Raw genomic sequence first — 57,671 nt, forward strand, 5'->3', positions numbered from 1 at the left:
ACTTTCCGTGTGGGACTGTTGTGCAGCCAGCGGAGGCAAATCCATTTTAGCTGTGGATGCGCTGGGGGCAATTGACCTGACGGTTTCTGATATCCGCCCTTCTATCATTGCCAATTTAAAAGAACGTTTCCAGGAAGCCGGAATCAAAAATTATAAGGCATTTGTTGCCGACGCAACCAAAGGCAGTGAGCAACTGAAAAAGCGGTCGTTCGACCTGGTAATGGCTGATGTGCCCTGTAGCGGAAGCGGTACCTGGAGCCGTACCCCTGAACAACTGTTCTATTTTGACCCGGAACAGATTCATACATATACGGAGCTCCAGAAAAGTATTTTAAGAAATATTGTGCATGCTGTTCAACCCGGTGGTTACCTGCTTTACAGCACCTGCTCTGTTTTTAAAGCAGAAAACGAAGACCAGGTAAGGTTTCTGGAGGCGTCCGGATTTAAACTTATTCAACAGCAGTTAATTACCGGGTACGATAAAAAGGCAGATACCCTGTTTGGGGCGCTGTTGCAGAAGCCGCGGGGCATTAATGTATAGTTCATGGCCCATGGCTGATAGTCCGTAGGCTCACATATCAGGAAGTTAGCAAGCAGGCTGACAGCAAGTGGGATGACACTTAACTCTCAATTCCGGAGACTGACTACTGAAAAACTGATCACTCAATGTCTAATCATGCCTCCATATAAGCTTCCGTTGGCTCGCAGGTGCAAATGAGATTCCGGTCGCCTAATGTATTGTTAACGCGGGCAACAGAAGGCCAGAACTTATTCTGTGCTACATAGGGCAACGGAAAAGCAGCAGTTTCCCTGCTATAGCCGTGCTCCCAGTTGTCTGTAATGACTGCCTGCTGTGTGTGCGGTGCGTTTTTTAGCGGGTTATCCTTTACATCCCATTCAGCAGTTTCCACTTTCCGGATTTCTTTGCGGATGTTTTGCAGGGCATCGCAAAAACGGTCCAGTTCTGCTTTGTCTTCGCTTTCCGTGGGCTCAATCATAATAGTTCCCGGCACAGGAAAGCTCATGGTAGGGGCATGGAAGCCGTAGTCCATCAGCCTTTTGGCAATATCTTCCGCCTCTACCTGTGCTGATTTTTTGAACGGGCGCAGATCAACAATGAATTCATGAGCGCAAAGATGATTGCTATTGGTATAAAGAATGTCAAAATCTTCCGCCAGACGCGCACGCATGTAATTGGCATTTAAGATGGCATATTCCGTTGCCGTCTTTAAACCTGCTGCTCCCAGCATGCGGATGTATGCATAAGAGATCAGGAGGATGGAAGCAGAACCATAAGGGGCTGCAGACACTGCACCTTCATGCTTTTTTGCGTTTGGCTGATCCAGGCCGTTGCCGTTAATAGAAATGGTCTTTGCCCTGTGTAAGGTTACATGTCCGGGCAGATGCACGGCCAGGTGCTCTTTTACACAAATGGGCCCCATGCCGGGTCCGCCACCGCCGTGCGGAATGGCAAATGTTTTATGCAGGTTAAGGTGGCAGACATCTGCACCAATCAGTCCCGGGGCTGTTAAGCCTACCTGCGCATTCATATTGGCACCATCCATATACACCTGTCCGCCGTTATCATGTATGATCTGGTTGATCTCCCTTACCGTTTCTTCATAGATGCCATAAGTGCTGGGATAAGTGATCATGATCCCTGCCAGTGTATCCTTATATTGTGTGGCTTTTGCTTTCAGATCTTCTATATCAATATAACCATTTTCCAGGGCTTTAACCACAACCACCTTCATGCCCGCCATTACTGCAGAAGCAGGATTGGTGCCGTGCGCGGAAATCGGGATCAGCATTATATTACGGTGCGGATTGCCCTGCGCTTCATGATAGGCTTTAATGGTGAGCAGGCCGGCATATTCTCCCTGGGCCCCGCTATTAGGCTGCAGGCTGCAGGCGTCAAAAGCCGTGATCTCGCATAAGTAATGACTTAGCTCTTCTATGATCTGCTTATAGCCGCCTGCCTGGTTTAACGGGGCAAACGGATGAATGTTTGCCCAATGTGACCAGCTCAGCGGGATCATTTCGGTGGCTGCATTCAGCTTCATGGTACAGCTGCCCAAAGAGATCATGGAAGTGTTTAAAGAAAGATCTTTATTTTCCAGGTATTTAATATAACGCATCATTTTGCTTTCACTGTGATAGGTATTAAATACCGGGTGTGTTAAAAAAGCAGATCTTCTTGATAATGCCTCCGGGATATGGCGGAGCTCTTCTTCTGCGCTCAGCTCAAATGAAACAGGGCTGGAATCATTTTCAAAGCAGTTGATCAGATCATACAGGTCTTCAATGATCACCGTTTCATCCAGTGATATGCCAATGTGCTGGTGGTCGATCTGGCGCAGGTTTATTTTTTGCTGTTCTGCCTTTTCAATAATGGAAGAAGTATTATCTGTTTTAACAACAAGGGTGTCAAAATAATGATTGCTGACAAGCCGGAACCCGCGGGCTTCAATGGCTTCTCCGACAATCTGCGTAAAAATGGCTACACGTTCTGCAATCTGTTTCAACCCGCCGGGGCCATGATAAACGGCGTACATAGCCGCCATATTGGCCAGTAATGCCTGGGCCGTGCAAATATTGGAGGTGGCTTTTTCCCGTTTAATGTGCTGCTCTCTTGTTTGCAGGGCCATACGCAATGCCCGGTTGCCACTGGCATCTTCACTGATACCAATGATGCGCCCGGGGATGGTACGTTTAAACTCGTCAGTAGCCGTCATAAAAGCGGCATGCGGACCGCCATACCCCAGAGGCACGCCAAAACGTTGTGCAGATCCTACGGCAACGTCCGCGCCCAGTTCCCCCGGAGGGGTTAAAAGCGTTAATGCCAGCAGATCTGTTGCCATGGCCACATACCCGCCGGTGTTATGAACGGTTTCAATAAAAGAGCGGTAATCTTCAATGCTGCCTTTATTATTAGGATATTGCACCAGCGCACCAAAATAGTCTTCAGTAATAGCGGCATTCTTATAGTTGCCTTCTATGATCTCAATCCCAAAAGGTTGTGCCCGTGTATACAAAACATCCTTTGTTTGCGGGAAGATTTCTGTGTCGATAAAGAACCTGGGCTTTTGAACAGACTCCGACCTGTTCTTTGAATGGAAGAACATGATCATTGCTTCGGCAGCGGCCGTTGCTTCATCCAGTAGGGAAGCATTTGCCAATGGCAACCCTGTAAGATCGCTTACAACGGTCTGAAAATTTAAAAGGCTCTCCAGGCGCCCCTGGGAAATTTCTGCCTGGTAGGGGGTATATTGTGTATACCAACCGGGGTTTTCGAAAATATTGCGCAGGATTACGGAAGGAGTAATAGTGCCGTAATAGCCCTGGCCGATGTAATTGTGAAAGATCTTATTTTTTAGTGATATATTTTTAATATGCCGCAGGTACTCGTTTTCGCTCATCGGGTTAGGGATGCTCAACGGGTCTTTCATACGGATGCCGGAAGGAACAGTTTGTTCCATCAGCGCATCAAGACTGCTAAAGCCGACCTTCTCCAGCATTTTTTCGGTTTCGGCTTCGTCAGGTCCAATATGTCGTTTTAAAAATTCTTCTGATTGGGATTCTAAAATATTCATATTACTATCGGGGTATTAAGTATAAATGAAGTGTGCAAAGTTACGCCCAATTACTGAGAAAAAGTAAGGATCGGCCATATGGGGAAAACCGGTGAATATGAAGAAATTAAGTATTTTTTTTAAAATTTAATAAAGGCGTATTTGTTTATATGATATTTTAAGACAGCGAATAATTACTTTTGATTTCCGGATGTATTAAACGCATCTGTTAGAAAATGTCGAATACAATTTTGAGCAACTGGGAAAAGAAATCCAGGGAACATCGCAAAAACTATCAGCAGTTTTTAAAAAGGGCGGATAAGAATAAGGTATTGAAGCAACTTCCGGCTTTGCATGAAGAGGCTTTTAAAGCTGTGGATTGCCTGAACTGTGCCAACTGCTGCAAAAATTATTCCCCCCGGTTTAAAACACCAGATGTAAAACGGATAGCAAAAGGATTGGGGCTCAAGGAAAGCGTTTTTATTGATACCTATTTAAGAGTGGATGAGGAGGGCGATTTTGTGGTGAAACAGTCGCCCTGCCCCTTTTTAAATACAGACAATACCTGCAGCATTTATGAGATGCGGCCGTCAGACTGTGCCCGCTTTCCTTATACTGATGAGGATGTTTTGATAAAACGCCCGGCCCTTACTTTAAAAAACAGCGAATTTTGCCCGATCACTTATTTTGTTATGGAAAAGCTGATCCGGTCTTCATTGAAATAGGTTTTATTTTAAGCAATTGCAATGAACATAGCCGGCGGTACAAAAAACAATGCAGAAAATGATCAGCTGCTGCTGCGCGTAAGTAATAAAGTAACTATTGCTATGGTGCTGCCAATAATTGCTTTGATCGTCGAAATAGTGAGATGGTGATCGGGTAAACAGTATTGAAACAGATTATCTGCTTTAAAAAAGCTGAAAATATAAAGGTTTTACTGAAGAAAGGAAAGCAAACAGCTGCCTGTGTATTTAGCAATATAGTAAAAATTGCTGACTTCAAAAAGAAAATGCTGATAATATTAATAAGTGAATTATTTATTTTTTAATTCAAAAACTTACAATACTTTTGTTATAGTAAGTCTCTAAATTGAAAAACAATGCAATCATTAAATATACTGCAGCATGTGAATATTTCCTTTATTATAAAAAAATATATGTACTAAGAAAATATTAGCCAGGGTAGAAACCCCGGCTGTTTTTTCTCTAAATTAGCGTAATTAAAACGCTATTGTAAAAATGCGCTTTTATTTTGAAAGCGCATAATTTTTTTTAAACGGAAAGGCAGTCCCGGCCTGATAATAACCGGGTTCAGATGTTTGTTTGTGGGTGAATGTTTTAATAAACTTTTTAGTTTTGCCGCGAACTGCTATGTCTGGTAAATGGATAGTAATACTTGATAAACCTACATACGCCGGCGTTAAACCTTTGAGGTTGTTTCCTGCTGTATCTGATAAATCGCTCCGGCCCAAACAGAACCAGGGCTGCCTGCAAGAGTGCTTTCTCGTTTAGCGTGCAGTTTGTGATCATTCGTTCTGTAACCATACAGAAAGTGTTCTGTTATCGGACGTTTTTATTCCTTCTGACTCATAAAACTATGTTTATAAGCGGCTTACAAGCATGGCATATTGATGGTTCAAAAATGCCTGAAGATCAAATACGGCGTTATAAGGTGATATAGCACTGTGCAACCGGCGGAAGAAGCTGTAGGCGGAATGCAGGTATTGTGCTCCGGGCTAACCAAAACAAAGCATCAGAATATTGCCAAAGACCAGTAATGAACAGAATATGCACCGGCATTGCTGAATGATTTTAAGGAACAGATAGTAAGCGCAGGAAGAGTAAATCCTACGGACAATCTTGTTATCGTCGGTAATCAATCCTTTCATGAAAAAAAAGTGCTGGATGTGGACAGCGATTTTTTCAAGCTGTTTTCTTTTCCATTAATAAAGAGGGATGCTGCAACTGTTTTACAAAACCCGGGCAACATAGTGCTTACAGAAAGCCTGCAGTCCGGTATTGACCTGCTAAAAGCCGAATACAGAAAGGTAGTTCCGGAGTATCCTTTTGAGTACCGCTTTTTGGATGAACAATTTGGCGATTTGTATAAAAGAGACCTGCGCCAGCAAACTGTTCTTACAGTGTTTGCCTGTTTAGCCATATTTGTTGCCTGTTTGGGCTGGTATCGTATACTGCTGCAAAACGGTTTAAAGAAATCGGTGTACGAAAAAGTGCCGGGCTCATCGGTGCAGAATATTGTTATATTACTGTCAAAAGACTTGTTAAAGCCGGTGTTAATTGCCAGTTGTATTGCATTGCCTGCCGGCTATTGGGCGATGAATAAATGGCTGCAAAATTTTGCCTATAAAACAACGTTAAGCTGGTGGATATTTTTACTGGCTATATTAGTCACATTTGGTATTGCATTGTTGACCGTGGGTATAAAGTCAGTGAAAGCGGCAATGGCCAACCCGGTCAGGGCATTACGAACAGAGTGAGCAATGTGAAGGTCCTGTAAGGAGGATGAAGCATTTGAGAACAGCAGGAGATAATTTGCAAAGGAAACCGATAGCGCCATAAAACAATTATAAATACTCAGACAACATAAATATTGTCTGCAAACTTCTGGCTTACAACTGATTTTTTGCCGGTTACTTCAATTTCAATGCTGCCGTCAAAATCCTGGCGGCTGATCACTTTTATTTTACTGCTCAATCCCAGTCCCACCTGTACAACGTATTGAAGAAAAAGAGCGCTGTTGTCTTTTACGGCAACAAGCCTGCATGTTTTTCCAACCGGTATTTCCGATAGGGTTTTACGGGGTGGAGGTTTTAGTTCTCCTTTTGCATTGGGAATGGCATCTCCATGCGGGTCATATTCCGGGTAGTCTAAAAATTTTTCAAGTTGTGCGATCAGTTTCGGCGATTGTATATGCTCCAGCTGTTCCGCCACTTCATGAACCTCGTCCCAGCTGAACCCGAGCTTTTCATATAAAAAGGTTTCCCAAAGGCGGTGCTTGCGGACAATTTCTATAGCCTGCTTATTCCCGGCTGCGGTAAGGGAAATTTTTCCGTATTTTTCATAAAGAATCAGTTTTTTCTGCTTCAGCTTTTTAAGCATGTCGTTAACGGTAGCAGGTTTTACATTCAACGCAGTTGCCAGCTCATTGGTGCCTGCCTTCGATTTTTCCGAATGCTCCGATGTAAGGTGGAACAATGCCTTCAGGTAATTTTCTTCCGTTTGTGATAACATGACGCAAAAATAGGAAATAGCCTATCGAAATGATTTTGTTTAACCTGCCGGATGCTAAAAACTTTTGCCTGACAATTTTTTGACAGGAGAACCATTAACTCCGTTTCAGCAATCTTAGCCCGGTTACTTCCCCCGTCTGTATATTCCAGGTATATTCAAAGGCAACGGAATAGGAACGGGAGCATATTTTCCATAAAGCAGCTCCGTTATTGCTGATGACGCTATTCTGAAACCCGGTCATCGTATTTGCTCCTATTTCCTCTATATTTTTACTAAAGTGAGGTATTGTATGGGTAGCTGAGAACAGATAATCAGCAATTGCTCCCGGCTCAATAAAGTAAGGCACTAACACTTCTTTTAAGCTTTCTGTATCTTCGGGCAGCAGGTTGGTAAATTCTTTCCAGGATGTGTCCGGAAGGCCAGCCTTATCAAGACCGGCAAGTATTTTTTGCCGTACCATATGAAACTGCTCCTGGTTTTGAGCATAGTAGGCCAACAGGCGCCGGTTAACCGTATCCTGCCAGCTATGGGGTGGTACGTTCTTAATAAGATTTGTTGTGTAGGCATCCCAGCGGATCTTACTCATGGAAAGATAGAGCTGGTCGGTTGTAAAACGTGGCTTGTATGCAGAAAACGGCAATTGGATCTTAACGTACTCCGGATCGTTGAAGGCCGTAAATTCTAAATGCTGAATGGTTGAGTTGTTTAAATCAAAAATGAACCGCAGCACGTAGGCCCTGCTGGCAGACCAGATCTGCCATTGATCTCCTTTGAGTTTCTTTGTAAAAACCTGCTGGCCGAATGTATAGCCAATACTGGCCTCAGTGAAACTGATACCGGCTTTCTGGATGAGCAGGGGCTGTATAAAGCCATTAATAACAGCACTTATTTCTGCCGGCTTATAGCAATATAACAGGGTAGCAGCACTATACTTCGGGTCATATAAAATTTTGGCCAGCTGATCGCTATCCTGCAAACTATGGAAATGCAGATTGAAAAGCGTGGAAGGGGGCGCCGGCGATTCTTCTAAATATTTTTGGCGTATTTTCCGGTAGGCAGGCAGGCATTTTTGTATGTAAACCAGCATCGGATCAAATAGCGCAACCTGCTGCTCCGGGGTAAGCGTACTGTCCCATAATCTGTCAGATATCCGGGGCATGAGCTGCAGAAAGGCCGCCCTGGTATGGTTCCGTTCTTTTTCCAGTTCCTGGTCATAAACCTGCGCCCGGCCGGTGCAGGAAATCAATAAGAGGAAAGCGGCAATTGTGTTTTTCATAGTGTGTATAAATTTTTTCATTTTTTCAACTTACCTGTCTTTGCAAAGCTAAAAATAGTTATCGTATAAATTTAAAGCATACGTGCAATTCCCGTCCTGTGCCAATAGGAATCATTTATACAGGCAATAGCTTCATTTTGCTGATCTGCCTTACAAAACCGGAGCGCTTCAAAACAATCATTCGGATTGTGCGATCCAGTCAGCTGCAATATTCGCTGTTTGCCGGAGCAATAAATTTAACTGGCCAACATGATGTTGAATGTGCCTGAGGTTATAAAACAGGATCTCCAGTAAATTATAATCTGTTACAACAGCCGGGCACAAGCCATGCCTGTTTATTTCATTGCTGCGGATCCATCGCTCGCTGAATTTTTCTGCAGGTGTCTGCATGATCAGTTTTTCACACTTTTCCCGGGCAGCAGCAATATAAGTCTGCATTTCATTCCTTGGATAGAATTGGTCAGGAAATACATCATCAATTGCTTCCGGAGGCAGCTGATCCGGCTCAACGATTGTATAAGGAAGGAGGGGATGGAAACTGCTGACCGGAATTGTAAGGTAATAATCAAGGAACAGGAGGGTATGGTACGCCATGTAGAAGATCTTTTTCTCTTTTTGCCAGGTCGCGTCAGGGCAAATGCTGATAATGTTCTTAAACATATCAATGGCAGCTGCAAAGTTTTTCCAAAAGCTTTCCCGGAATAGTTGATCCATAGTAATGTGCTTATTAAAGGTAAGAAGTTCTTTAGCCGAATTTAGTGTAAAGTTTGTTAACAGCGGATATTCTTTCAGGTTCCCGTAGTTCGTTGTTTGCCCGTTTTTGAAACCGGTTTTATAATTGTTGTATGCTGTTATACTAACCAGCAAAATAAAAGCTATCTCAACCAGGGAGATAGCTTTTATTATCATAAAAAAAGTGACAATATGCTAATAGCCTTTGCTTGCCTGAGCATTTTTCAGGTTAGAGTTTCTGTCAACAGCCGTTTGCGGGTAAGGCATCAATGTATATTTGTTATCCCATATACGTTCCTGCACCAATGAATTATTAAGATCTTTTATTGAGGTCATTACCGAACCGGCAGTTCCCCAGCGCCTGATGTTGAAATACCATTGCCCTTCACCGGCGAGCTCAATCCTTCTTTCATTTCTGATCAGCTCCCGTAATTTGTCTTTTGAGTTATAAACCGATGGATCTATTGCCGGCATGCCTGCCCTGTCTCTTATATTATTTAAAGCAGTATAAATGGTAGCGTCCGGGCCGCTAACTTCATTTTTTGCTTCAGCATAGGATAATAATATTTCTGCATACCGGATAATGGGAAAATCCTGTGCACCGTCCCATTCTGTGCTTGAATAGGCCGGGTTACAGCAGTCTGCAACCGCTGCATTGTAATCACCAAACCGCTGGCAGGGTAATTAAAGGTCTTTGTCAGTGCTGTTTCTAGCTTTTTTTGCAGCTTGGAACTATGCTTTTCTGGTGCATCTGAAATTATATTTCCTGCTTGCAGTATGGTTTGTATTTTCTGATAACCGTTCTTTTCCAAACGGGATTTCAATGCTGCTATTTTAATGGTGCGGCCGCCCGTTTATACCACGGAGCAGAATAATGTACTGCATTACAGATTGATTTGATCCGCTCAACAATAAAGGGAAACTGTTGTGCTCCAAACAGAGAGCTGCTGGTTGTGCATGTATGCTTTTAGGTTCATCTGTATCGCTGAAATCAAAGCCGGAAGCGAGGCTGCCTTACAGCCCCGTTTTCCCTTCTGCCCAGTAAGGCTCGGTAAGAATGTTTTTCAGGGTAATGCCCTTTTGTACCAATACCCTGCGAACGGCCTGGATAGACTTTGCACGCCCTGTAATATAAAAGGCAGCGTCCTTCCATTGTTGCCAAAAGGCAGCATCCATTGCTGCTATGCTTTCGGCTGCGTACCTTGCAGCCGGCTCATAATCTTTTTCAACTGTAACCGCCTGAAAGCCCAGCCGGTGCGTCCAGCTATGATGCGGCGGGTCCAGTTCTGCCAGGCAGTAACAGGTATGACCGCGTTTCATTGCTTCCCTTGTTATGCATTCCATTAATCCTACGGAGGTTTCGTCTCCAAAAACAAAATGCCTGGTAGCGGCTTCTTTGTATTTTATTTTCCCCCCCGGCCCCATTAACCGAGCCCTGCTTCCGACTTTGAGGGTTGCAGCCCAATTGCTGCCAACACCCCGGCCATGCAGATAGACCAGCATTTCACAGATGCCTTTTTCCCTATCAAAGGCAGATAGGGTATAGTGCCTGAAATCAGTATCGGTTACACGGAATTCGATCACATTTCCGGGAGCATACCGGGCCTTTGTAAAGTCTCCTTCCATGATCACTCTTTTTAAATCGGGGAAAAGATATTCGGTTCCTGTAACTTCTACAGGAATGATCATCCGGCTGAATACCGTTTCCATTGTATCACCAAGCCATTTGGGTATGCGGGGCATAGATCTTGTTTTAACTGATTTTTTGCAAAATTCAAAGAAACGAGGTATAATTCTTTACAGCACAGGGAGCCGGTTTCATACCAGCGGGATTTTCTTTTTCATTTTACTGCTATTAGGATAATTTTGCAAAGAAAGAAAACGGTTTCTTCTATGGCAATGAGCATTAGCGGAAATGGCAGTCAGTGGGTGGATATAGGTCTTGAAATGGATCTGTTCATTCCTGCTGTACCGCTTGTTATAGAGCGTACGGAGAAATACAGTTTTCCCTTTGGTGATGCCGCCGTTACGCAGATAGGGCTGCCGGATATTTATATTGTTTATGGCGATATTATTTTTAAGCGTTCCAGATTGCATTTCAGGGCTTTTGATGTGCCTGAAATGGTAGAGCTGCATTTTGCCCTTTCCGGAGGCGGCACTCTGTACAATGCGATTAATAACAAAAAGTATTCTTTCGCCCCGCTCATGCAGAACATGATCTATATGCCTTATCTAGACGGAACAGGTGATTATCGTTCCCATGAGAACTACCGCTTTTTTGAAGTACATTTTACAAAGGAGCGTTTTCTTTCGCTGGCTAAGGATTGCGGGCCGGTCCTCCAATTGTTTGCTGATGATATTGCTGCCGGGCGTTATGCGCAGCTGGCAGAGGAAAACCTGCCCATGAGCTTTGCCATGCACCACTGCATTCAGAGCATGATCAATTGTACCTATACCGGCGGGTTAAAGCTGCTGTTCCTGCAATCAAAGTGTATAGAGCTGCTGGTATTGCAGGCAGAGGCATTTGAGCAATCTGTTCATAAAAGGCAGAGCTCGGTTTTAAAATCTGCGCACGATAAAGAATGCATCTATAACGCAAGAGCATATCTGCTCCGGCATGCGGATGCGCCACCCTCGCTGTCAGAGCTGGCAAAGCTGTCCGGCACCAATGAATTCAAGCTCAAAAAAGGATTCAGGGAACTGTTTCATAACAGTGTATTCGGCTATCTGAACGATTACCGGTTAAGCCGCGCCCGGGAACTGTTATCATCAGGAAGCACTATTAAACAGGTTGCCGGGGATCTGGGCTATTCTTCAGTGCAGCATTTCAGTACCGCGTTTAAAAAAAAGTATGGTGTAACACCCGGCAGGTTGCAGGAATAGGCGGCCGGAATGCCCAGACATACCTGCCGATCTGGTTTAACAAATCCACAAAAAATTTGCGCAAGTATTTACTTGCGGTTATATTTGCAAGTAAATACTTGCATAAATGGAAGCGCGGCGAGATGTATTTCAGGCTATAGCAGACCCAACAAGGCGGGCCATCATTGGTTTGGTAGCAGAGCAGCCATTGAATGTAAACACGATTGCCGGAAAATTCCGGGTCACCCGTCAGGCCGTTTCGCTGCACGTGAAAATATTAACGGAGTGTGGGCTGATCGTGGTCAAACAACAGGGAAGGGAACGGTATTGCGAAGCCAGGCTGGAAAGGCTGAATGAAATTTCAGAATGGGTAGAACAGTATAAACAATTCTGGGAAAGCAAGCTGGACGCTCTGGAACAGTATTTATCTGGCATTCAAAAAACAAAGAAATATGCAAAACGAAAAAAATGATACCGCAGGCAGGGAACTGCGCATTTCCCGGTTGCTGGATGCACCGGTAGAGCTGGTCTGGGAGGTTTGGACGGATCCCGGGCATATCAAAAACTGGTGGGGCCCCGATGGCTTTACCAATACCATTACCAAAATGGAGCTACAGCCGGAAGGAGAATGGGACCTGATTATGCACGGGCCCGATGGAACGGATTATAAAAACAAAAGCGTGTTCAAAGAAGTGGTTAAGCATAAAAAGCTGGTGTATGAGCATATTTCCGGCCCAAGGTTCCTGGCAACCATCACTTTTGAAAGCCGTGGTAATAAAACATTTATTGAATGGCACATGCTGTTTGAGACCAAAGAAGTATTCATTCAAACCGTGAAAACATTTAAGGCAGATGAGGGCCTGAAACAAAATGTGGAAAGGCTGAACAGGTACCTTCAGCAAAAAACAGATGATCCTATATCCATCACGCAGGAGTTGAATGCCCCGGTTAATAAAGTGTGGTCTGCTATTACCAGCAGGGCGGAGATGATACAATGGTATTTTGAGATGATACCGGCATTTGAGCCCATTGTTGGTTTTGAAACAAGTTTTAACGTGCATACGCCGGACAATAAGGATTATCTGCATTTATGGAAAGTAACAGAAGTAATTCCCCAGAGGAGAATCGTTTATAACTGGAAATATAAAGGCAGCCCGGGCAGCTCATTTGTTGTTTGGGAACTGACGGCAAGTGACAACAAAACCATTCTTGAATTTTCCCATCACGGACAAAGCAGCTTTCCAAAGGACAACCCGGACTTTGCAAGAGAAAGTTGCGTTAAAGGCTGGGAGTATTTTATTAGCCAAAGGCTTAAAAAGTTTTTAGAGAACTAACGCACGGAATTTTGTATTCACCAATAAATATAGAATGTATGACAACACAAAAGACACCGGCAGCAGCAGCTCAAATGCTGATAAGAAAACCGGCCCCTGAGGTTTTCAATGCATTTGTAGATCCGGAGATTACAAAAAATTTCTGGTTTACAAAAGGCAGTGATAAACTGGAAACAGGAAAAAAAGTAACCTGGGAATGGGAAATGTATAACGTTATATGGACGGTGACTGCCACAGAAATGATCAAAGACGAAAAGATTATTCTGGATGAGTCCCCGGCACCTACAATGATTGAATTTAATTTTAGAACGGTAGGCGATGGTGCTACTTATGTAACCGTAAAACAATATGGCTTTACCGAAACCGGGGATGCATTGGTAGAAAAAATAAAAGGAGCAACCGGTGGCTGGACAACAGTACTGGATGGAGCTAAAATATTTTTAGAGCATCAGATTCATCCCAATTTTGTAGCCGACAAATTTCCAAAAGAAGCAGGCATTAATATTAAGGATTGATCGCCTGATAGCCCCTGCAGGGAGGGCTGAACAATGGCCTTGGCAAAAAAATGTATTGAAATGAAACAAATGACGCTGTTTTCCGTTGTGCTTGCTTTGACTTTAGCAGCGTATCAACGGAAGCGGAAAACAAAAGCGGCCGGGAACACATCAACCCGCAGTTTGAATTTTAAAAGTGGCTATTCAGAGGTGAATGGGCTGAAAATGTACTACGAGATCTATGGCCAGGGAAAGCCGCTGGTGCTGATCCACGGCGGCGGCTCTACCATACAAACATCCTTTGGCCGGCTTATTCCTTTTCTGGCAGCGCACCGGCAGGTAATAGGCGTTGAATTGCAGGCGCACGGGCGCACAGGTGACCGCAATACAAATCTGAGCTTTGAACAGGACGCCGCGGATGTTATAAAGCTGTTGGAGCATCTTAAAATACCAGGGGCCGATTTTTTAGGATTCAGCAATGGAGGGCAAACAGCAATAGAAATAGCCATTCATTATCCGGAAAAGGTCGGCAAGCTGATCCTGGCTTCTGCATTTTATAAAAGAAGCGCAGCTGCCCCTCAATTCTGGGAGGGCTTTGATCATGCTACGCTGAGCAATATGCCACAGGCGTTACAGGATGGGCAGCTGAAAGCAAACGGGAACGATACCGGCGCATTGCAAAACAGCTTTAATAAAGATGTGCAGCGGATGAAAACCTTTAAAGGATGGACTGATGACCAGATGCGGTCTGTAAAAGCAGCAACACTGGTCATTAATAGCAGCGAAGATGTAGGTTCCCCTGAAAGCGCTGTTGAAATGTACCGCATTATACCACATTGCGAGCTGGCTGTTTTCCCGGGTGGTCATGGTGCTTATCTGGGAGAAGTGACGTTCCCGGATACGGACAAACGGGTGCAGCCCGCAGCAACCAGGGTCATTGAAGATTTCCTCAATAAAAATTAATAAATACCATGCAACACGAACCCATTATTATAGAAAGAACGTACAACGCCCCTGTACAGGAAGTATGGGAGGCGCTGACCAATGCAGCCGCTTTGCGCCGGTGGTTTTTTGATGTTCCTGCTTTTGAAGCAAGAACCGGTTTTGAATTTGAGTTTCTGGATAAGGGGAAAGAGGGGGAAAGTTATCTGCACAAATGTGTGGTCACAGAAGTGGAGCCTTTCAGGAAACTGGCGTACAGCTGGCGTTATGAAGGCTTTGAAGGGCTTTCTCTGGTTACTTATGAATTGCAGCCCGATGGTAACAAAACGCACATTAAACTAACCCATTTCGGTTTGGAAACATTCCCTGCTTTAAAAGCTTTTGCAAAAGAAAATTTTACAGAAGGCTGGACAGCGCTGATCGGTACCTTATTAAAAGCGTATGTTGAAAAAGCAAGAGGTAAAGAACAATAAACCGGTCTGTTCTCAAAATGCATTTTGAACAGGAAACGCGCGCCCGGGCAAACGGGGTAGCTGATCCGCAAGCTATGCGATCTGTTGCTCCCCATCGGCAGATTTGTTGTCGATGTGATAGCCGAACAGGAAGCGCTCTTTAATAATGGCCGCTACTTCCGGAGGCACAAGGTCTTCCCATGCCTTGTTGCCTTCTTTGATCATCATTAGAACATTGTCTGTTTGTATTTGCAGATGGCGCTCATTATAATGTGTGATGTCTTCAATTTTATCATTAGCAATAAGGTAACGGTACAGGTCTATAAGATGGGGTGGCGGGGAAAAACGCAGGCAATTTAAAATAACGCCGTTCCGCAGGGTCGGGTAAATAAAAAGTTTCACATTCCGGCTGAACAGTGTTGCAAAAGATTCAAGGATGCCCCCTGGCAGGTCTTTATAATGTTCCTCGCCAAAAATGTATTCCAGGTTAGGATAACCCAGCACCATGCCCATTTTTAATTTTGTGATCCTGGAAAGATAGGCTACCAGCTTATAATATTCGTGGAAATTGGATATCATTACCGTCTGCCCCAATGAGCACAGTATATCTACTCGGTCCAGGAAATCCTTTTCATCTATGTCTTCTTTTTCGGTAGCATTCCGCTCTTTTAATGCCTGTAAAGTAAGTTCAGCTATGACCAGCACATTTTCTTTATCCAGGCCGGGCTCTTCCATGAATTGTTTTACACCATTTTTAAGCATATCCATATGCACGTTTACCAAAGGACGGAAGCGGCCACGGATCACCACAATGTTTTTTTTGTACAGGGCATCCATGGGAGGCAGGTTCTTTCCTTCAGGGCCAAACACGGCCACATCCGAAAAACCGAATTTTACCAGGCGAAGGCTCATTAAACGGTTATCCACATGAACAAACCCGGGACCTTCAAAACGGATCATATCAATCTGTATTCTGTCTGTGGACAGATCATCCATTAATGAGCGGATAAAGATCGCGGGATCAGAATAATAATTAAAGCAGGCATACATCAGGTTTACGCCCAGCACGCCCACAGCCTGCTGCTGCAGCGTGTTTTCATTATCGAGTAACTTCACATGGAGGATCACATCATTGTAAAGCCCGTTGGGCTCTAACTGGAAACGAACGCCCATCCACCCGTGCGCATCATTGGATTTCTGGTAGTTTAATGCCGCAATGGTATCGGAGAAGGCAAAGAATTTGGTAGTGGCACCGCGTTTGTCTGCCAGCCGTTCAATCAGCAGCCCGTATTCATGCTCCAGCATAGAAAGCAGGCGCATTTCACTTACATATCTTTTATCGGAAGAGACACCATAGATTGCATCAGAGTAAAACATGTCATATGCCGACATTGTTTTTGCGATAGTGCCGGACGCGCCACCGGCTTTAAAAAAATTCCCGGCTACATCCTGCCCTGCGCCTATTTCGGCAAAGGAGCCGTAGATGTCTTTATCAAGATTGATAAAAAGCGCTTTTTGTTTCGTGGCTAAAGTTTTATCGTGCACAATATCCATAGCGTCAATTAAAAGGAGTGTAGTGATAGGCAAAAATACTGAGTTTTATCAACACCGGGGAAAAAGGATAAATGTATTGCAGGCGGATCCCGGCGCATCAGCGCCTGTCCTTAATGAAAGGAGCTGCTATTGTTTGCCGGAGAAAACACCGGAAGGGCTAACAGGCAATGATCTGGCATTGAACCGGTAGTTCTGGAATCCATTCCGGTTATAAGCTCATGGAGCTTTCGGGCCTTTGCTTACCTGCCTGCCTGCTTTGTAAACTGCTGCAATATTCCGGGTATTGCTGATAGCTGTTGCAGGGTTTCCGTTTATAATTAACAGATCGGCTTTTTTGCCCGGAGTGATGGTGCCAAACTGTGCATTGATCTTTAATGCGTGTGCCGCGTTCTTTGTGGCCGCGGTAATAGCCTGCAACGGTGTTAAGCCTGCCTGTACCATTAAGGCCAGCTCCATATGTTCTGAAAAGCCCTGCACGCGTATAGGTTGAGCGCCGCTGTCTGTGCCCATTGCAATAAGTACACCGGCATCCTGCAGCTTTTTTAAATTTTTAAGGGCTGTTTCAAAGCCGTGCCGGTTTCTTGCATACAATGGGCTATTTTTTGCAGCAGCGCTGTAGCCGGGGGCCGTGATCATTTCATAGACACCGGGCTCTAAAGCTGCTTTGAAAAAAGGATCATTGATCCACTCCGGCATACCGGCATAGGCAAAAGAGAAAAGGTCCAGGGCCAGGGTGGGGATATAGATTACCTTTTTTTCCTTCATTTGTTTTACCAGGTTGTCATCAATCACACTGTCGCGGATACTGTGCGCAAGCATATCCACCCCGTCTGCCACCAGCCTGCGCGCATCGGCAAGGTAATAGACGTGCGCAGCAACCCTTAGCCCGTGCTTATGGGCTTCCCGGATAACAGCCCGGTAAACGGCTGTATCCATTTTTCTGCTGTGCCCCGCAAAATCATCTACCCATATCTTTACAACTGCCGGCCGCAACTGCGCGAGGCTGTCCATCTGGGCGGGTACCTGGTCTGCACGCTGCGGCTGGTAAAGATGCCCTGTGTTAAAACCGGGAGGCCCAAAGCCATATCCTGCCGAGAAAAGCCGGGCGCCGGGCAGCAGGTTATTTACAGAAGAGTCCCGCAGGCCGCTTTGAAAAAGCATCGGCAGATCAGTGCCCATTACCAGGATATTGGTAATGCCATAGTCTGCATACTTTTTTAGCTGGGACAGGATATTGTTTCTGGTATAATTTTCCGGTTTATTGGCGGTGCCTTTTAATGAGCCCACATGCACATGAGCGCTGGTCAGTGCCGGCATAACGGTTTTGCCGCTCATCGGTATCACCAGGGTATGCTGTGTATCCAGTTTGCGGCCGATTTCAGCAATACTGTCTGCACGGATGCGCACATCCATATGCATTAGAGGCGCCCCGCCATTGCCGTCAATAAGTAATACATCCTGGAGCAGGATAGAAGATGTCTGTGTTTTTTCCTTCCGGAAATTACAGCTGGCCAGTAACAGCGCGCAACAGGCAAGGAACAGGAGTCGTTTTAAAAGCAACATTGTCCGGAGGGTTTTGTAACTGCTAAGATCAGCAAAAAAAGCGGAAAGAAAAATAATAAACGACAGCTCATCAGGAGGAACCGGATGAGCTGTCTGAAAGAGACCGCCTTATGGCGGTTGGAGGTTATGCTTCAATATCGGTTGCTCCCCTAAAAATGATAGCTAAAACTGATCCGTAAATTGCGGGGTGGCTCCGTTTGATAATAATAAGCCGGCGTCATAATTGAATTATCTGTTAATGAAGCGGGGAGCGGGTAATAGGAACCGCTGTACAAATACCTGTTCAGTATATTAAACACGTTCAGCGTGATCCTGTATCTGTTTTTTGCATAGAACAGACCTCCATCCAGCTTGAAATAATCCGGCAGCTTGCCATTGGCACCAAACCAGTCTGTATGACGTTCCTTCAGCCAGGTAAAGCCCCCCGATATTCCCAGCCCCTGTAAGGCGCCTTTCTGTAATTCGTAGGAGAGCCAGGCATTGGTCGTATGTTTTGCATAACCGGGAACAATTTCCCCTACGGTATAAATGTCTTCCGCTCCCGGAGCCACTTTGGTAACCCTGCCATCAGTAAGTGCATAGTTAGCCATAACCGTAAAGCCAGGCAGCACAGTTCCCCTTACATCAAACTCAATGCCTTTAGCCACTTTTTCACCCAATACAATGCTGGTAGCAGGGTTGGATTGTGAATGCGGATCGGTAGTCAGCTCGTTTTGTTTCAGGATGCGGTAAACTGACAGGGTCGTATACCATTTGTCGTGAAACCAGTTTTTCTTGATGCCCAGTTCCATATTGTTTCCTGTAATCGGTTTTATTGCACCTCCGTTAGTCAATACCCCTGTTTGCGGTATGAAAGCCTGGTCATAGAGCGCATAAACCGAAGCTGTTTTGCCGATAGAATAACTTAATCCCACCCGGGGGGTAAAATGTTTTGCAGTAGAGTAAGGTACATCTACCCCATAAACCTGGCTCACATCCGTGTAACGGCCGGCCAGCGTTAATCTTAGTTTTTCTTTAAAGAAGGCGATTTCATCCTGAACATATATGCTGGAATACCGCTGCTTTTGTATGCCCCAGGCTGCTATGGCCCTTTCTTCAATAGGCTTGCTGCGGTCAAATTCCGGATAACCGTTCACCGGTACTCCGTAAGTAGGGTGGGTGGGGTCAAAGAGCGCGCCCAGGGTGTCCAGGTTATGCGATTGCCCCCAATCCGCATAATAACTCTTACTGGCGGCATCAATCCCCGCCAGCAGCCGGTGCCTGGCGTTGCCGGTATAAAACTCTCCGTTCAAAAATACCTGCCCCAATGCCATCGTGCTCTTGGCGTCCCAGATGCCGATGTTCCGGATCACACTTCCTGTAACAGAGTCCATATAGGAAGGCCATGAGCTCATACCTGTCTGTTGATAGTTAAAATAAGCTCCCTGGGCCGTAATTTTCCAGTTACGATCGAACGAATGCTCTAATGTCACATACCCGCTATGGTCGTTGATTGTGGTAGGCGGTAACCCGGGATTGGTAAATGTGAGATTCCGGGGATATGTGCCATATCCGTATTTGGAAAAGATATAATAGGAGCCCAATTCCGTCATCCTGGCAAACTGACCGTTATATTCCAGGGTCAGTTTTGTATGGTCATCTACCTGGTAAGAGATCACCGGGGCGATCACATAGCGGTTATTGTACTCATAATCGCGGTGTGAACCCCTGTTTTGCGCGGCAATATTGAAGCGATATAATAATTTCCGGTTCTTACTGAGCGCACCGTCAAGATCCAGGCTTCCCCTGTACAGATCAAAGCTGCCGAGTGTCAGGTTCACTTCACCTTTGGTAATGCCTGTAGGCTTTTTGGTTACCACATTATACAAGCCGCTTGGGTCGCCATTGGCCAGCATAAAGCCGGCAGGCCCTTTTACAAATTCGATCCTGTCTACAAAGCTCATATCTTCCGTAAGCGGTCCCCAATAGGAAGCCACAACGTTGAACCCGTTGCGGAAGGCCTGAATCTGGGATCCTCTTGCTGTAATGTTCGTATAAAGGTCGCCCCAATGCTCCAGGCGGGTAGCGCCGCTTACATTGCGTATTACCCCATCGCTCATGCTGATGACCTGCTGTGCGGCGAGCGCGCTTTGATCCACTACCTGTATATTTTGGGGCGTTTCCAGCAATGGGGTTTTTAAACGAAGGCTAACAGAAGCATGCTCCGTATTTCTATGTGAGCTGACCAATACTTCATCCAGTTGCTGTGCGGTTTCATTAATAACGAAATCGGCAATTACCGTATCACCGGCCTGAAGATTGACCTCCCGCTGCTGCACCCTGGTTCCTATAGCTGAAACGGACAAAGTCCAGAAGCCCGGTTGTACGGCTCTTATTTCATAAAGACCTTTTTCGTTGCTGATAACGGTATGCCGGGTACCTTCAAGCGTTATCGTTATGGCCGGGGCAGGTTGGCCGTCTGCTGTTGTAATTGTCCCCCTGATATGGCCTGTTTGGGCAAAAAGAATGACCGGAATAATAAATACGGATAACAGAAATGTCAGTTGTTTCATTTTTACAATGCTGCTTTTTTTTAATCGGCGCAAAACTAATCCTGTTATTGTCATTACATTTACGCAAAGCGGAAAAAATGAACCCCGGCATTTTATTACAATCCTGTTGCTGAAATCCGGTATGCAACTGCGGCCTGTAGGCTGGTTTCAAAGCGATGAGCAGGAGCATTCAGGGGTAATCTTACCACTGTAATTGAGAATCGGGCCTTTTTTAATTTAGCAGGGGATTAGTGATTGTTGTAAACAGCTTTTTGATGAGGAATAGCAAAGATCATAAAATATACGCGGGCTATATTGCGTAGGTTTATAGGAGCAGGTGCCTTTTAAGGAATAGGAACTGTACAGAAATGAGCAACCTGCCAGTTAAAGATCACTAAAACCGCAGGTATTATTGATATTGGTAGTGGTGATAGTAAACCGGTTGACTTTTTGCTGGAAGAAGGATAGGAAAAGATTACAGTTCTGGATATTTCTGAAAAAACGCCTGGAGAAGCCAGGCCATCTACATAAGGAACGTCATTCCGGCCGGATGGAGCGGAATGGGCGGAGGCATCTCTCTGGTAATACAGAGATCCCCCGGCTTTTCCCGCAATAACGGAATGCGCCGGGGATGACGATTGAAAAAATTGTCCTCCCAATAAGCTTAAATGCAACGCTTTTATAGTTGCCTCAGCCTGACATACCCTCACCTGGTGCCATTTAAAAGTCTAAACGGTATTAAACGGCAGCAGGACTGATAAGGAAAAAGGCTGCTGTTGATGTGTTGGATGCCTGTAGTGGTATATTTTATTTCAGAACAATCTCAACTGCCCATCCGGATTATCTTTTTTTCGTTGATCGGCTATTTCAAAATTGGAGATGCCAACGCCTAAGAGGCGCACTCTTTTTTCTTCAACAGGCGCTTTGTCCAGTATGATCTTTACAATAGGGAAAATGGTTTCTTTACTATTCATTAGTTCAGCAGATGAATGGCTGCGCGTTATAATAGTAAAATCATGAAACTTGAATTTCAGGGTTACTGTTCTGCCCTTCAGGCCGGAACGCAGCAGCCGTTGAGCCAGCTTTTCTGTTAGCAGCTCCAGCTCAGGAAGCATAGCTGCTTTCGTAGTCAGATCCTCCTGATAAGTATCTTCCACGCTTACTGATTTGGTTTCGCGGTAAGGTTGCACAGCGCGGTTGTCAATGCCTCTTACGATCTGGTAATAGAATTTTCCCGGCTTCCCGAAATGTTGGATCAGGTCTGTTTCAGACAGTTTTTTTAAATCGCTGCCGGTGTGCAGTCCCATTGCGTTCATCTTTGCTGCTGTTACTTTGCCAACGCCATGAAATTTTTCCACGGCCAGCTGCTCCATAAAAGCTTCAATTTTCGATGGGCCTATGAAGGTGAGGCCATCCGGTTTGTTGATATCCGACGCAATCTTTGCAACGGATTTGTTAACGGAAATGCCCGCCGATGCAGTAAGCCGCAGCTCTTCTTTAATGGCTGCTTTGATCAGCCGGGCTATTGCAATTGCAGAGCTGATGCCCTGTTTGTCATGCGTTACATCCAGGTAGGCTTCGTCCAAGGAAAGCGGTTCTATAATATCTGTGTACCGGTGAAAGATCTCGTGTATCTGTTGGGATACGGCTTTATAGGTATCAAAACGTGGATAAACAAAAATGGCGCCGGGGCAGAGCCGCTGTGCGGTTTTAGACGGCATTGCAGCGTGTACCCCATACCTTCTGGCTTCATAGCTGGCCGTAGCTACCACACCGCCGCGCCCTTCAGGTGAGCCGCCCACAATAAGCGGTTTTCCGCGGTATTCCGGAAAATCGCGCTGTTCTACGGATGCATAAAAGGCATCCATATCTATGTGAATGATCTTACGATGTGTTGCTTCCACAGCCATTCATTTTATTTCCGGCATACCTGCTGTCGTCTGTTATGAGGCAATACACAGATGCCTGCGGGCTCAAAAATAAACTTCAATCGGGATATTTTATAATTTCCCATGATGCTACCGGGCCTTCTTTTATCTTAAACAGCGCAACGGGCTCAATGCTGTTTAGCTGACGCAACTGTTGAAACCGGCCGGGATCTCTTGTCTCCAGCTTTTTCAGCAAATGTTTCATTTCATATGCAAGCTGCCCGTTGGTCACCGTTATTTTTACCGGCCGGAAGTTAAAATCAATTTTCTCTTTGTCAAAACGGTAATTCCTGGCCAGGGCGGATCCATTGCGGATGATTTTTATACCCTTTTGTTTTTCCTTCCGGTACATGCTTTGCCAGCAACGCTTCCCGCCATGCTGCCAGAAGCACCTTGGTATCTAAGTATTTCGGATGTATAGACCAGAGTCTCATCGTTGATTGTGGAATTTTGTCAATTTGCTGTGCGAAGCTAAGAGGCTTCGCGCTAATATTATCGCTTTCAGCGATTTTACAAATAGTAACAGTATATGTTCTGTTTCAAAATTAAAATTATCTGTATGCCCTGCCGTCTTTCATCTGATCAAACAGAGAACAAAAACAGGATCTGTTGGTGCACTAATAATTGATAATATAGTATATATTATCTTGTGCTTTGCTTTGAAGCCTGTAATGACTGGTAAAAGTTTAGTTGCCGCAGCACAACACCGGCAAAGTATGGAAGTTGTATAAGGGAGGCAATTCCTTTTTTGAATTGATAGTGTTGTTGGAAATAACTTCATTGGAACAAAGGAAGTAATCCTGATGCAAATTCAGCAGACGATGTTCTGCCACTGTTCTCCACCAATAGCCGGTATATAGTATGGGCCCGGGTATTTTGTGTTTTAATTGGAGGCTTATAATTGCCGGTGAAAATTTGCTGGTACGGAAAGAGCCGGTAACAGAACTATTGATCTGCTTTAAGAAGCCTGCGTTTTAGCGCTTCTGCGGGCCAGTAGTGCCCATTCAGTACTGCCGCAAAAATATCCCGGGAGTTATGAATGTTTTTGAGCGGATCTGCATTAAGCAGCACCAGATCTGCGATTTTTCCTTCTTCAACGGTGCCCAGAGAATCAGTCATATAAAGGCATTCAGCAGCATTGACCGTTGCTGCTTGAAGTGCTTCCAGTGGCGTAAGCCCTGCCTGTGTAAAAAGCACCAATTCGTCGTGCAGGTCATAGCCCGGCCGGATGCCCGCATCCTTACCGGCAAAATCGGAGCCGGTTAGCAGTTTTACCTTTGCCTGGTGCAGCTGTGTTATTAAAGGCAATAAGCGGGGGGCAAGCATTTTTTCATAACCCGTACCATGCACTCTATATAAAGAGATCAGAGTTGGATCATAAAATATTTTATGAGCTGCGATCGATGCAGCCAGTTTTTTTCCATATGTACCATACAGCTTTTTCAATGCTGATATGGTTTGCCGGGTACGAACGGTATCCTGTTCTTCATATATGACACTGCCCAAGAGCGATTCTGTATGTTCTATACTTCTTACACCTGCACGGACAGCATCTTCGGGACTAACGGCTTTAGGGAGGTGCACCACCACTGGAATATGCTGTCTTCGTGCCTCGTCACTCACGGCAAAAAAAATAGCACGGGAAAGCCGGCTGTGCACTTTAATAAAATCAACGCCTGCTGTTTTTAGAGAATCGACCAATTGGCGGGCGGCATTTTCACTGGCCGGGATCCTTGTAAAGGATGCCCGGAGCGGGCTCATTTTTTTGGGGCCGTCAATAAAAGGGCCTGCCCGTTTGATGCGTGGGCCCGCAAGTTTCCCGGCTGCTATTTCATCCCGCCACTCATCAATCTGCGTAAGATTACCGCCCATGTCCCGCACACCGGTGATGCCGTTTGCAGCAAGCATTGCCAGAGCGTCTTTGCCATAATAGGAGAGGTGCACATGCATATCCCACAGCCCGGGGATCAAATATTTATTCCGTGCTTCTATGATCGTGGCGCTATAAGGGATCTCTATGTTGTTACCCATATGCTCAATGCGGTTGCCACGGATGCTGACAGACACATTTTTTATAAGGCCTCCTTTTTTTACATCAACCACCGTAATGTGTTTGAGCACCAATACGGGTTCCTGGGCTTTTGCCAGGAATGGAAAAAATAAAAAAAGAAGTATGCCTGATCTGCTGCGCACAGTATTGATTATTCCGGGTGCTGATCGATCTGTTCCAAAACCTTATCCATGGTGCCGGAAGCAGCGGCCGCCCTTTTCATAATATCATCCAGGTCGCCATAGAAAGACAGCAGGTTCTTTGTATGGATATTGGTAAAGAATGCCTTATCCAAAACCACTTCATTTTGCGCATTCCTGTTAAAATTACTGATCAGGTAGTCCCGCACCCGGGTATTCATAAAATCATTGAAAAAACCGATCTGCTGCATCAGATCCGGAATCTTTGTCTGGTATAGATCAATGATATTGCCCTGTAAGGTTTCGTTTTTAATTACGTTCAGCTTCCCTGTTGATTTTAAGGATTCATATCGGTTACTGTTCGGGAAAAAATAAACATTATGAAATAATTTGTAACCGTAAAAACGGGTGCTGTCATTTGATGCCGTTATTTCTTTTTCCGGCTTTAAAAAATACCGGGCTGCCTGCTTCATGGAGCGCCATTTTTCTGAAGCGGCCTGCAGTTCTTTCAGATCGGTTTGCAGGTCTGTTCTTAATCCGCTCAGGAATTTTTTTTCCAGGTGATGGTCTTCTGTTTTTTCCCGCCATCGTTCCAGGAAGAGGGATAGGGAAATGGCAAAAACGATAATAGCGATCTCGATGGCTATTTCCGTTAGTTTGTGCTTGATATTTAAAGTTTTATTCTTCATAATTGAGAAAACATTGCGGGAATGTTTTAAAACTTCCAGTGAGCTCATGGTATTTTATTTATGACCCGGGACAAGCTGAATGATTCCGGTTTATATCAGGATTCTTTTGGTTTCTGAATGGTAGCTGTTTGCTGCAACGCCTGCAATTGCTTTTCCCCGGAATTGAAGATACGAAAAGATTGTATTTGACAGCCGCGCTTTTTATTTATACAGGTGCATACTCCTTGCCGCTGGCCACAGTTTCCGGAACGGATAGCTGTAAAATACGTTCTGCTATGATAGGGAAATGCCTGTTTGTAACGCCTGGCACTTGCGGGTCAATATTCAGCCTGTAAACCAGGGTTGCTTTTTTGCAGCTATTGGTATTGCCAAACAGCAGTGGAAAACCTGAGCTCTGTTGTTTGGGGCTTATAGGGGCTGACCAAAAAGTAATGTCAGACTGCCAATGGCAGGTGTTGTAAGTTGTTGGAAATGAAGCTACATAAGGAATGTCATTCCGAACGGATGGAGCGGAGGAATCTTTCTGGTAATACAGAGATCCTTCGGCTTCTCCGGCTATTGCAGGATGCGCCGGGGATGACGATTGAAAAAATTGTCCTCCCAATCAGCTTAAATGCAACGCTTTTATGGTTGCCAATGACAGATTACATGGTACGTTGAAAACCAATACTGCTTTAGTCATGCTGAATTCCTGCCCGGATGACCCCGGTGGGACGGGTATTTCAGCATCTATGTATAGCATCACTCAACAGACCTGAAACAAAAACAAATCCCCGAACAGGTCCGGGATGACATTTTCAGGATGATCCGTAAGAATGATTGTCATTGCCTCCATGAATTTGTTTTTACAACTGGAAAGCTCATATGACAATCAGGGCGCCTTTGGGTCGCCTCCAGGTCTGATAAAGCTACCGGAACCAACCAGCAAGCCACAAAAGGATCAATCTGCCAGCTTCATTACCAGCTCTTTTTGCCGGCCGTTAATGGTTAACGTAAGGTGGAGGCTGTTAGTATCATAATTATTTCCGGCATTTTCTTTTAATGAAATTTCCGGCACTTTTTCCCCGCTATATGGGTACAGAATGGTGACAAAGGTTTGCGGATGCCCGTCTGTCTTTGGTTTTTCAAATACAAAGGCCGGGCGGCTTACTTCCCTGCGGTAAGCATAGGAAACTTTGCCTTCTTCTTCTTTCAGGGATACCTGGTCTTTGTTCAGGCTTTGGATCAGCAGGTTATTGCCATCAGCATAGGTGGTATGCACTTTATGATAGTGCTGGTCAAAAACGGCTTTGCTGTCTTCTTTTAATTGAAAATGTACGCCGATGTTTCCGGTTGCTTTTCCTATGGCCCTGTCGATCATTAAAAAATATTTCTGATCGATGAACAGCACACTGCGCTGATGCTTTAGCTTCGGATAGCTGGGATTGGTATAAGTAAGGATATCCAGGCCTTTACCTGTTTTCCATTGCTGCTGCTGCGCCTGCGTAATGACCATATTGGCATTATCCAATGTAAGCGTGCTGTGCACACGGGTCTGGCGATACCAGTTCCGCAGCTTCATAATGGTTGAATCACCGGCATACACATAACAGCCGGCATCCGGAGTAAAGTTGCGCCCTTTTATCCATAGGTTAAAAGTACCGTTATCCGGCTGGGCATGAAAAGCCCCCGGAGGGCTGGCCTTCAGCACCAGCACCGTAGCATCCTCCTTCCACCCGTTCCGGAAGGTATAGAAGCCGGAGGTGGCAAGGCCGTGTGAAAGATACGGAGGTTGTTTTCCTTTGCTGCCTTGCGAAGCAAAAAACTGTATGATCGCATTATCCGGAAAAGCCTTTGCCCAACTGTTATAGGCTTTAAGCATGCTTTTTTTATCAACCAGTTTGGCATCTCCAAACATCGGGTACGTATAATCCGGAAAGGAATAATTGATGGTTGCCAGGATCATTTTTTCAACCGTTTCCCGGTAGCCGGCCGAAAATTCCCTTTCAAGCCCTGCGGCGCGTGCGGAACGTAAGGCGCTCAGGAAGGTGTTGATCATGGCTACATGATAATTGGGCGACAGCTCCCATTGCACCCCATCGGGGTATACCTGTTTTTTGATCTCGGTATTCAATATTTCAATACCGCTTTTTCTCCATGCCGGCGCATTTTTAAATTCAGGAAAGGAAGTGCCTGCAAACAACACCCGCTGCGCTTCAAACAAACGGTGATTGCCTTTGTCTGCATAATGTGTGGAAAGATAGTCGGCCTGCTGGTGATAGCTTTTTAAAAAGCGCATCAGAAAAGCAGGTGTAAAATGCGGTGAGCTTACAAAGATGCTGAAGGCCGGCGCCAGGTTCAGGATCCTGTCAGATACTTCCAGCGGGCGCCAGGCATATTTATCGTTATCTGCCGACAGGCCCGGTGGGTTTTTTGCTACCCAGTCTGAGAACTGAGCCATCCATTCTGTTGCATACCGCTCATTATGGGTAGCGCGATATACCAGGGCCATGGACTGCCACCATTTTACCCGGTGCAGTTGCCAGCGAACCTCGTTATCTTTTACCGGCCACAGCTGCCAGTTAATGTCTTTGCCATAATCAAAGAAGCCATAGCCCTTGTGGGGCTGAAACTTATGCAGTAAGGCGCTGTCCGCAGTGGCCTTAGTAGCCTTATCCACCGGCTGATCCATGCTTACATTCTCTTCTGAAGCGCTGAAATCCGGCTCCCGGTCAGCGCTTTTCTTTTTGAAATAGGTCAGAAGTGCCGTAGCTGCCTTATCATATTGATGAGCAGCTACCGCTGTTTTTACTTTTTCCAGTCCGGGGTAATTAAGGTTGATGATATCAAAGTCTTTTTGGGATATAGGCGTTTGCTGTGCCTTAAGAAGGAAAGCGATTCCTATAAACAGGATGCTAAGACCAGTATATTGAGTGCAGCGCATATGTATTGAATTATAAGAGTTCCTGAGAGGAAAATGGTTTTACTGATCCGGAGCGCTCTGTTTTTTAAGTGCGGCGTATCGTTTCAGCGCTTCAAGATAATAATAATCAGCATAGTTCAGCGGGGTATCCACTTCTGAATTATAAAGGAAGGCGCCTACGCTGTGCTTCAAGATAAAAAGATGATTTTCGCCGGGCTTTGCCAGATAAGCGTTGGAGGACAATGCTTCCAGTATTTCCTTTGCATAATCAAAATATTTTTTCCCGTCTTTTGCCTGTGTGCTCAGATCAAGCAGCGCGGAGGCCATTACAGCAGCGGCAGAAGCATCGCGCGGGGCTCTTCCGTCGGGGTCCATTGCATTGTGCACATCAAAGTCCCATACCGGTACTTTATCCTTCGGCATGCGCGGATGATGCATCAGGAAACAGGCAATATGTTCCGCCTGCTGTAAAAAACGGGGATCATGTGCATTTTTATAGCACATGGTATAGCCATACAGCCCCCAGGCCTGGCCACGCGCCCATGCAGATTCATCAGCAAGCCCCTGGTGGGTACCCCTGCTGAGCACTTTGCCCGTAGCGGGGTCATAATCTACCACATGATAAGAGCTGTAATCTTTGCGGTAATGATTCTTCATAGTAGTAATGGCATGCATATTAGCTGCCTGTGCGTAAGCCGGTATGTTAAACCGCGTGGCTGCCCAGTACAGGTATTCCAGGTTCATCATATTATCAATGATTACCGGGTAGTGCCAGGGTCCAAAATCCCAGGAGCGGATGGTGCCTGTTTTCGGGCTAAAGCGGTTATAGAGGTTACGTACCCCATCCCGCAGGGCGGGCAGGTAAACCGTATCACCGGTGATGCGCCAGGCATTGCCATAGGAACAATACAGCATAAAGCCCATGTCGTGCGTTTTCTTAATGTAACGGACGGAGTCCAGCGCCAGTGTAAATTTTTTTGCCGCAGCTGCCAGTTGCTGATCACCCGTAAGCTCATAACAATACCAGAGGCAGCCGGGAAAAAAACCAGTGGTCCAGTCCGTATAATTGGCAAGCCGTACCGTGCCATCAGGGTTGACCGAACGTGGATGATGCCCGGGGGTATATACCTGAGCGGCCCTGGTAAGCTGTTGACTAACCACATCAACCGCATGAAGGAACCAGGCTTCTTTTCCGGCCGCCTGGGCCATTGACGTAACAGAAATAAAGAGGCTGAAGCCTGCTATAATGACATTGAATCGTTTTTTCATGATTTTTTTTCTTTTACAAAACAGTAGTATAAAAGTAATTGACCGGGATAGCAGGATATTTCAAAATGGATTTTTAAATTTTAGAACTGGATGAAATTTTTAAAAGTGCACCGGAAAGCACCTTCCTGTAAAAAATGGGTTCTTAAAAATTGAAAAATTGTATTCAGTGATTTAACTGGTTGATTTATATGTGCTTAATGTGATTCGGATCATGTGTTGAAATAAAAAAGAGAAAAAATCAACCAGATTGAAAAAACTAAAACCCATTTTTAAACCCTTCGCCTGAAAGCATGGCTACATTTATAATGAACATTAGCGGCAGACAAAGCCGGTGATTTCATAAACCAGGCAACCGGACGGAACCGGTCAGCGTTCGCTGTCTTTTTGTCTGGTTTAGAATAGAACAGGAATATTGAACGATTGGTAATAACAGTTAAGAAGCGATTGCATCAAAAGATGCTTAAAAGGAAATTGACCAACAAAAACGGAAAAGAAATGCCATATAACAGTGACCTGCTCATTGACCGGAATTGGATATGCGGCATTGCTTCCTGCAACACTGCCTTTAAATAGTTCAGATACACTTAAAATATTAGTTTCACCGGTTTAAAATCACAACTAAAAATGAAATCAATTCTTATTCTGTTTTTTATGCTGATGAGTATTTCAGGGGGGCTATGGGCTCAGACGATTACTATAAAAGGAGTGGTGAGCAGTAGTTCCGGCGAACCGCTGGAAGGGGTTACCATCCATGAAAAGGGCGCTGCCAGAACAGCGGCCACCCAAAAGGATGGTCATTATATAATTGAAGCCACCCCGGATGGAGTGCTGGTTTTTTCCCATATAGGGTACGAGGGAAAGGAAGAGCGCATCGGCAACCGGGAACAGATTAACATTACCCTGACTGCAGAAGATAAAAGCCTGGACCAGGTAGTGGTGGTGGGCTATGGTACTCAAAAAAGAAAAGACCTTACGGGCGCCATCAGTTCTGTAAGCGGGGCTGAGCTGGCCAAAGTGCCGGTGCAGAATGTGGGCCAGGCGCTGCAGGGCCGGCTGGCAGGAGTGCAGGTCACCATGGCAGATGGGTCGCCGGGGGCGGAACCCTCTATTAAAATAAGGGGTGGTACTTCCATTACTCAAAGTAACGAGCCTTTATATGTAGTGGATGGTGTGCCGCAAACAGACGGACTGGCTTTTCTGGATCCTACAGATATTGAATCGGTGGATGTGCTTAAGGATGCTTCTGCAACCGCTATTTACGGTGCCAGGGGCGCTAATGGCGTGGTTTTGATCACCACCAAACAGATCAGGGCCGGCAAGGTAACGGTGAACTATGATGGATATGTGGGGGCTAAAAAAATTACAGATGAAATTCCGGTGATGGGAGCTTATGATTACCTGGTACTGGATTACGAACGGAGAGCCGGAGATTCTGCCAAGATCGCAAGTTTTACCAAATTATACGGCCCGTTTGATTCCCTGAAAACCATTTATGGCAACCGGTCCGGCAAAGACTGGCAGGACGAGGTTTTTGGAAGCATGGTCTTTAACCAGTATCATAAAGTGAGCATTAACGGAGGCAGTAAGGATACCCGTTTTAATGTATTCTATTCCCGGAGCAAAGATGATGGCATTATGCTCAACAGCGGGTCTACAAAAAATATCGGGAAGATCACCCTTACGCATAAAATTGGAGACAGGTTTACCATTAATGCGATCGCAAATTATTCCAACCAGAAAATCACTGGTTTGCCGCCTACTGAAGGTGGAAATGCCCGGCTGACCTATTTGCAAACTCTTTTGCAATACCGCCCGGTAAGCGGAAGGAATCCGGCTGACGACGATGCGCTGCTGGACCTGGAAACAGACCCGCTGGATAATCAAAGCTCTCCTGCTTTCCAAAGCCCCATTATAGGAGCCAGGTCCCGGCTGAGGGAGCGTGTCATTAACACCCTTAATGCAAGTGCAACCCTACAATATAAATTGTCCAAAAGTTTTACCTACCGCGGGCTGATCAGTTATATGGCAAAAGGAAATAAATACAAACAGTTCAATACTTCCGAATCCATTGTGGCCATCCGCAGCGGCGGTCCGTTTGGAAGTATTACTGAAGAAAATGACAGCCGGCTGAATTACAATAATACGCTTACCTATACGCATACTTTTGCAGGTGCGCATAACCTGGATGTAACTGCGGGCCAGGAATATATTTATAATTATTTTGAAAATTTCGGAACCAGCGCATCTGCGTTTCCAACGGTTAATAACGGTTGGGACGATCTTTCGCTTGGAACAATTTATGGCACACCCAGCTCTCATGCGGAAGACGACAAGTTATTATCTTTCTTTGGGCGCCTCAATTACGGGTACAAGAGCAAATACCTGTTAACGGCCAGTTTGAGAGCCGATGGGTCTTCAAAATTCGGTATCAATAACCGATGGGGCGTATTCCCTTCTGTAGCGGTTGCCTGGAGGCTGATCAACGAAAATTTTATTAAGGAAATACCTGCTTTTTCTGATTTGAAATTAAGGGTAAGCTATGGGCAGGCCGGTAATAACCGCATCAGCAACTATGCAGCACTGGGTATCTATACCACCGGTTCTTACCCGCTCAATAATACCATTACAACTTCCGCCTACCAGAACAATCTGCCAAACCCCAACCTGAAATGGGAAGCCAACCAGGCCATAAACATTGGATTGGACCTGGGGTTGTTTGACCAGCGCATCACCCTTACTACGGAGTATTATGATAACCGCTCAAAGGATTTGTTATTTGATACCCGTATTCCTTCCAGCTCCGGGTTCACAAGCCAGTTTCAGAATATAGGAACCACTTTGGCAAAGGGCCTGGAATTTACCCTGAATACAATAAATATCCGGAATGCTGATTTTAAATGGAATACCAGTTTTAACATTGCTTTTCCCAAAACCAGGGTGCTGGAGCTCAGTGACGGGGAAACTTCAAAAATTGTAAACAGCTATACTACCTTTAATGATTATATCCTTCAGGTAGGGCAACCGGTAGGACTGATGTATGGGTATGTGGCCGATGGTTTGTACCAGGTGGACGATTTTAACTACGATGCTGCCACCAAAACGTATACCTTAAAGGATGGCATCGTAAAAGACAACCGTACCGTTCAACCCGGGTATCAGAAATTTAAGGACATCAGTGGCCCTGATGGGGTGCCCGATGGCGTTATCAATGATCTAGACCGCGCCATTATCGGCAATGCAAATCCCAAATACACAGGAGGGATCTCCAATACCCTGAGCTATAAGAATTTTGACCTGAGCCTGTTTTTAAACTTTTCTGTAGGAAATGATATCTATAACGCAAACGTGCTCAATAATGCCGCATTGAGTAATGACCTTAAAAACACATTATCCCGTTTTACGAACAGGTGGATGACGATTGATGCCAACGGGAACCCTGTAACCGACCCGGCCGCACTTGCTGCACTGAACCAGGGTAAAACCATTCCTTCATATATAGGTATGGTTTCCGACAGGCCTTACAGCACGATGATCGAGGATGGCTCCTTCCTGCGGATTAATAACCTGAGCCTGGGATATACCCTGCCGTCCGGCTGGATAAAAAAAGCAAAGATCAGTAATGCCCGTGTTTATTTTACTGCATATAATTTACATGTGTTTACAAAATACACCGGGTATGATCCTGAAGTAAGCGTTGTGAATAATGCCATTACTCCCGGCGTTGATTTTAGTGCTTACCCGCGTGCAAAATCTTTTGTTTTGGGTGTAAACCTATCCTTATAACCATTAAAGCGATTACAATAATGAAATACAGAACAGTATTCAGACCGGCAATGATCATTGCCACATTTTGGGTGCTGGTAATAGCAGGAGGCTGTAAAAAAGCACTGGAAACCACGCCTTATTCCTACTTTACCAGCGATAATTTTTATACAAGCATTGATGAGGCCTATATGGCTACCCTTGGAGTATACGGCGCAGTATCTTCCTGGGACGGCTATGGCTGGAATATTCCGATGGTGTTTGATAATGATAATGACATCGGGCAAACCTCAGGAATTGCTGCCGATAACTGGCGGATCATTCCGCACTATTCCGGCATCCCTGAAACGGATATGTTCTATGGTACCTGGAGCGCTTTGTACCAGGGCATTGACCGGGCAAATGTTGTTTTGGAAAAAATTCCTGAAATGAGCATTTACAGCAGTGGGACAGATGATGAAAAAGCACAATTGAACCGGATGCTGGGAGAAGCAAAATTCCTGCGGGGATTTTACTATTCAGAGCTGGTGCGCCTATGGGGGGATGTGCCGTTCAAAACAACCTCATCAAAAGCGGGGGACGACCTGCACCTGGGGCTTACTGACCGGTACACTATTTATGAACAGATCATTAAAGATATGCAGGAGGCTGCAGCATTGCTTCCTGAAGCGATGCCCACGGATGAACGCATCAATAAATGGGCGGCAAAAGCCATGCTGGCCCGCGTGGCTTTGTTTGCGGGCGGCTATTCTTTAAGGGCCAACGGACAAATGCAGCGGCCTGATAATTATAAGGATTATTATAAACTGGCGCAACAGCAGATTAATGAAATAATGGCTGCCAATCCCTATAAGCTCAATCCAAGCTACCCGCAGGTATTTATAAATCAGTGCAAGCACGTGCTGGAGCCCACGGAAAGTATTTTTGAAATAGCGTTTTACACGCCTACAGGCCCTGCAGGTGAGGCGCCCAATGCTTCCCGTTTTGGTTATTTTAATGCGCCTGCCACGGCTACCGGCGTATATGGAGGTACTTCCGCCCGATGCTTAACGGTGCGTCCTTTTTATGAAAGTTACCAGCAAGGTGATTTCAGAAGGGATTTTGCAATAGCCCGGTTTAAGATTGATGCAGACGGCAACAGGGTGTATATTGTTTCCGGAAAAAATGATCAGAACTGGACGGTAGGAAAATGGAGCCGGGAGTACCAGACCAATTCGCCAACAGAAATAGGCAGTACCGATATCAATACAGTGATTATGCGTTATTCTGATCTGTTATTGATGCAGGCAGAGGTAGAGAACGAATTGAATGAAGGGCCCAACCAGATTGCACTGGACGCTATTAACCAGGTACGCAGAAGGGCTTACGGACTGGATATGGCCGGAAGCGGCATTACGCTTTCTGTTACCAATGGAGGATCCGGCTACACCGCTGCACCTACGGTAACCATTTCCGGTGGCGGAGGCAATTATGCTAATGCTGTTGCAACCCTTAAAAATGGCAGTGTCAGTGGCGTTACTATGTATAATGCCGGCTTTGGATATACAGCCTTGCCTACCGTGACGGTTTCCGGGGGAGACGGAACCGGCGCTGAAATTACCGCCAGCCTGGCTGCCAAGCCATCAAAGGCCGACATTGATATTCCTTCGGGTTTAACCAAGCAGGCCTTTCTGGATACGCTGATCAGTGAGCGGGCAAAAGAGCTTTGTTTTGAAGGGATGCGCCGGGCAGATCTGATCCGCTGGAACCTGCTGGGTACCAGAATTGCCCAAACGTATGCACAACTGCAGGCCATACGTTCTACCTATCCTTATCCTGCGGGTACCAATTTTGTACCCGGCAAACATGAACTGTATCCGTTTCCTCAGAATGAAACAGATGTTAATAAGAATATTACAAGACAAAATCCCGGATATTGAGTGTCACGAATAAATGATGATTTTCAAATTAGTTCTTTGACGTTATTATTTAATGCTATGTAGATGATGATGGCCGGCCCATCGGTAGCGACTTGCAGGAGTAGCTATCAAACCACCTTTAGCTGCTTCAATTAAGAGTTGAGGTAGTGAGCATCAAAGGAAAAGGCATCGATAAAGGTGTCAGGTGAGTGTTAATGAAGGCGAACAATAGTGAACTGTCATCAGAGGCGTCGAAAGGATAAGATGATGTCAAAACCAATATGCAGTATCAATGTTGGGATAAGCAATAAGGTTACCTGTTTACTGTTATTGCGGCATCCGGCGTATAGACAGCGCGATCGTAACACAGGCGTTTACATGGGACGTGAGAACCAGTCGTTGCAATGTTAAGAGAAAACTTCAAGCAAGAGACACTGTAAGAAGGAAAGTATCGATGTGCAGCACTGGGGCAGAAACTTCCGTAGTAGTGCTGATAGCTATTGAAAGATAGCAGTAGCGAAGGGGAGTTGTTTTCCAGTTTTTATTCATTAACGAAAACTGATATACTGACGAGTAAATCAGGAGGTACGAAGATGAGCAAAGCAAAACCGTTTAGTATTAGTAGACGATTGATGATGGCAGCCTATCAGAAGGTGCAATCAAACAGAGGAAGCGCAGGTGTGGATGAAGTTAGTATGAGCGAATTTGATAAAGGCTACAGAAACCATCTGTACAAACTTTGGAATCGCATGAGTTCAGGCAGCTACATGCCACCGGCGGTAAAACTGATTGAGATACCGAAGAAAGGAGGTGGACTAAGACCTCTGGGCATACCCACAATCGCAGACCGGATTGCCCAATCTGTAGTAAGAGGGCTATTAGAGCCAACGCTGGAGCCACTGTTTGTAAAAGACTCTTATGGTTACCGTCCGGGAAAATCAGCCAAACAGGCTGTAGAAAGAGTGAGGCAACTATGCTGGCAACAGTCATGGGTGATAGACCTTGACATTAAAGGGTTCTTTGACAACATTCCGCATGATCTGCTGATGAAGGCAGTCAAAAGGCATTGTGAAACAAAGTGGTTACTGTTATACATTGAAAGGTGGCTGACAGCGCCACTGCAGTTGCAAGATGGGACACAAGTAGCAAGAACCCAGGGAGTTCCCCAAGGTTCTGTTATCGGTCCGCTGATTGCTAATCTCTATCTCCATTACACAATGGATAAATGGTTAAGCATAGAGTATCCAAAATGTTCACTTGTCCGTTATGCTGATGATGCCATCATCATGTGCAGATCACAGAATGAAGGTCAGACAGTAATGAAAGCGTTAGAGAAAAGATTAACGGACTGTGGTCTTGAAATGCATGCATTGAAAAACAAAGCTGGTGTACTGTAAGGACAGTAACAGAAGATCTTACAAAGACTATCCAGTTGTCTGGTTCGACTTTCTTGGTTTTACGTTTAGACCAAGACAAGCACAGAACGGTAGAAAGGATGGGTCATTCACTAATTTTCTGCCAGCGGTCAGTACAAAAGCGATGAAAGCGATGAACGAGAAGATGAAAAAGTGGGGAGCATTAACAAAGACAACAAACACGTTGCAAGAAATAGCACAAGAGATTAATCCTGTAATCCGGGGATGGATCAATTATTATGGAACATTTTATAAAACAAAAATGAAAGAGTTTATGCACTTATTAAATGTTAAGCTCGAAGGCTGGGCAAGACGCAAATACAAAAGACTTCGAACAGGAGGTATGAAGACCGTTAGATGGCTTCATCAAATCTCTATGCGCCGACCAAAAATGTTTGCGCATTGGGAACTACTGAACTCGAAACCAACGGTTGGAAAATCGGAGCGGTATAACGGGAGACTGTTACGTACCGTTCTAACAGAATCTCAGGCTGCGATGCCTGGGTTTACTTACTAACAGAGTATAAATAAAATTTAAGGAATGAAAAATAAAAAGAATATACAATGGTTACTGGCGGTCCTGCTATTATTGGTACTGGGCGGATGCAAATCTTCAGAAAAAAAGGAAGAAACAAAACGTCCGAATATACTGATCATCATGTCAGATAATCAGTTTGCCGGGCATGTGGGGGTTTATGGAGACTCAACCGTGCGTACCCCTAATATGGATAAAGTAGCCGGGGAGGGCGTACGGTTTACCAATGCTTTTTGTAATTCTCCCTCCTGCACCCCTTCAAGAGCTGGCTTTCTTACCGGGCAGGATATATGGCGGTTAAAAGAAGGAGCCGATCTGTGGAGCATATTGCCGACAGAATATAAATTATACCCGGATCTTCTGGAAGCCTCCGGTTACCAGGTAGGATTTCAGGGCAAAGGCTGGGGGCCCGGCAGCTTTGAGGCAAATGGCCGTAAAAGGAATCCTGGTGGCAATCCCTATGAAAGCTTCGCGCAGTTTTTGCAACAGAAGAAAAAAGACGCGCCCTGGAGCTACTGGATCAGCAGCCATGAGCCGCACCGGCCTTATGAAGTAGGCATCGGTGCAAAATCAGGAATTGATCCTGCTAAGGTAAAAGTACCGGGCTACCTGCCCGATGCGCCCGATGTGCGTACGGACATAGCAGACTATTATCATTCCGTTGAAGTATTTGATAAAGAGCTGGGTGATGCGCTGCAGCTTTTAAAACAAAGTGGCGAGCTGGAAAATACGGTCATTGTTGTGTGTAGTGATAATGGCTGGCAGATGCCGCGCGGCCTGGCCAACCTGTATGATTTTGGTACCCATGTGCCGTTGATTATAGCATGGCCCGGGAAGTTTAAGCAGGGTACGGTTGCCGATGGCCTGGTTACCCTGAACGACCTGGCGCCAACCTTCCTTGAATTGGCGCACCTGCCGGTGCCTGCAGCAATGACGGCCAAAAGCCTGTTACCGGTTTTAGATAAGAACGGCAAAGGCACTCAGGAAAGAGATTTTGTAGTGCTGGGAAGGGAACGGCACGCCTTTGTGCGGCAGCACGGACTGGGTTACCCCGGAAGAGCTATAAGGACAAAAGAATATTTATACATTCGCAATTACGAGCCTGACCGTTGGGCAGCCGGTGACCCGCCTTTATATGGAGATATTGATCCTTATATGCTCAATTACCCGGGGCCGGCCAAATTTTACATGATGGCGCATAAAGAGCAACCTGCTGTAAAGCCCCTGTTTGAGCTGGGAATGGGCAAGCGCCCCGCGGAAGAGCTGTTTGATATTGTAAAGGATCCTTACGAACTGCACAACCTGGCAGCAGACCCGGTATACAAAGACATAAAGGAAAAGCTGGCAGCACAAATGCAGGCCTACCTGGTGCAAACAAAAGATCCGCGTGCTACTGGCGGCGATGTATCCATCTGGGATAAGGCTCCTTACTTCAGTGATATTGATAAGCGGGCGCACCCAAGCGCAGAAGCCATTAAAGAATTCAAGCTGGATTCAGTATACGATTATTTAAAATAGCAGTTTTCATCAAATGATTCGGCTGATACAGGTCATGCCGCTTCATGCAGTAATACTCAGATCCCGTTGAACAATATATACGCCATTGGAATAGATGTAGGGGGCTCCTCGCTGAAATGCGGGGTGATAAACGGTGCAGGAGAGGTTGTGTATGCCCTGGTACAACCCATGAGCGCAGCCGGCAGTGAAGCTGCCATTATCACACTGATCACAGCGGCCATCAGGCAATGCGCTGCAGTAGTGCCCGGAGCCGTTGCCGGCGTGGGCATCGGGTTCCCGGGGATTGTGGAAGATAATGTGGTAATAGGAGGGGCAGACAATCTGCCCGGCTTTGAAAATGTGCCCCTGGGTAAACTATTGCAGCAGCAAACCGGCTACCGCATTATTATAGATAATGATGCCAATATGATGGGCTTTGGCGAGCTGACATACGGCGCAGCCAAAGGATGCAGTGATCTTGTTTTCCTTACTGTTGGCACGGGCATCGGTGGCGCCCTGGTGATCGATAAAAAATTGTATGGGGGGTATAAAAACAGGGGTACCGAACTGGGGCATATGATCATCCAGCATAATGGAACCCGCTGCTCCTGCGGCGCCAGGGGCTGTTTTGAAGCATACGCATCCATAACCGCGCTGATCCGTAACTATAAAGCATTAAGGAATAACAAAGAGGTTGCGGTAGACGGAAAAATGATCGTGACCCGTTATTTGCAGCATCAGCCGGAGGCGGTTGCAGCTATGCAAAAGCATTTTGAATATATGGCCGCAGGCATTGCCGGTCTGGTCAATATTTTCAGCCCGCAAAAGGTGGTGATCGGCGGCGGTATCAGTGAAGCCGGCGCTTTTTATATAAAAGAAATAGCAACAAGGGTCAAACTGCTTGCAATGCCGGTTACCATGCAGCATACAACGCTGGCAGCGGCTGCGTTGGGCAACAGGGCCGGCCTGCTGGGCTGTGCGGCAAGGGTATTCCGGCCGCTTTCTTAATATTTTATTATAAGTATCGGTTCATGCGGCCCAAATAAAAATGTACAAATGCAGCAAAGAAATAATTTTTTGGTAGGGATCATATTACTGATCTGGTTTGTGATATCATTTGTTACCAATATTCTTGGCCCCCTTATGCCTATCATTATTCAAACCTATCAGCTCAGCCTTACCATGGCTTCTTTTTTACCCTTCTCTTTTTTCCTGGCTTATGGGATTATGTCGGTTCCGGCCGGGATGATGATTGAGCGGCTGGGTGAAAAAAGATCCATGCTCATCGCCTTTGCGCTGAATTTTTGCGGTGCGCTGATCTTTGCATTGAACCCCCAGTATATTATGGCACTGGCCTCGCTGTTTGTGATCGGCATTGGCATGGCCATGTTGCAGGTAATTATCAACCCGCTGATGCGTACCGCAGGTGGCGAGGAAAATTTTGCTTTTTTTTCGGTAATGGGGCAGCTGGTATTTGGTATGGCTTCCTTTATAAGCCCTTTTGTGTTTTCCTACCTGTTAAAAGAGCTATCGCTACCGCCTGCCGGCAATGCTTTGATAGAGGGGCTGGGCTCCCTGGTAAAAAACGGGCTGCACTGGACAGCATTGTACTGGTTGTTCAGTTGTATTTTTTTGCTGATGCTCTTGTTGCTCCTGTGTATCCGTATGCCGGCAGTGCAATTAAAGGAAGACGAAAAGGCCGGGGCGGCAGCCGTATATTTTGAGCTGCTGAAAAAACGCGATGTGTGGCTCTTTTTTACAGGGATTGTAGCTTACGTAGGTACAGAACAATCGCTGGCTAACTGGATGTCGGAGTTTTTAAAACGCTACCACCATGTAGATCCTGCCACGGGCGGTGCAAATGCCGTAGCCTGGTTTTGGGGGTTGATGACCATTGGCTGTTTGCTGGGGCTGATGGTGCTAAAGCTCTGGGATTCCAGGACCGTTTTAAAAGCGGCAGTATTGCTGACATTGGTTGTGCTGTCTGTTGCGCTGCTGGGCAGTAAGAGCTGGTCTTTATGGGCTTTCCCGCTTGCAGGGTTTACGATTGCGGTAATGTTCTCCGTGGTATTTTCACTGGCGCTGAATTCTGTAAGCAAACATCATGGCTCTTTTTCAGGCATCCTCTGTTCGGGCATATTTGGCGGAGCGCTGATCCCTTTTATTGTTGGTGCGTTGGGCGATTGTATCGGGCTGCGCTATGCATTGATGTTTCTGTATATTACATTAGGCTATTTGTTTTTTATTGCCGGCTATGCAAAGCCCATCATCAGTAATAAGACCATGACGGTTAAAGAATTTTTTTCAGGAAAATAATAAAGTAATCAATGATCAAAAAAAGATTCATAGCAGGCGTTTTGCTGGTATTGGCAGCCTTCCCGGTCTTTGCACAGAACGCGGGTACGGACCCGGTAACCACCCGGGTAAATGTGCAAGCTGATTCAGCCAGGGAGGCCGATATTATAGACGGGGAATGGGTGGCTGTTGGCATCAACCGGCCTTATTCCATACAAAAAGATGCAGGGCTTCCTTTTGAAGGAAGACCTTCTTATCGTTTTGAGCTGAAGACAGATGATAATTCACTGCAAGGCTATGAAGAAGGCAGTACCAAAGGAAGAGCGGAGCTTTGCTACTGCTATGCTACTGCCGATGACTATAAGAACCTGCCTCCGGGAACCTATGCAACCGACCAGGTACTGAAGCTGGTATACAACAGGGGCAAGGGGCAATGCCCGCAGGGCTCAAAGTGGGCCTATCGCTTTTCGGTCTTTATACCGTCATCACTGCCGGAAGAAGTGAACACCATCTTTGCCCAGTGGCACGGTATGCCTTCAAGAACGCTGGTACAGGACCCCTCCGGGAAAGTGATGCAGCTGACCCCGCAGCAGTTTGTAGCATTGAGTGACAGTATGATTTTTGAAAAGGATCTGGGCCATGAGAAGATAGCTGTCATTAACAAAAATGGCAAGCAATCCTTTAAGGCCGGCAAAAAGAACGGGTGGAAAGTTGAGCAGGGAGGATATCCCCCGCTGGCTTTTGGTTTTTCGGACGGCATGTTTTATATCAAAGCAAATTCCGACAGCAGGTGGATGACTGATAAAACAGACCGCACCCTTGCAAGCCCGGGTAAAGTGGGTATTATGCAGTCGGTAAGCTCTGCGTATAAAACTTCCACTATTGCTTACAAGATGCCGTTTGCAGCGTTTCCAAAAGATACCTGGGTCACGTTTGATGTAGCTATAGACTGGTCCGTTTACGGCGGTGCAAACAACAAAGTAGAAAAGCCCGGTATGCTGGATGTGGTGATGCATTATCAAAAAGATAAAAAGCCGGTAAACGATCACATCGTCAATAATCAAAAAATACTGATCGGCCGTAATGATGAAAATGGTTATTATTTTAAGTTTGGCATCTATCGTGTAGGCAGCAATACAGCGCCTGTAGTGTATAACCTGGCTGATTTTTCTCAAAAAGAACGTTAGTCGTATACTTTAAAAAGGGCTGTCAGCCTTGTGAAAAAAGTGTTGCAAATTTTAAAACAGGAATGAAGAAACAACTATTTGCCATAACATTTTTTTGTTTATGCCTGGGGCTCCGGGCCCAGCACACACCTGTCCTTAAACTTACCAGCGAAAAGTTGCATGCCCGTGTACGTGAATGGCCTTATCCCATTAACGGCATTACGGTGCCTGCCAACGCGCCCGCATTAATGTGGCCGGCAACCAACGGTGTAAAAATGGTATTGCCTATGGAAAGCGGTAGTGCCGTACCGGAAGATCCGGGTATCGGAAATGTATGCTACCAGGTAATGCTGGCAATGGATACAGGTTTTACCAGGCATCTTATAAAAAGTGATGTGCAGACCTGGGCCGTGTATCCATTGCATCAGGCACTGAAGCCCGGGCACTGGTACTGGAAATATGGGTATGCGCTTAAAGGTTCCGGCAAATGGACATGGTCTCCTGTATATGATTTTGTTGTAGATACAAGGTCGGCCGGAACAAAAGTATCCCCGCCGGTAGATGCAGTATTGCAACGCAATGAAGGGCCGCACCCGCATTTGTGGAACCTGCATTCGGGTAAGGAAACATTCTATAAAAACAACCGGAATAATCCCGAAGCAAAGCAATTTATTGCCTTTGCCGGAAAGCTGATGAAAGCACCCTTACCGGATGAGCGTCCTGTGCGCCAGATTGATACGGCGGGTAAATCAGGTAAAGAGCTGGATGGCCTGATGGACAGGATGTATCATGATTTTGGCGATAAGGTAGGCGACCCCGTACGTAATCTTTGCATTGCCTATTATTTAACAAAAGACAAACGCTTTATTAAGGATGCAAAACGCCGCGCTTTGAACCTGCTTCAGATGGACCCGGATAAAAACTGGGCTACGCGCAGTGATTTCAATAACGGTGCTGTACTGGAAGCCTTAGGCTGGTTTTACGATTTAGGAAATGATTTTATTACTGCCGGCGAGAAAACGCTTTTTAAGAAAGTAATGATAAAGCGGGCAAAAAAAATTTATGATCACCTGCCCAACCGTTTTGAGCTGCATGTATGCGATAACCATGTGTGGCAGATCACCCTGCGGAATCTTGCTATTGGCACTGTAGCCTTATTAGGAGAAGTGCCTGAAGCTAAAGAATGGTTTACATATATGTATGAAGTATGGTCAGCAAGATTCCCTGTACTGGGTACCACCGATGGCGGCTGGAAAGAGGGCAACGGTTATTTCTCAGTAAATTTCCGCTCTGTCATCTACCTGTGCCAGCTGTTTGAAGATTTTTCAGGCATGGATTATTTTCAATTGCCATGGATGCAAAACCTGCCCTATTACCTTTTGTACTCTTTTCCTCCATCAGGCACCTCTACGGCTTATGGCGACCAGTGGGAAGATCTGCGCAAGGGCATCAATGCAGGGTATGCACTGTTTGCGGATGCCCTTACTTATAAATTAGACAACCCGTATCTTAACTGGTATGTGCAGCAAATAAGAGCAGCACATCCTGCTTTTTTTAAAGGTACAGATGATTATCTTTTCTTTCGCCTGTTAAATTATACGCCCAGTCGTAAGCTGAAAGCCCTTTCGCCGAAAAAGCTGCCGCGTTTAAGAGTCTTTAACGACATTGGTCTTGCAGCAATGAGCGATGATATCGCTAAGGCCGGGGAAAACAGTTGCAGCTATTTAATAAGTAATCCTTTTGGCTCATCGGGGCACGGGCATGCCGGTCAAAACGCCGTGACCATTAATTATAAAGGAAAAACGATCCTTGGTGCCACGGGCTACTACAGCCAGTTTAGCGACCGGCACAATTTATTAGACTATCGCAACACACGGGCTTATTGTACGATACTGGCCGATAGCCTTAGTCAAAAGATTGGCGAGGAAGGATATGGATGGATACCCCGCTCTATCAGTGGTAATGAAATCCAGTACGCTTTAGGAGATGCCTCCAATGCTTATGGTACTATAAAAAGTGATTTTTGGCTGGACCGGTTTAAGCAGATCCACCTGGAGCCTGATGCGGCAAACGGGTTTGGAGACCCGGGTGTGATTTTGTATCGTCGTCACATGTTGCAGTTGGATGGTGGCTATATTGTGTTGTATGATGAGTTGGAAGCTAAAAAAGCTGTAAAATGGACAACGCAGTTTCATGCACCGTTTTATACAGTTGTTGCCGGCAAAACGGACAATACCAATCGGCAGGATTTTGAAGTTCAGACCGGTACGGGAAATGTAAATGCAAGTGTGTTTGCGGCTGCCCCTTTGCATAGGGTAGTACATGATCAGTTTGCAGAGCCCGCTGTGAACTGGATGAAGTTAATGGATGGGAACCGGTTGCGGCAATATACCAATCAGTGGCATGTTGGCATTACCTCTCCTCCTGCGCAGAAATTCAGGTTTTTAACAATTATTCAAATACATGATGGCAGGACGGAGGTGGTCAAAACCGTAAGCAATGCCAATGGATGGAGGCAGGTACAGGTTGGAAACTGGAAAATGAATGTGCAACTGGATGGCAATAAACCTGCAGCTTTGCAGGTGATTGGCGGCCATTCGTTTTTCAACTATGGTGATCTGCCGGTAAATTTTTTGGGGAAAGCATTTGCGCCCCGGGTTCCGGGCAGCTCTATGTTGCTTGAGCTGCAGGGAGGCAAAGTAGCCCGGCAGGAAGTGGTGGACACATTGCCCGATGTAGCAAAATATGATGTACAATAAATAAAAGAATAGAATATGACTATTACACAAAAAATAAAAAGCCTGCCGCTAACATTTTTATTGCTTTTTTTTACCGCTGTCAATATTTTTGGTCAAAAGCCGAATATTGTTTTAATCATTTCTGATGATCATGCCTGCCAGGCCATAAGTGCCTATGGCAGCAGGCTGACACAAACGCCCAATATAGACAGGCTGGCCAAAGAGGGCGCTATCTTTAATAACGCGTATGTAACCAATTCCCTTTGCGGGCCAAGCCGCGCCAGCATCCTTACAGGCACGTATAGCAATATAAACGGGTTCAAAGACAACATCAGCTATAATTTTGATTTTAACCAGCCCAGCTTTGTAAAAGCACTGCAGGCCGCCGGTTATCAGACTGCCTGGATCGGGAAAATGCATTTAGGCGATAGCATTCCGCAGGGGCTTGACTATTACAATATTCTTCCAGGGCAGGGCCAGTATTATAATCCGGATTTTATACGGTCCGGCAATGTGCAAAAAAGATATACAGGCTATGTTACCAATATTATTGAAGCCCTCTCAAACGAATGGCTGGATCACCGGGACCGGCAAAAGCCCTTTTGTCTTATCATAGGCCATAAGGCCACGCACAGGGTATGGATGCCGGACCTGGAAGACCTGGGAAGTTTTGACGATAAGACCTTTGACCTGCCGCACGATTTTTATGATGATTACGCCACCCGTAAGGCTGCGGCTGTACAGGATATGACCATTGCCAAAACCATGCGGATGGGCCATGACCTGAAAATGTATGATCCTGCGGATTCGGCCACCTTTGAGGATAATATAAAACGGATGAATGCAGATCAAAAGGCAAAATGGTTTGCTTATTATGCAAAGATCAAAAAAGACCTCGATGCAAAAAGACCGGAAGGGCGCGCGCTTACAGAATGGAAGTACCAGCGGTACCTGAAAGATTACCTGGCTACGGCAGCTTCCATGGACCGGAACATTGGCAAGACCCTGGATTACCTGGATAAAAACGGGCTGTCAAAAAATACGATCGTGATCTATATGTCGGACCAGGGTTTTTATATGGGAGAGCATGGCTGGTTCGACAAACGGTTCATGTATGAGGAATCTTTTAGAACGCCTATGGTGATGCGTTATCCGGGTGTTATAAAACCGGGTACGGCCATCAACGATTTTATAATGAATATTGATCTTGCCCCTACGTTGATCGAGGCGGGCAAAGGACAAGCTCCGGCCCCGGTACAGGGCAGATCCTTCCTGCCGCTGCTGAAGAATCAGCACTATACGGCACGCGATGCAATGTATTATCACTATTATGAGAACGGGGAACATTCCGTATCGCCCCATTTTGGCATCCGGACAAAAAGATACAAGCTCATCCGGTTTTACAAACGTGTGGAAAGCTGGGAACTGTTCGACCTGCAAAAGGATCCGCACGAACTGCATAATATTTATGATGAGCCGGGCTCAAAACCTGTAATAGCTGATCTGAAAGCGAAGCTGCTAAAATTGATAACAGCATATAAAGACACAGAAGCTGCAGCCATTTTTGCCCGGGCAATCTAACGGCGGCTGCGGGTAGGCCATCAGGCAGGTAAATAGGATAGGAAGGTTTCAAACTTTCGTGCCTGGCGGCTTTTGAAAGCAATGATTGTGAAAATAAGCTGGTATCAATTTTATTATCAAATGGTTTGTGAGGACCTACCTGTCGGGGCAGGCAGGCACAAACCACGGCAATGCCCCGGTCAGTGTCCGCACTGACCGGAAAATGATAATTGTGATATCAGTTCCTTATAAAAAGTGATTTTGATGAACAAAACAATTCTTATAGTGCTTCTGGCTGCTGTGGTGCTCAGCGTACCAGGTGCTGTGGTTTTTGCACAGCCAAAGGAAACAGCGGCCACAAAGATCATCACGGCGCAGTATGGTTTTGAGAAGGATCAGGATATTGAAGGATGGAAGGCACAGAACGGCAACCTTTCTTTTTCGGATGCGCATTATAAAGACGGTCAACGCTCACTGGAATGGAGCTGGCAAACGGGTGCAATGCTGGAAATAGCCGGCTTAAAAGGTTTAAAAGAAGCCGGAGCCGTTTACCCGGGCGGTATTCCTGAAGTATATGAACCATCCTTTTACCCTAAAGACCGTTACGGGGGAATGAAAATATGGCTGTACCAGGAAAAGCCTTCATCAGGACAGATCGTCTTCCAGGTGGGCAGCAGTGTGGCAGCGGCCCGTATGAATCCTAAATACCGGTTTGCCGTAAACCTTGATTTTACGGGCTGGCGTACCGTATGGGTCTGCTTTGAAGAAGATGCCCGGGTAAAAGATTACAGCGGCAGTGATGACATGCAGGCCATGGTTGCTTTTCCGCAGCATATGAAAAAAAATAAAGGCAGGTTGTTTATTGATCATCTGCTGCTGCTCAGTTTCGTGTCTAACAAAAGAAACTCAGATCTGCAGTTTGTCAACAATAAACGCAACCTGCGCTCTGCGGATGGCTATGAAATACTGAAGCCCTTCCGGGTGTACACGAATGCTGTATATAATCAGCAGGTCAATAAGCAACTGCTGGAAAAGGAAAGTGACCGGATCGCTGCCCGGCTGGAGTTCCTGATACTGGGCGATAGAACAGACGACTGGAAGCGGCGCGGCACCGGTATTGAAAAAGAGCTTGAAGGTAAAATAAAAGGGGCGCTTTCAGTATATGAGCAGTTGCAGTTGAAAAGTACAAACGGTACCGTAAATGGTGCGCCCTTATTCGCAATCAGAGATGAGCATTCCGCACCGGAAGGACGGGTGTTTGATAACGTAGCACAGGATGTGCTGTTTCCGCTGGCGGCAGATTACCGGCTGAACGGGAGCGCTGCATCAAAAGAAAAATTAATACAGGTGCTGGACTATTTCCTGGACCAGGGCTGGGCCAGTGGCAGCGCCTTAGGTACTGTTGATCATGTAATAAGATTGACGCCGATTGCTACGGCTGTTTTCCTGCTGAGAAATGAGCTCCATGCGCTGAACAAATTAAAACCAGAGGTAGATATGCTGGCCTGGCATACCCGTTTGGGCAGCATGCTGCATATTGATCACACCCGCGGTGAAAATTCGGATAAGGTACGTGGCGGGGCGCTGGTAAAGCTGATCGCCATTTTACTGATGGAGAATGATGCCCGTAAACAGGAAATGCTGCAGTGTTTTAAAGATTATATGGATTACGTGGCATCGGTAGCTCCCGGCTACAGCGATACGTTCAAACCTGATTTTTCCATCTATCATCACCGGGGCACTTACCTCAATGTGTATGGTACCAATGCCGTAAATACCATGGCACTCATCCATTGGCTGTTGAGCGGTACTTCGTATGCAATGTCGGCACAATCTACAGCCAATATTAAGCAGGCATTGCAGCGACAGGCAGCCATTGCTTTTGGGGTACAGATCCATTATGGGGCGGGAGGGCGGTTCCCGCTTAACAACAGCGCTATTGACGGGGATTGCCTGCCCGCATTTGCCTACATGAGCATGACGAAGGATACCATAGCCGACAGGAACCTTGCGGCGCTTTTTAATTATATTTACGGCATTGCTCCACCGGCAGCAATTAATAAAATGCTCCTTCCGGCGCTTACCTACTCCGGTACTTTTGGCACGCTGGACCTGATGGTGCGTGCGCACGAGCAGTCAAAAACAAACATACAGGGCCCTGCAGACGGTGTGGTGGTGCTGCCTTATTCCGGGCTGATGGCCTACCGGTATAAGAAGGCGTTTGCTACGGTAAAAGGGTATAATAAATATGTCTGGGACTATGAAGCGGGTAAAGGCGAAAATAACCTGGGGCGCTATCTGAGCCATGGGATGCTGATCATGGCACAGGGAGATGAGCGGAACGGGTTCGATTCCCTGGGTATGGATATGAACGATGGATTCGACTGGTCGATGCTGCCGGGAGCTACTACCAAAATGCTGCCTGCGGATAAAATGCTGTACTTTCCAAAAGCGGATAACAAATATATAGAAGGTAAGCACCGGAACTTTTCTGAAAGCGTTATTGCAAGCGGGCTGCAGCAGGGAGGCAACGGGCTGTTTGCATTGGATCTGAGGGACGATGTGTTTCCGGATGAGGACCGGTCTTTATTCGACAGCTCCTTCCGGGCAAAGAAATCCTATTTCTTCATTGGTAATGAGATCATCTGCCTGGGTTCCGGCATCAGCAACAAGGACAGCCGTTATAATACCGTTACCACTTTATTTCAATACCATGTTAATGAGCACCGGATGAATTATTTCAACGGGAAGGTGGTGGACGATCCTACAAATCCAGAGCAAAAGGCCGATGGGGGATACTTTACGGATCAGAACGGGTTACAATACATTATTCCCAAAGGACAGCACATTGTGTTGCAGCAGGCAATGCAAAATTCCTACCGGTCTGTTAAAGGAACATATCAGCCGGTAAGTGCCCGCTATATAAAAGCCTGTATTGACCATGGCTGCCATCCCAAAGACCAGGGATATGAGTATGAAGTTGTAATGAACACAGATGCCGCGGCATTACACCCCTATCTTGAAAAGAAAAGTTATACGGTATTGGAGAAAAATAATGATGTACATATTATACAGCATAAAGCTTCCGGCATTACAGCCTATGCTATTTATAAAGCCCATACTTCTTTAAAAGGCGTTCTGTTAACCACCAGCGCTCCGCTGCTGGCGATGGCGAAAGAAGCAGCGGATGGTATGCTGCTTACCATTGCCAACCCCGATATCGGGCAGGCCAGATGGAATCATAATATGTCGCATATGCCGGACAGTATTACCAATGCCTGGGCAAAAGGCAGTGTGGTCACCATTACCTTAAAGGGAGCCTGGTATGCTGCAAACTATACAGGTAAGCTGATGAGTGCTGTGATCAGGAATGGAAATACGGTTCTTTCCTTGTTTTGCAGGGATGGGGAAAGTATTGATCTGCCCTTACAGCATAGGGAAGAAAGTACAGAAGGAGAGGATTAGGAAATAGTAAAATATAAAATAGTGTCGAGTAAGCATGATTTTTCATTTGGCATTGCCCTGCATTTTATAGTTAACATAACAATAGTTTGTATTCTATAACCAGTAATAATTGACCAATGTATAAAAAGTTGTTTTTTTTATGGGCAGTCCTTTGCGGCTGTCTTATCTCAAACGGACAGCAAGCCCGCAGGCCCAATATTCTTATCATTATCACGGATCAGCAAACGGCTGATGCCATGAGCAATGCAGGGAATAAAGATCTGCACACACCGGCAATGGATCTGCTGGCCGCAAATGGTGTGCGCTTTACCAGGGCTTATTGTGCGCAGCCGCTGTGCACTCCATCGCGTACAGCCATCTTCAGCGGCCGTATGCCTTTTGAAACAGGCTTTGTGGGCAATGCCAGTGAAAAAGACGGCCAATGGCCGGACAGTTTGCTGATGATGGGCAAAATATTCAGGGAGGGCGGGTATCAAACAGGCTACGTGGGAAAGTGGCATTTGCCCATGCCCGCCGGTAAAGTAAGCCAGCATGGGTTTCAGTTTATAGAAAATACCCGCTTCCTCGATTACAACGATGCGGCCACGCCTTCCTATTGCGCCCGGTTTATAAAAGAAAATAAGGAACGGCCGTTTTTGCTGGTAGCTTCCTTCTTAAATCCGCACGATATCTGCGAATGGGCAAGAGGCGATGCGTTGAAGATGGACCTGCTGGCCGCTGCCCCGTCACCGGATCAATGCCCGCAGCTGCCCGCTAACTGGGCCATTCCGGCCAATGAACCCCGGATCGTAAGGGAGCAGCAAAAAGTAAGTTTCCGTACTTATCCTACCGTAAACTGGACCCGGGATCAATGGCGGCAATACCGCTGGGCGTACAACCGGCTGGTGGAAAAAGCAGATCAGTACATTGGAATGGTACTGGCATCCCTGAAAAAATATAATGTAGAAAAAAATACGATAGTGATCTTCACATCAGATCACGGAGATGGCTATGCAGCGCACCGCTGGAACCAGAAACAGATCTTGTACGAGGAAACGGCCCGGGTGCCTTTTATTATTTCAAGACCGGGAGCATGGAAGCCCCGGACAGATGACCAGCTGGTGTGTAATGGTACGGATATGATCCCTACCATTTGCGGTTTTGCAGGCATAAAGGCACCGGCTTATCTGAAAGGGGCAGACATCAGCAAAAGGATCGCCAACCCTGCTGCCCCTTTACGGGATACCCTGGTAATAGAGACGGACTTTGCAGATAATGAAAAATTGCTGGGCATTAACGGGCGTGCAGTGATCACGCACGATTTTAAATACATCGTATATAATAAAGGCGCCACAAGGGAGCAACTGTTTGATTTGTCTAAAGATCCCGGTGAAATGAATAACCTGGCGGTAAAAGCCCCGTATAAAGGCAAATTACAGGCAATGAGGCATTATTTAAAAGCCTGGTGCATCAAAAATGCAGACCCTTTTGTGAAGGATGCCTTGTAAAAGCGCTCATGGCTGGTACAGGAACATCACTTTGCTACTTTGGCATGTGAGGGGCTGGCCAAAAAGTAATGTCAGCCTGAGTTTTCCATTTGTAAAACAAAATCATCCGAAAGTTCGGATGGGGCAATGACAATTATTCTTACGGGCCACCCTGAAGATGTCATCCCGGACCTGTTCCGGGATCTGTTTTTGTTTCAGGGGCTGTTGAGTGATCATATACATAGATGCTGAAATAAATTCAGCATGACTAAAGTAGGATTGGTTTTCAACGTATAACGTAATCTGTCATTAGCAGCTTGACGAAGGCTAACTCCTTGCTTGTCTATGTTTCGTCAGGCGAAATGCTGGTCTCCTGGCGGGTACAGGAACATCACTTTGCAGCTGTAATGTGTGAGTTACAGCGATGCACAACTTGTCCCGCAAAGCGGGAGGCCTGTCCAAGACAAGTTTGATTTATGGGCCGAGCCGCTGGCTCTCAGCTTCTGGTTGCAGGATAATACAGCGAACTAAAGTTCATGGTTGTACAATAAAGCGAGGCGCTGCCCCTCGCATCGCTATTCTATTGGTTAGGTGCGCAGGCCGCCGGCCTGTTTTCATCGGGCAACTCCGGAATTTATTCCGGCAAAAAGGATGGAGACAAGATCATTGAGTGCCATAGGCACGGCCTATGCCAGGCAAGGCGAAACTGCTCAGGTAATCAGGTAAAAGATATTCAATACAGCTCCTTATTTTCTATTTCCTGGTATAATTGGATTGAAAAAGAACAGGGGTGGAGAAGACCCTGCTGGCGCAGCCCAGCAGGCAGGCATTGTCGCCCGTTTGTGCCCGGACGATCACTGTATGGCTGCTGGTATCGGGCATGGCTTTTTGCAGTACCCTCCGGGTAATTTCAGGTACATAGAAATCGCCCGCTTCGGCAATGCCCCCGCCGATAATTACTTTTTGCGGGCTGAAAATATTAACCAGGCTGGCAATGCCCACAGACATATAGTTGAAGTGCTGCTTCATTGCTGTTATAGCTGCCTCTTCACCCAGCAGGTAATTTTTTATGAGGAGCTTTCTGTTCAGGTCTGCCGGGGAAATACCTGTAAGCGCAGCATAGTCACGGATCAGTGCCTTTACAGACGCATAGGCTTCAAAACAGCCCCTGCCTCCGCAGGAGCATTCAGGCCCGTTAAAATTGATCACAATATGGCCCAGCTCTGCTCCCGTATTCCTGAACCCGCCGTACAATTTATTGTTGATCACCAGGCAGCCGCCGATCCCTGTACCCACGGTCAGGAATACAACATCCGAGCAGTTTTTACCGGATCCGTATTGCATTTCCCCCCAGGCCATCATATTGGCATCATTATCTACTATTACATTCAGCCCTGTGGAAGCTGCCACGATTGCCCCGAGGTTAACGTTTCTGAACCCCGGTAAGTTATCAGCCCCACCCACAATAATGTTGTTCTCCACGATTCCGGGAAAACCGATGCCGATCCCGAGCACCTGTTTTTCCGCCTGGCTGGCGCATTTCCGCACTGCGGCATTGATCAGCGCAATAATTTCACCTTCTGTCAGTATATCCCTGGAAGGCATTTTAAAAGTATATACAATTTCCCCTTTTACATTGATCAGGCCGCATTTTATAAAAGTGCTGCCTACATCAATGGCTATCGCGTACATTCCTGTCACCGTATATGAGTTTCAATTTTAAAAGACCAGGCGTGCTGGCTCTGTTTGTCAAATTAAAGACAGGCAGCAAAAAAGCGGTTTCAAAAATGATTTAATTTCTTTAGAAATGGTTGATTTTTGCATTGTAGCTACTCGGTTTGCTTCTGGGCTGCGTATTCTGTAGGCAAATAACCATAATATTGTTTAAATGAGGTTGAAAAATAGGATAAGGAACTAAAGCCGGATAAATAAGCCACCTCGGTAACGGAATGTTCTTTACGCTCCAGCAGCTCTGCGGCTTTTTTAAACTTGATGCGTTTGATAAAATCCGTTGTGGATTCTCCGGTGATCGCTTTTAGCTTCAGGTACAGGCTTGACCGGCTCATACCGATCTTCCTGCTGAGCTTTAATACGGAAAATTCCGGATCGATCAGGCTTTCTTCAATAATGTCAATTGCTTTGCGCAAGAACTCCTCATCCAGCGTATTAAGCGCAATATTTTCCGGTATGATCTCGGTGGCAGAGGAATAATATTCTTTTAACCTCCGGCGGGAGCGGATAATGTTCTGCACTTTGGCTTCCAGCAGGGGCACGGAAAAAGGCTTGGTCACATAATCATCTGCTCCGGCTTCCAGTCCCTTTACCTGGTTCGTTGTTTCATTTTTGGCCGTTAACAGGATAATGGGGATATGGCAGGTGATGATGTTTTGTTTGATCTTTTTACAGAACTGGATGCCGTCTATGCCCGGCATCATTACATCACTGATGATGATATCAATATCCCCGGCTTCAACGATCTTTAGTGCATCCTCCCCGTTAAACGCTTTGCTGATTCTGAATTGCCGCTCAAAATACCCCGTCAGGTATTCCACAATCTGCGGATTATCATCCACTATAAGCAAATGTTGCACATTGCCTGCATTATCGGAAGATGGTTCCACGCCTTCCGGCAGCTCCTTGTTCAGGGCATTCAGGTTGTCAAGAAGCAGCTCAAAATGATTTTCAGGTCTGAACTCATCCGCCTGGTATTGCTCCCGGTTCAGGGGAATAGCAACAATAAAGGCTGTTCCGTGGCCGGGCTCGCTTTCTATGGTTATGGTGCCATGGTGCAGTTCCGCAAGGCTTTTGGCAAATGCAAGACCTACACCTGAGCCCATGCTCATTTCTTTACTTTGTACCTGGTAGAACCGTTCAAAGACCCGCTCATGATCAACCGGGGCAATTCCCACGCCCGTATCCCGTACCGTTAAGATCATTTGTTCGTTCCTCAGGTAAAAGCTGAGCTCAATGGTATCTCCCGGCGCCGTATATTTAAAAGCATTAGACAGCAGGTTATTGCAGATCTTTTCAATAGCATCTTTATCAAAGTGGCAGATCAGCTCTTTTTGGGTGGATTTGAAATAATACTTCACGTTCTTTTGCCCGGATAATTCCAGGAAGCAGGTGTAGATCTCATGCAGAAAAGCAACAATGTCACCTTCAGATAACTCCAGCTTTTTTATGCCCTTTTCGGTTTTCCTGAATTCCATTAACTGGTCTACCAGCTGATAAAGACGTTTTGCGTTGGACAGCATACGCTCATGGTACTTTCTTAGCTTTTTTTCCGGTACCGGCCTGCCCAGCATTTCCTCTAAAGGTGCAATAATCAACGTGAGCGGTGTTTTAAACTCATGGGACACATTGGTGAAAAAATCCATTTTCATCTGGTTCAGGTATTCTGATCTTTCACGGTCGCTCCGTTCTATGGCTAAGGCGTTCCTTGCTTTGATGCGCTCACGGATAATGCGCCAGGCAATATATGCCATTGCCGCCAGCGTTGCCAGCACCAGCAGGTAAAACCCGTTACTGCGCCACCAGGGGGGCAAAATAGTTATTTTCAAAGAGCGTACACCGCTTTCTTCTCCCAAAGGCCCGGTTGCCTTTACCAGAAACGTATAGCTGCCGGGCTTTAGATTGCTATACGTGGCCTTGGGTATGTTCTCACACAACTGCCACCCGTAGTCAAACCCTTTCAGCATATAATAATATTTTATACTGCCGGGGGCGATATAATTGAACGCATTGAAAAAGATGGTGAACTGTTTGTATTCATGTGCCAGCCTGAGGGACTTTGCATCATTAATGTATTCTTTTAAAATGCCGGAGCTGCTATTGGGCGTAACGGGTGTATTAAAAACATCAAGGCCTGTAAAAGAAACCGCCAGGTGAAACGGCTTCAGCATAACAGAACGGGGATAAAAATAAATGATGCCGTTCAGCCCTCCAAACAATAACATCCTGTCGCTTGTTTTGCAGAACGCAGGAAACCCAGGCTGGTTGCTGCCAAGGCCTGTCTGGCTGTTGAACAGTTGCAGCTTACCCAGCTGCAGCTCCAGTTTTACCAGCCCTTTTCCGGTTGAAACCCATATGCCCTGGTCATCGTCGGGCTGGATCCCGTAGATCATGCCTTTTATGGCATTACCGGGGCCGGAATAGGGCACAAATTTATGATGCTGTTCGTCAAACAGGTTTAACCCATCCCGTGTGCCCACCCATACCCGGCCAAGCTGGTCTTCTGCAATACAGGTTACCAGCTCATTAGACAGCATACTGCCCGGGAATACCTCAAAATTCCCGTTGTCCGGTGTAAAAATATTGATCCCATTGATGGTGCCGACCCAGATCCTGTTTTTCCGGTCTTCCAGCAGGTAAGTAATAATGTCCGAACTAAGCCTTCGTCCGGAAGGATCCTGATTGTAATGAACAAAGGCCTGCCTTTCCGCATCCCACCGGTCAAGGCCCGAGCGGGTGCCTACCCAAATGCGCTGCTGCCGGTCCCTGAGCAATGCATGTACCATATCACCGGATATGGAAGCCGGGTTATGCGGATCATGCACATAGGTTTTTATAGTGCCTGATTTTTTATTCAGAATATTCAACCCGGCATTAAAAGTACCGATGAACGTATTCCCGTTTGCATCAAAAGCAAGGGCCTTAATGTTGTTGGAGCTGATGCAGTTACCGCCGGATTCTTTATGGGAATAGTAGGAAATGGTGTTTGTCTGCCTGTTCCATAAATTGATGCCCTTATCATTGGTGCCGATCCAGATATCCTGCTCGGGGTCTTCCTTTATAATGTTTACAACCTGGTCGTTCAGCAGAACGGTTCCTGTATTCTGGCTGAGGATATTGAACTTAATATCGTCTTTGTGATAGTAGTTGAGCCCGCCAAAAAACGTGCCCAGCCACATCCCGTTCTGGCGGTCGCGGAAAATACACCGTACAGAGTTCTGACTTAAGGTATAGTCTCCTGTAGCCTGATGCTCAAAATTGGTAAAAGTGCCCTGCTGTCCGTCAAAGATGGACAAACCCCTGAAGGTCCCGATCCATAAATTGCCGCTCTCATCAACAGCGAGGCTCCTTATGTCATTATCAATAAGGCTGTTTGCTACCTGCGGTTCATGAACGTACCTGGCAAGCTGGTCGCTCTTTAGATCAAGACAGAACAGACCGTCACTTTCCGAGGCCATCCACAGGCGGCCCTCCTGCAGCAGCAGGCTGTTGATCCGGGCACTGATGCGTCCGGGATGCACCCTTCCGGCGGCTTTGGAAATCCTGTTTATTTTACAGACCCCTTTATCTGTTGCCAGGAGCAGATCGTTGCTGACGAACATCAACTGCTGAATATTGGCAACAGCCTGCCCGGGTACATTGTAATGAAAAGGCACAAAACGGTTCTGCTCCGGATCCCGGTAATAGATCTCGCCTGTATTTGAAGCAATCCATATCCGATGCTCCCTGTCGGTTGTAATGCTGGAAATAAACCATTCCCCCGGCTTTACCGGCAGGGGATAATTTTTAAAGCGCTCCGTTTTATAATTATAGCAGCTGATCCCTTTATTGCCCCCGATCCACAGCATGCCCTCCTTATCAACAAACAGGCTTCTGATATAGCTGGAGAACAGGCTGCTGCTGTCTTCCTTTGCCGGCCTGTATACTGTAAATGTTTTGCCGTCATACCGGTTCAGCCCATCCTGTGTGCCTACCCATATAAAACCTGAACGGTCCTGCTGGATGGCAAATACCGTGCTTTGCGATAATCCCTGGTCTATAGAAATGGTCCTGAAATATCTGTTTTTGGTATAATCCGGAACGGATTGTGCGTGAATGAAGTTGCTTATCTGTAAACAGCAGAAAAGCAGCAGCTTCAAAACTACCTCTCTTTTCATCATAGGCTAAAATTAGGCAAATTCAGCTTTGTTTTATGAAAACAGCGCTATCAAAATATGCCTGTTGCTGCTTCAGGATTTATTCAGCAAAATTTTATATTCTTTTGGGGTAAGGCTTGTTTTCTTTTTAAAGAAGTAACCAAAATAGGCCGGGTTCGGGAATCCTAAATGAAATGCTATTTCTTTTATGGACATACCGGAGCTATGCAACAAACGCTTTGCTTCCAGCAGCACCCGTTCCTGTATGAATTCCAGCGCAGACATTCCATACTGTTTTCTGCAAATAATACCCAGGTAATTAGGTGTTATGTGCAAATGCCGCGCATAGAATGCCACAGATTTCTGTGTTGTAAAGTGCTTTTCCACCAGGGAATGGAACTTATAGGATGCGGAACCTGAACAGGAGGGAGGCGTATTGCCAAACTGGTGTTCCATCCACAGGTTG

43 protein-coding genes (2 of these 43 cut by a window edge) are annotated in these 57,671 nt (G+C 46.0%); 22 read left to right on the forward strand and 21 right to left on the reverse strand.

Features of this window, described 5'->3' with window-relative positions; all coding sequences use genetic code 11:
• Positions 1 to 541 carry the final stretch of a methyltransferase domain-containing protein gene (locus tag A8C56_RS05240; RefSeq protein WP_245645768.1) on the forward strand. It extends 659 nt beyond the left edge of the window, so 541 of the gene's 1,200 nt are visible here — the last part of the coding sequence; the start codon falls outside the window, past its left edge; its stop codon occupies positions 539 to 541.
• Positions 542 to 674: 133 nt separating this feature from the next.
• Here A8C56_RS05240 and gcvP read toward each other — a convergent pair whose 3' ends face one another.
• Entirely contained in the window at positions 675 to 3,593 is a 2,919-nt protein-coding gene (gene gcvP, locus A8C56_RS05245) for an aminomethyl-transferring glycine dehydrogenase (protein ID WP_067752997.1), read from the reverse strand.
• A gap of 215 nt (positions 3,594 to 3,808) precedes the next feature.
• On the opposite strand from gcvP, the gene A8C56_RS05250 reads away from it, so the two are divergent.
• The 3 genes from A8C56_RS05250 (at position 3,809) to A8C56_RS05260 (ending at position 6,069) form a co-directional block, all read left to right on the forward strand.
• Complete coding sequence (locus tag A8C56_RS05250) at positions 3,809 to 4,297, forward strand: YkgJ family cysteine cluster protein (protein ID WP_067752999.1); 489 nt, start codon at positions 3,809 to 3,811, stop codon at positions 4,295 to 4,297.
• Positions 4,298 to 4,318: 21 nt separating this feature from the next.
• A complete protein-coding gene (locus tag A8C56_RS25240; protein WP_262492515.1) occupies positions 4,319 to 4,447 on the forward strand; it encodes a hypothetical protein in 129 nt (42 codons plus the stop codon).
• Positions 4,448 to 5,370: 923 nt separating this feature from the next.
• A complete protein-coding gene (locus tag A8C56_RS05260; protein ID WP_067753005.1) occupies positions 5,371 to 6,069 on the forward strand; it encodes an ABC transporter permease in 699 nt (232 codons plus the stop codon).
• 97 nt (positions 6,070 to 6,166) lie between these two features.
• Here the strand turns inward: A8C56_RS05260 and A8C56_RS05265 are convergent, their stop codons facing one another.
• From A8C56_RS05265 to A8C56_RS05290, 6 genes are all read right to left on the reverse strand, one after another.
• The gene (locus A8C56_RS05265; RefSeq protein ID WP_067753008.1) at positions 6,167 to 6,823 is read right to left on the reverse strand and encodes a metal-dependent transcriptional regulator; all 657 of its coding nucleotides are present in this window, start codon (positions 6,821 to 6,823) and stop codon (positions 6,167 to 6,169) included.
• A gap of 94 nt (positions 6,824 to 6,917) precedes the next feature.
• The gene (locus tag A8C56_RS05270; protein WP_067753011.1) at positions 6,918 to 8,099 is read right to left on the reverse strand and encodes a hypothetical protein; all 1,182 of its coding nucleotides are present in this window, start codon (positions 8,097 to 8,099) and stop codon (positions 6,918 to 6,920) included.
• A 177-nt stretch (positions 8,100 to 8,276) separates the two neighbouring features.
• Entirely contained in the window at positions 8,277 to 9,008 is a 732-nt protein-coding gene (locus A8C56_RS24810; RefSeq protein ID WP_218917247.1) for a DinB family protein, read from the reverse strand.
• Positions 9,009 to 9,026: 18 nt separating this feature from the next.
• The gene (locus A8C56_RS05280; RefSeq protein WP_084490022.1) at positions 9,027 to 9,416 is read right to left on the reverse strand and encodes a RagB/SusD family nutrient uptake outer membrane protein; all 390 of its coding nucleotides are present in this window, start codon (positions 9,414 to 9,416) and stop codon (positions 9,027 to 9,029) included.
• Positions 9,329 to 9,643 (reverse strand): DUF1697 domain-containing protein, encoded by a 315-nt coding sequence (locus A8C56_RS05285; RefSeq protein ID WP_169818748.1) that lies wholly within the window; start codon positions 9,641 to 9,643, stop codon positions 9,329 to 9,331. Before A8C56_RS05285 ends, A8C56_RS05280 begins: the two co-directional genes overlap by 88 nt.
• 202 nt (positions 9,644 to 9,845) lie before the next feature.
• Positions 9,846 to 10,574, reverse strand: coding sequence for a siderophore-interacting protein (locus tag A8C56_RS05290; protein ID WP_067753021.1), 729 nt, complete (start codon positions 10,572 to 10,574; stop codon positions 9,846 to 9,848).
• 123 nt (positions 10,575 to 10,697) lie between these two features.
• On the opposite strand from A8C56_RS05290, the gene A8C56_RS05295 reads away from it, so the two are divergent.
• From A8C56_RS05295 to A8C56_RS05320, 6 genes are all read left to right on the forward strand, one after another.
• The gene (locus A8C56_RS05295; protein WP_067753023.1) at positions 10,698 to 11,714 is read left to right on the forward strand and encodes a helix-turn-helix transcriptional regulator; all 1,017 of its coding nucleotides are present in this window, start codon (positions 10,698 to 10,700) and stop codon (positions 11,712 to 11,714) included.
• Between the two features lie 106 nt (positions 11,715 to 11,820).
• Complete coding sequence (locus tag A8C56_RS05300; RefSeq protein ID WP_067753025.1) at positions 11,821 to 12,165, forward strand: ArsR/SmtB family transcription factor; 345 nt, start codon at positions 11,821 to 11,823, stop codon at positions 12,163 to 12,165.
• Complete coding sequence (locus A8C56_RS24640) at positions 12,146 to 13,027, forward strand: SRPBCC family protein (RefSeq protein WP_067753028.1); 882 nt, start codon at positions 12,146 to 12,148, stop codon at positions 13,025 to 13,027. Before A8C56_RS05300 ends, A8C56_RS24640 begins: the two co-directional genes overlap by 20 nt.
• Positions 13,028 to 13,065: 38 nt before the next feature.
• On the forward strand, positions 13,066 to 13,542 hold the full coding sequence (locus A8C56_RS05310) for an SRPBCC domain-containing protein (protein ID WP_067753030.1): 477 nt from the start codon (positions 13,066 to 13,068) through the stop codon (positions 13,540 to 13,542).
• A gap of 60 nt (positions 13,543 to 13,602) precedes the next feature.
• Entirely contained in the window at positions 13,603 to 14,484 is an 882-nt protein-coding gene (locus tag A8C56_RS05315) for an alpha/beta fold hydrolase (protein ID WP_067761619.1), read from the forward strand.
• Between the two features lie 8 nt (positions 14,485 to 14,492).
• Entirely contained in the window at positions 14,493 to 14,936 is a 444-nt protein-coding gene (locus A8C56_RS05320; RefSeq protein ID WP_067753033.1) for an SRPBCC family protein, read from the forward strand.
• A 72-nt stretch (positions 14,937 to 15,008) separates the two neighbouring features.
• Here A8C56_RS05320 and A8C56_RS05325 read toward each other — a convergent pair whose 3' ends face one another.
• The 11 genes from A8C56_RS05325 to A8C56_RS05375 form a co-directional block, all read right to left on the reverse strand.
• Positions 15,009 to 16,502 (reverse strand): hypothetical protein, encoded by a 1,494-nt coding sequence (locus tag A8C56_RS05325; protein WP_218917248.1) that lies wholly within the window; start codon positions 16,500 to 16,502, stop codon positions 15,009 to 15,011.
• A gap of 183 nt (positions 16,503 to 16,685) precedes the next feature.
• Positions 16,686 to 18,032, reverse strand: coding sequence for an amidohydrolase family protein (locus tag A8C56_RS05330; RefSeq protein ID WP_071609316.1), 1,347 nt, complete (start codon positions 18,030 to 18,032; stop codon positions 16,686 to 16,688).
• 149 nt (positions 18,033 to 18,181) lie between these two features.
• A complete protein-coding gene (locus A8C56_RS05335) occupies positions 18,182 to 20,584 on the reverse strand; it encodes a TonB-dependent receptor (RefSeq protein ID WP_067753040.1) in 2,403 nt (800 codons plus the stop codon).
• A gap of 791 nt (positions 20,585 to 21,375) precedes the next feature.
• Positions 21,376 to 22,467: a DNA polymerase IV gene (dinB, locus tag A8C56_RS05345; RefSeq protein WP_245645769.1), complete on the reverse strand. Its 1,092-nt coding sequence runs from the start codon at positions 22,465 to 22,467 to the stop codon at positions 21,376 to 21,378.
• Positions 22,468 to 22,549: 82 nt separating this feature from the next.
• A complete protein-coding gene (locus tag A8C56_RS05350) occupies positions 22,550 to 22,843 on the reverse strand; it encodes a hypothetical protein (protein ID WP_218917249.1) in 294 nt (97 codons plus the stop codon).
• Complete coding sequence (locus A8C56_RS25455) at positions 22,767 to 22,925, reverse strand: pyrimidine dimer DNA glycosylase/endonuclease V (protein WP_394330809.1); 159 nt, start codon at positions 22,923 to 22,925, stop codon at positions 22,767 to 22,769. Before A8C56_RS25455 ends, A8C56_RS05350 begins: the two co-directional genes overlap by 77 nt.
• A 511-nt stretch (positions 22,926 to 23,436) precedes the next feature.
• Positions 23,437 to 24,684, reverse strand: coding sequence for an amidohydrolase family protein (locus tag A8C56_RS05355; RefSeq protein ID WP_067753049.1), 1,248 nt, complete (start codon positions 24,682 to 24,684; stop codon positions 23,437 to 23,439).
• 8 nt (positions 24,685 to 24,692) lie between these two features.
• Positions 24,693 to 25,370, reverse strand: a complete 678-nt coding sequence (locus A8C56_RS05360) for a hypothetical protein (RefSeq protein WP_157097881.1) — start codon at positions 25,368 to 25,370, stop codon at positions 24,693 to 24,695.
• A 205-nt stretch (positions 25,371 to 25,575) separates the two neighbouring features.
• Complete coding sequence (locus tag A8C56_RS05365) at positions 25,576 to 25,974, reverse strand: hypothetical protein (protein ID WP_067753055.1); 399 nt, start codon at positions 25,972 to 25,974, stop codon at positions 25,576 to 25,578.
• Positions 25,975 to 26,310: 336 nt separating this feature from the next.
• Positions 26,311 to 28,293: a heparin-sulfate lyase HepC gene (gene hepC / locus A8C56_RS05370; RefSeq protein ID WP_067753058.1), complete on the reverse strand. Its 1,983-nt coding sequence runs from the start codon at positions 28,291 to 28,293 to the stop codon at positions 26,311 to 26,313.
• Positions 28,294 to 28,332: 39 nt separating this feature from the next.
• Positions 28,333 to 29,541, reverse strand: a complete 1,209-nt coding sequence (locus A8C56_RS05375; RefSeq protein ID WP_067753060.1) for a glycoside hydrolase family 88 protein — start codon at positions 29,539 to 29,541, stop codon at positions 28,333 to 28,335.
• Positions 29,542 to 30,165: 624 nt separating this feature from the next.
• Between A8C56_RS05375 and A8C56_RS05380 the strand changes: the two genes are divergently transcribed.
• From A8C56_RS05380 to A8C56_RS05430, 12 genes are all read left to right on the forward strand, one after another.
• On the forward strand, positions 30,166 to 33,324 hold the full coding sequence (locus tag A8C56_RS05380; protein ID WP_067753062.1) for a SusC/RagA family TonB-linked outer membrane protein: 3,159 nt from the start codon (positions 30,166 to 30,168) through the stop codon (positions 33,322 to 33,324).
• Between the two features lie 20 nt (positions 33,325 to 33,344).
• Entirely contained in the window at positions 33,345 to 35,222 is a 1,878-nt protein-coding gene (locus A8C56_RS05385) for a RagB/SusD family nutrient uptake outer membrane protein (RefSeq protein ID WP_067753064.1), read from the forward strand.
• Positions 35,223 to 35,794: 572 nt separating this feature from the next.
• Positions 35,795 to 36,598, forward strand: a complete 804-nt coding sequence (ltrA, locus tag A8C56_RS24815) for a group II intron reverse transcriptase/maturase (protein ID WP_218917250.1) — start codon at positions 35,795 to 35,797, stop codon at positions 36,596 to 36,598.
• A gap of 151 nt (positions 36,599 to 36,749) precedes the next feature.
• Complete coding sequence (locus A8C56_RS24820; RefSeq protein WP_218917251.1) at positions 36,750 to 37,133, forward strand: group II intron maturase-specific domain-containing protein; 384 nt, start codon at positions 36,750 to 36,752, stop codon at positions 37,131 to 37,133.
• A gap of 24 nt (positions 37,134 to 37,157) precedes the next feature.
• On the forward strand, positions 37,158 to 38,669 hold the full coding sequence (locus A8C56_RS05395) for a sulfatase family protein (protein WP_067753066.1): 1,512 nt from the start codon (positions 37,158 to 37,160) through the stop codon (positions 38,667 to 38,669).
• 66 nt (positions 38,670 to 38,735) lie between these two features.
• Entirely contained in the window at positions 38,736 to 39,656 is a 921-nt protein-coding gene (locus A8C56_RS05400; protein WP_157097882.1) for an ROK family protein, read from the forward strand.
• 48 nt (positions 39,657 to 39,704) lie between these two features.
• The gene (locus A8C56_RS05405; protein ID WP_067753069.1) at positions 39,705 to 40,964 is read left to right on the forward strand and encodes an MFS transporter; all 1,260 of its coding nucleotides are present in this window, start codon (positions 39,705 to 39,707) and stop codon (positions 40,962 to 40,964) included.
• A gap of 11 nt (positions 40,965 to 40,975) precedes the next feature.
• Complete coding sequence (locus tag A8C56_RS05410) at positions 40,976 to 42,130, forward strand: heparin lyase I family protein (protein WP_067753072.1); 1,155 nt, start codon at positions 40,976 to 40,978, stop codon at positions 42,128 to 42,130.
• A 62-nt stretch (positions 42,131 to 42,192) separates the two neighbouring features.
• Positions 42,193 to 44,868, forward strand: a complete 2,676-nt coding sequence (locus A8C56_RS05415; protein WP_067753075.1) for a DUF4962 domain-containing protein — start codon at positions 42,193 to 42,195, stop codon at positions 44,866 to 44,868.
• A 15-nt stretch (positions 44,869 to 44,883) separates the two neighbouring features.
• Positions 44,884 to 46,428 (forward strand): sulfatase family protein, encoded by a 1,545-nt coding sequence (locus tag A8C56_RS05420; protein WP_067753078.1) that lies wholly within the window; start codon positions 44,884 to 44,886, stop codon positions 46,426 to 46,428.
• 243 nt (positions 46,429 to 46,671) lie between these two features.
• Positions 46,672 to 49,872 (forward strand): chondroitinase family polysaccharide lyase, encoded by a 3,201-nt coding sequence (locus tag A8C56_RS05425; RefSeq protein ID WP_067753080.1) that lies wholly within the window; start codon positions 46,672 to 46,674, stop codon positions 49,870 to 49,872.
• A gap of 116 nt (positions 49,873 to 49,988) precedes the next feature.
• On the forward strand, positions 49,989 to 51,359 hold the full coding sequence (locus tag A8C56_RS05430; protein ID WP_067753083.1) for a sulfatase family protein: 1,371 nt from the start codon (positions 49,989 to 49,991) through the stop codon (positions 51,357 to 51,359).
• 732 nt (positions 51,360 to 52,091) lie between these two features.
• Here A8C56_RS05430 and A8C56_RS05435 read toward each other — a convergent pair.
• From A8C56_RS05435 to A8C56_RS05445, 3 genes are all read right to left on the reverse strand, one after another.
• A complete protein-coding gene (locus A8C56_RS05435) occupies positions 52,092 to 53,030 on the reverse strand; it encodes an ROK family protein (protein WP_067753087.1) in 939 nt (312 codons plus the stop codon).
• 137 nt (positions 53,031 to 53,167) lie between these two features.
• A complete protein-coding gene (locus A8C56_RS05440; protein ID WP_067753090.1) occupies positions 53,168 to 57,229 on the reverse strand; it encodes a hybrid sensor histidine kinase/response regulator transcription factor in 4,062 nt (1,353 codons plus the stop codon).
• A gap of 69 nt (positions 57,230 to 57,298) precedes the next feature.
• Positions 57,299 to 57,671 carry the final stretch of a helix-turn-helix domain-containing protein gene (locus A8C56_RS05445; RefSeq protein ID WP_067753093.1) on the reverse strand. The gene runs 479 nt beyond the window's last position, so the window shows 373 of its 852 coding nt (coding positions 480–852); the start codon falls outside the window, past its right edge — the gene reads right to left on this strand; the stop codon is at positions 57,299 to 57,301.

Source organism: Niabella ginsenosidivorans (genome assembly GCF_001654455.1).
GTDB classification, from domain to species: Bacteria; Bacteroidota; Bacteroidia; order Chitinophagales; family Chitinophagaceae; genus Niabella; species Niabella ginsenosidivorans.

What these genes read in the sequence shown, in the direction of transcription:
- A8C56_RS25455 (WP_394330809.1), bottom strand. Translation starts at nt 22,925, where the DNA reads ATGAGACTCTGGTCTATACATCCGAAATACTTAGATACCAAGGTGCTT.
- A8C56_RS05395 (WP_067753066.1), top strand. Translation starts at nt 37,158, where the DNA reads ATGAAAAATAAAAAGAATATACAATGGTTACTGGCGGTCCTGCTATTA.
- A8C56_RS05315 (WP_067761619.1), top strand. Translation starts at nt 13,603, where the DNA reads ATGAAACAAATGACGCTGTTTTCCGTTGTGCTTGCTTTGACTTTAGCA.
- A8C56_RS05335 (WP_067753040.1), bottom strand. Translation starts at nt 20,584, where the DNA reads ATGAAACAACTGACATTTCTGTTATCCGTATTTATTATTCCGGTCATT.
- gcvP (WP_067752997.1), bottom strand. Translation starts at nt 3,593, where the DNA reads ATGAATATTTTAGAATCCCAATCAGAAGAATTTTTAAAACGACATATT.
- A8C56_RS05250 (WP_067752999.1), top strand. Translation starts at nt 3,809, where the DNA reads ATGTCGAATACAATTTTGAGCAACTGGGAAAAGAAATCCAGGGAACAT.
- A8C56_RS05330 (WP_071609316.1), bottom strand. Translation starts at nt 18,032, where the DNA reads ATGTTGCTTTTAAAACGACTCCTGTTCCTTGCCTGTTGCGCGCTGTTA.
- A8C56_RS05430 (WP_067753083.1), top strand. Translation starts at nt 49,989, where the DNA reads ATGTATAAAAAGTTGTTTTTTTTATGGGCAGTCCTTTGCGGCTGTCTT.
- A8C56_RS24810 (WP_218917247.1), bottom strand. Translation starts at nt 9,008, where the DNA reads ATGATAATAAAAGCTATCTCCCTGGTTGAGATAGCTTTTATTTTGCTG.
- A8C56_RS05440 (WP_067753090.1), bottom strand. Translation starts at nt 57,229, where the DNA reads ATGATGAAAAGAGAGGTAGTTTTGAAGCTGCTGCTTTTCTGCTGTTTA.
- hepC (WP_067753058.1), bottom strand. Translation starts at nt 28,293, where the DNA reads ATGCGCTGCACTCAATATACTGGTCTTAGCATCCTGTTTATAGGAATC.
- A8C56_RS05380 (WP_067753062.1), top strand. Translation starts at nt 30,166, where the DNA reads ATGAAATCAATTCTTATTCTGTTTTTTATGCTGATGAGTATTTCAGGG.
- A8C56_RS05425 (WP_067753080.1), top strand. Translation starts at nt 46,672, where the DNA reads ATGAACAAAACAATTCTTATAGTGCTTCTGGCTGCTGTGGTGCTCAGC.
- A8C56_RS05410 (WP_067753072.1), top strand. Translation starts at nt 40,976, where the DNA reads ATGATCAAAAAAAGATTCATAGCAGGCGTTTTGCTGGTATTGGCAGCC.
- A8C56_RS05405 (WP_067753069.1), top strand. Translation starts at nt 39,705, where the DNA reads ATGCAGCAAAGAAATAATTTTTTGGTAGGGATCATATTACTGATCTGG.
- A8C56_RS05375 (WP_067753060.1), bottom strand. Translation starts at nt 29,541, where the DNA reads ATGAAAAAACGATTCAATGTCATTATAGCAGGCTTCAGCCTCTTTATT.
- A8C56_RS25240 (WP_262492515.1), top strand. Translation starts at nt 4,319, where the DNA reads ATGAACATAGCCGGCGGTACAAAAAACAATGCAGAAAATGATCAGCTG.
- A8C56_RS05415 (WP_067753075.1), top strand. Translation starts at nt 42,193, where the DNA reads ATGAAGAAACAACTATTTGCCATAACATTTTTTTGTTTATGCCTGGGG.
- A8C56_RS05435 (WP_067753087.1), bottom strand. Translation starts at nt 53,030, where the DNA reads ATGTACGCGATAGCCATTGATGTAGGCAGCACTTTTATAAAATGCGGC.
- A8C56_RS05320 (WP_067753033.1), top strand. Translation starts at nt 14,493, where the DNA reads ATGCAACACGAACCCATTATTATAGAAAGAACGTACAACGCCCCTGTA.
- A8C56_RS05290 (WP_067753021.1), bottom strand. Translation starts at nt 10,574, where the DNA reads ATGCCCCGCATACCCAAATGGCTTGGTGATACAATGGAAACGGTATTC.
- A8C56_RS24820 (WP_218917251.1), top strand. Translation starts at nt 36,750, where the DNA reads ATGAACGAGAAGATGAAAAAGTGGGGAGCATTAACAAAGACAACAAAC.
- A8C56_RS05385 (WP_067753064.1), top strand. Translation starts at nt 33,345, where the DNA reads ATGAAATACAGAACAGTATTCAGACCGGCAATGATCATTGCCACATTT.
- A8C56_RS05310 (WP_067753030.1), top strand. Translation starts at nt 13,066, where the DNA reads ATGACAACACAAAAGACACCGGCAGCAGCAGCTCAAATGCTGATAAGA.
- A8C56_RS05265 (WP_067753008.1), bottom strand. Translation starts at nt 6,823, where the DNA reads ATGTTATCACAAACGGAAGAAAATTACCTGAAGGCATTGTTCCACCTT.
- A8C56_RS05270 (WP_067753011.1), bottom strand. Translation starts at nt 8,099, where the DNA reads ATGAAAAACACAATTGCCGCTTTCCTCTTATTGATTTCCTGCACCGGC.
- A8C56_RS05420 (WP_067753078.1), top strand. Translation starts at nt 44,884, where the DNA reads ATGACTATTACACAAAAAATAAAAAGCCTGCCGCTAACATTTTTATTG.
- A8C56_RS05360 (WP_157097881.1), bottom strand. Translation starts at nt 25,370, where the DNA reads ATGAAGAATAAAACTTTAAATATCAAGCACAAACTAACGGAAATAGCC.
- A8C56_RS05300 (WP_067753025.1), top strand. Translation starts at nt 11,821, where the DNA reads ATGGAAGCGCGGCGAGATGTATTTCAGGCTATAGCAGACCCAACAAGG.
- ltrA (WP_218917250.1), top strand. Translation starts at nt 35,795, where the DNA reads ATGAGCAAAGCAAAACCGTTTAGTATTAGTAGACGATTGATGATGGCA.
- A8C56_RS24640 (WP_067753028.1), top strand. Translation starts at nt 12,146, where the DNA reads ATGCAAAACGAAAAAAATGATACCGCAGGCAGGGAACTGCGCATTTCC.
- A8C56_RS05350 (WP_218917249.1), bottom strand. Translation starts at nt 22,843, where the DNA reads ATGTACCGGAAGGAAAAACAAAAGGGTATAAAAATCATCCGCAATGGA.